Origin of the sequence: Nesterenkonia salmonea (assembly GCF_005771525.1) — a bacterium.
Lineage (GTDB): Bacteria > Actinomycetota > Actinomycetes > Actinomycetales > Micrococcaceae > Nesterenkonia > Nesterenkonia salmonea.
Genome location: NZ_VAVZ01000034.1, coordinates 1 through 41483, shown reverse-complemented (window position 1 = coordinate 41483; position 41483 = coordinate 1). Strand labels below are relative to the sequence as shown.

The following is a 41483-nucleotide window of genomic DNA, read 5'->3' as shown; positions in this document are numbered from 1 at the left end:
CCAGGTCAGAGGGGCATTTCCTCTATCAACCCACCCTCATCAGCCCCTCCTCATCGGTGGATCAAGGTTTAGCCTCGATACCGTTTAGCTAAAGTCTCCATCGTATCGGCTGGCGGGTCTAGGTCAGGTTGGGTGAAGCGCCCCAGGTTCGATGCCGCATCTTTCTAAGCTGAAAGGATGCAGTCATGCCTCGAATCACCGATCCCGCTCTGAAGCAGCGGGCCGTCCGTCTGGTGCTGGACCACCAGTCGGAGTAGTCATCCCGCACCGCGACCATCAAGGCCGTCTTCGCCCAGCTGGGCGTTGGCCGGGATTCCCTTGCGCCGATGGATCACCCAGCACGAGATCGACCACGGCACCCACGAGGGAACCTTGACCGATGAGCTCGAAGAGATCCGCCGGTTGAAGGCCGAGAACAAGAGGTTGAAGGAGACCAACGAGATTCTGCGTAAGGCTTCGATTTTTTCGCGGGGGAACTCGACCCCCGATCCCGCTGATCAGCGCTTTCACCGATCAGCTGCGCCTGATGGTCATGCCGTCGAGTCGATCTGCGCCATCCTCACCGCTGAGGGGACGCCGGTCGCGGCAAGGACCTACCGAGCCTGGAAACAGGCCCACCACCAGCCGGCAATCAGGACCATCACCGACGCGATGGTCGAAGAAGCCATCCGCTCTCTGGCCTATATGCGCAAGGAGGACGGCACCATCAAACGCACCGCTGAGGGCCTCTACGGGCGCAGGAAGATGACCGCGGCCATTCGCCGTCGCCTGCCCGGGGCCACCCCGGGCGCGGTGGATCGGGCCATGAGGTCCCTGGGCCTGTCCGGAGCCCCGCCGGGGTAAGGCCGTTCGCACCACCGTCCCGGCTAAGGACGACACACGGGCTGGGGATCTGCTCAATCGTGACTTCATCGCCACGGCGCCGAACCGGGTCTGGATCGCGGACTTCACCCATGTGCGCACCTCGGCCGGGTTCGTCTTACGTCGCCTTCACCGTCGACGTCTACGCCCAGCGGATCATCGGCTGGCACGCCGATACCATCAAGGCCACCGAGCTGGTGGACATGTCCCTGCGGATGGGCCTGGGGCAGCGAGGACGCGAGGGCCACCCCGTCGGACGCGGGCAGCTAGTGGCACATTCGGATGCGGGGTTTCAGGCCGTATTCAACCGATCGTCGCAACAGTCGACTGTTGAACAGAGCGTGACTGATCCTCGAAAGTCTCAGCCGGGGTACGCCACCCCAAGATCCCACGTGGCCGATTGTTCAAGACCGGGGCCATCCGCACCGACGTCTTCCACGAAGGCCCCTTTCGGGCGCTTTCCGATGTGGAATTCGCTGCTGCCGGGTGGGTCGATTGGTGGAACCACCAACGCCTCCACAGCAGCATCGGCCATCTGACCCCGATAGCGTACGAACAGCTCCACTGCGCCGCCATAGTCGCTGTTGGGGCATCTGCGGCTAAGGCTTTTTGATGCAGAGCGCAAGTTCCACATGCGTCCAGCTTCCCGGCTGATCAACGATCAGGGAGTCATAACCATCCGTCCCGCCCTGAGCGCCATAGCTCCACCGGGTGAGTTCATCCACCAGCTGGTCCCGGTCGATGAATCCCGCATCGTACCGGGCGCAGATCTCATAAGGACTTGCTCCGGAGAAACCCTCTCTTGGCTCCGGAACCGTCTCAGTAGCCTTCAACGCCTTCGACAAAGCCGGCTGTGAGATCCCCACACCACTAGCAACAGATCGCTGGGTGTACCCTTCTCGACCGGCAACTAGCCGGAACTGACGCAAAGCGCGCTGGTCATCCAGGTCATCTAAGATGTCGATGCACCACTCTTCGGTTCTTCACTTTATTGAGACCCCAACAAAACTCGGGAGACAGATCGGCAACCGGAAACGAGCCTGAGCGAGTATCTGCTGGCGCAGGTTCGTTATCACTGAGGCGTTCGGCCCACCAGGCGGCTTCCCCGCTCAGGCGCGCTTTCGATTTGGGCGGCATGAAGCACTTACTCCAGCGCGAGGAGATCAGTCGAAGGCGCGGGAGACGCGGTGTTGGAGCTGCTTCCACTGGCGGGCGGGGTCTAGCTCGGGGGCCAAAGTGTGCAGCTCAACCTGCTGGGGTGAGGCACATCTGGCCGCCGAATATTGATCCGTTGTGACTAGCGCGGTGGCGCCGCCATCATCGGTGGTGCGCTGGATCATGGAGCCGGGCATCAAGTTCATCAGCACCATAGCTAGCTGGCGGGCGTGACCCTCAGGAAGATCGATCGGGGCGCGCACCACAGTCGGATCAATCCGCACCGGGCGGCGCAGCGAGCGCACCGCCACGTCAACACCGCCGAGTACCGACTGCCACAGGAACCACAGGCACAGCGCACCGGAGAACCAGACCCGACGCGGCCACCGTGCAATCTGCGTCGGAGACTTCGGCGGTATGAGCCACAGACTCATAAGCGTGCACGCCAGCACGGACACCAGCCCATAGACGGCGTAGTCCATGGAAGCGGACGTGAACCCCGCCCACAGCACACCTAGGATGCCAGCGCGCAGCACTGCCGCTAGGAGCCAGCGCATGACAATACTCTGCATCACCACGCACCTCCTGCCCACATCACCAGCACGACAGTGACCGCGGTCAGCGCCACAATGACCACTCCCGAACCTTCCCAGCTGCCCACGGCAGCTTCAGCACGGGAGGCACCACGACGGGTCCATTCAGCCACCCGGTGCGCACCGCCCGCGCCACGTGAGCGCACACTCGCAGTCACGCCATGGGCGGCGTCCAGCCCAGCGGAGGTGCGACGTCCACCACGGACCAGCAGGGACTCTTCCGCGACCACAATGTCGCCCGGTGGCACAGTCTGACCATCTGCGCTCAGCCGCTGCGGCAGCAGGCCTCGCCGCGCCGCGAACGCCACGGCAGCACCCAAGCCGACACCGAGCAGAATGGGCCAGGTGGCGTCCCACAGTGCGCTCGCCGTCCAGCTGAAGTCCCCGGCCTGAGGGATCCACCGGAGGCCGATTATCCACGGCACTGCCACTCCGGCCGCGCACACGCCCAGCCAGGAGAACAGTTCACCATCGGGCCTCCGGCGCGGGGCTCGTTCGGCCCGGGTGATCACCCAGGCGAAGCGCATCAGCAGCAGGGTGGAGCCGGTGGCCACCAAGGGCAGGATCTGATCAAGTCCCAGGCCCAGCACGGTGATGCCTTCGACCGCCTCCTTGGAAACATACTTGCCGTAGGCGCCCGAGGTCAGCGGGGCACCCGCCACAGCCAGGGCCGCACCGGCCATTCCGAGCGCGACCAGGATCCCGGTCCGACCGCCGGCGTAGTGCTTGACCACCGGCACTCCCAGGAACAGCGCACCCTTGGCCAGGCCATGGTGCACCGCGTAGAGCACCGCGGCGGCAGTGGCCGCTCCGGACACCTCAGGAACGAGCATCGCCACCGCCACCAGGGCAGTAATGAACCCCATCTGGGAGATCGTCGAATAGGCCAGCACCACCTTGGGGTCACTCTGCAGCACACCGGCCACCACCGCGGCGAACGCCCCGATCAAGGCCAACGCCAACAGGGTCTGCCCCGTAGCAGCAGGGATGGCCGGGTCACCCAGGGGAAGGAACCGGATCCAGCCCATCAACCCAGCCTTGACCATCGCCCCAGAAAGTACGGCCGAGGCCGCCGGAGGAGCCGCCGGGTGCGCCAGCGGAAGCCACACATGCAGCGGCACCGTGCCGGCCTTGACCCCAAACCCGATCAGCAGCAGCACCACAATCAGGCCCGTGTGCTCGGAGGCAGCCACCGCAGCAGGGGCATCGGCCACCAGGTACCCGCCCGCGCTCGCTGTGAGGATCAGTCCGGCCAGGATCGCCGTCTCACTGATCACCGACATCACTAGGTAAATCCTTGTGGCCCGCCGCGCAGCCTGGTGTCGGTAGTGGATCACCAACCCGGCAGCAGAGAAGCTCATCACCGCAAACGCCAAGTAGAAGCTCACCGCATCAGCGGCCAGATACGTGCCGATATTGCCCGCGAAGCACACCATTAGGAACGCGCTCAGCGCCCCGGATCCACGTTCGGCATCCCGGAGCTTCACCCAGGTCACCGCCATCAGAGCCGCCCCATAGAGCAGCACCGCAATCAGTGTCAGCGCCCGGGCCGCAGCATCCATGCTGAACGCTGTGCCGAACAGCAGCCACGGCACCTCAAGCTCCGCATCCGGAGCCACCAGGGTCAGCACACCGGCGGGCAGCACCGTCAGTGGAGACAGCATGGCGGCGGTACGGCGGACCCGGTGGGCACGGGCCGGACCCAGTGTCCCGGCGAGAGCAATCACCCCAGTCACCGCAAAGGGCATCAGCAGGCTCAGAGCTATGAGCATCTCAACAGGACTCATCTCAGGTGCATGCATCTCAGCTGAACACCCCCTCGGCAATGAATTGTGCAATTTCCAGCGGAGAGAACGGTAACGACGCAGCCAGGCCGACTATAAGCGTGAACCCGGCAGTGCACAGGGCAGGTACTAGAAGCGGCCCAGGTTCGTGAACCCGCTCAGGCACCTGCTCCCGCTCATGGGCTATTGCCGGGGCGTCGGCATCGTCGTTCTCCTGCTCATTCTTCTTCTCACCGAACCACAGGTTGTAGACCACCGGCAGGAAGTAGGCGGCGTTGAGCAGTGAGGAGACCACCAGCACCACCAAAACCCACGGGTGCGGAGAGTCCAGTGCGCCGAGCCCCAACTGCCACTTGGAAATAAACCCGGCAGTCGGCGGCAGGCCGATCATCCCGAACGCCCCGACAGTGAACGCCGCAGAGGTCCAGGGCATGCGACGGCCGGCCCCGCGCAGATCCGAGATCTTATGCGCACCCATGGATTCGGCGAACAGCCCGGCGCAGAAGAACAGGGTGATCTTCATGATGCCCTGATGCACCAGGTGCACCACCCCGCCGGCGGTGCCTGCCATGGAGAACATGGTCACCCCCAGTACCACGTAACTGACCTGGGAGACGGTGGAGTACGCCAGGCGGCGCTTGATCTCCGTCTGCCGCAGCGCCTGGTAGGACCCGTAAATAATGGTGATGCTGGCGACCACCAGCAGCGGAGTCAAAACCCCCAGCTCCCAGGCGACCTCAATACCGTAGACGTCATCGACCACCCGAACAATGCCGAACACGCCAGCCTTGACCACCGCCACTGCATGCAGCAGGGCGGAAACCGGAGCTGGGGCCACCATGGCCGCCGGCAGCCAGGAGTGCAACGGCACCAGGGCAGACTTCACCCCCAGCCCGCCGACCAGCAGGGCGAAGATGATCACCGCCACGGTGGGGGAGCCGGCGGCGAACTCAGCCACATCAGCCGCGCCACCCTCAGCGAAGTCGGCTGGCCCGGCCTCCATGGTCAGCCACACCACACCGACCAGCAAGGCGACGCCACCGCCGAGCGCATAGCGCATATACAGCCTGGCCGCCTTCAGCGACTTCTCATCCCCCCAATGCGCCACCAGCGGGTAGGTCACCAGGGTCAACAGCTCATAGAACACCAAAAACGTAATCAGGTTCCCCGAGAAGCTGATGCCCACCGTGGCCGCCACACACAGGCTGAAGAACCCGAAGAATCGGCTCTGATACGCGGTGCCCTTCAGGTACCCGATGGCGTAGATCGTGGTCAGCAGCCACAGCACCGCAGAGAGCCCGGCGAAGAACAGCGCCAGCGGATCCACCCGCAGCACCAGCGAAATCGCCTCACCACCGCCGGCGGGTAAGAAGGGGACAGCGAACTCCGGGCGCGCACCATCGGCCACCACAGGTGGGACCAGCAGCATCACCAGCACCAGTTTGGTTACCGCGCCGACCAGGTTGACCGTGCTGCGCAGCCGCGCCAGGCGTTGCGGAAGCGGGAAGATCACCACCGCCACCGCCACCGAGAGCAGCACCAGCCCCAGCGGGATCAGGTCATTCACCACCATGAGCCCACCTCCAACAGGTCACTGAGCCAGACGCCCAGCAGGCCGGTAGCTAGGGTGGCCACACCTAGGGCCAGCACCGCGAACTCGCCTACGCGCTCGCGGATGGTCACCGGGTTCGCCGCCGGGGCGTCGTCATCCACCTCGGCCTGCATCAGCAGCGGGGCGATCCCGCGCAGCAGATACGCGGCCGAAAGCAGGGTGCCCGCGCCGAGCACCAGGATCAGCCACCAGTGCTCGGCGGCCACCGCAGCCGTGGCCAGCTGCCATTTGCCGGTGAACCCCAAGCTGATCGGCAAACCCAGTAGCCCCACAGCGCACAGGCCCATCGCCAAAATCAGGGTGGGGTGGTGGGCTCCGGCGCCGCGCAGAGCCTCAATCTCATCAGTGCCGCACCGGTCTTTGAGGAACCCGGCGGCAGTGAACAGGCCAGCCTTGGCCAGAGCATGCCCAAGGGCTAGGGCAATGACTGCGCTATAGGCGCCTGAGGCGAGTGCGGCGTCGTCGTTCTCCCCCGGAAGCAGCAGCGGGAACGCTAAGAACCAGTAGCCGATCTGGGCGACCGTTGAGTACGCCACCAGGGGCTTCAACCTGTCCTGCCGCAGCGCCAGCACCGAACCGATCACCACCGCGGCAGCCCCCAAGCCACCCAACAGCCACGTCAACCACTCAGCGCCGGGCAGCACCGGCACCGCCCACAGCCAGCAGCGCAGCAGCACCACCAGGGCGGCCTTGATCACCAGACCGGAAAGGATCGGAGAGACCACACCGGGGGCCGAGGAATGGGCCGGCACCAGCCAGCGGTGCATCGGCAGCAAGGCGATCTTCATGCCGAGCCCCATGGTCATCAGGGTCAGCGCAAGCAGTGACAGCGTGGGGTCATCCAGCTCCTCGAGCGCCTGCCGGGTCTGCTGCAGATCCAAAGTCCCGGTCACGGAGGCGAGCAGCCCCACCCCGGCTAAGAACATCAGTGACCCCAGCACCGCAATAAACAAGTACCGCAGCGCCGGCTCCCAGGAGGACCGTCCACCCAAGGCCACCAGCGCCACCGCGGTCAGGCCCACCAACTCCAGGGCCACATAGAGGTTGAACAGGTCCCCGGAAAGATACACCGCGTTCAGCCCCGACCAGCAGCCCAGCCACAGCGGCCAGAACCCCGGGTGGCCCGGCACCCAGGCGGTGGAGCTCAAGTACGTCCCGGTGGACTTCGGCAACACGGCCGCATAACTGGTTAGGATCAGCCCCACCAGAGAGGTCGCGCCCAAGAAAACTGCAGCCAGACCATCGCCGCGCAGGTGGATCCCCAGCGGGGCGTCAAAACCACCGAGCACCAGTTCGGTCAGCTCACCGGCGGTCACCGTGACCAGCACCGGGACGGTCAGCGCAGCAATCACCACCGCTGTGCCCACACCGAGCACCCGGCGCCCACGGTGCGGCAGCAGCATCGCAACAGCAGCACCCAGCATGGGCAGCAGTACCAGGGCACCAAGGCTGAACTGGGTCCACGTCATGACTGCTCACCCCCCGGCGGGTCCTCGTGCTGACCCTCAATGCGGCGGATGAGCACCGCACCCAGACCAGTGAACGCCACCGCGATCACCAGACCCGTAATCACCAGGGCCTGCAGCACCGGATCCGTGGACTCCGAACGCGCCGCCAACGCCACCAGGGTCACCAGCACCCCGATGCCGGTGACATCCAGAGCGATCAGCCGGGCCAACATGTCCCGCACCAACAGCAACCGCACCATGCCGAACACTGTCATAGACGTAGCAATCAGCAGGTACCACGTGATCGTGTCCATCCCGGCGTCCATCAGCGCACCCCTTCCGGATTCTCCAGAGTGAGGAACAGGGCGTAGAGCCCGGCAGTGATCCCGGCGGTGAGCAGAATCTCCACGGACAGCACGGCGGCGAAGGCCCACTCCGGCTCCCAGGACAGCCACGGCAGACCCAGCAGCGGACCCACCAGGCCAGCAGAAATAAACACGACGACGCCGCCCACCAGCAGCGGACGCAGCCAGTGGGCAGTCAAGGAGCTGATATCCACCTGCGCGGAGCGCAGAAGAATCAGAGCGGCGGCAAGCACCGCACCGGACTGGAACGCTCCACCGGAGTCGGTGGACCCAGCGAACAGCAGCCACAGGCCCAACAGGACCAGGGGCGGGGCCAGCAGGCGGGCCGCCCAACTCAGGGCCGAGGGCACCGGCGGCATCGGCACATAGGTCTGGTGCACGCCCAACCGGTGGGCGCCCTCTGCGGAGAGCCCCCCGTTGCGGGAGAGCGCCAGCACGGCCGCCGCAGTCAGCATCAGGATCCCAGACTCCAATAACGTGTCATAGGCGCGGAAAGCCAACAGGACACCGGTAATCGGGTGCTCCACACCGGTGTCGGGTAACTGCGATTCCGCAGCTTCACGCCATTGCGGTAAGTGGTGTTCGGCCCTTAGCCATACTGAGGCGACCACCACGGTCATGGACGCGCCAGCGAGCACCCCAATGGCTGGGCGGAGCCAGGGAAGCCGGGGGCTGGTCTCCATAGCTCCGGCCCCCGGGGGTACAGGGCTGCGCACCGCGAGCCACACGATGAGCCCGGAGAGCAGGCCGGTACCGATCGCCGCTTCAGCCAGCGCCACATCCAAGGCATCTAAGCGCAACCACACCAGCGCTGCCAGCACCCCTAGGACAAGGAACCCCATGGAGATCACCAGACGGGAACGCGGAATCAGGCTCAGCCCCGTCACAGCCAGCACCGCCAAGCCTAGGGTGATGTCGAGAGGTGAAATCACAGGCGATCATCCGCTCCCGGCGCGGTGGCGGCGTCGTCGTCATCATCAGTGGGTGAGCCGACGGCAGGTAATTCTCCGGTGTGATGCACCGGTTGGCGCTGTTCAGCATGGTCGGTCTCCAGACCCGCAATGACATGTGCTGACACCGAGGCGCCCGCCAGAGCGAACAGCCAACACAGCAGCATCAGCACAGCCACACCCCAATCCGCCAACCAGAGGGCCGCGCCGCTGAGGACGAGCCCGAGGCCCAGATTGTCTGCTTTGGTCAGCGCGTGAAGCCGGGAGCGGACGTCGGGAAACCTGATCAAACCGAGGGTTCCGACGGTGAAGAAGAACGCTCCGGTGATCATCAGCGCTGCAGAAATAATGTCCAACACCAGGCTCATGAGTGCTCACCCCTGGAGGCGGTGGAGCCGCTGGTGTCATGGCCGGCCCGGGCGTCCTCACGCGTGCGGGCCCCGGCTGCGGCACGCACAGCGGCCGTCAGGGCGGCGGTCCCGGTGAGGATCAGCGCTACATCCATCAACCGGAACGGCGGGCCAAGGGGGTTACCTAGCAGGGACTCCAACACGATCAGCAGCGCCACCAACCCTGCACCGGTGGTCCCACTGAGCAGCACCACCAGCAGCCAGTCCTCGCTGAAGCCCCGGCGAACGAATGCGAACAGTGCTGCACCAATGTTGAGCAGAAGCACAATCAGGCAGGAGGCAGCGACGGCGATCATCACCTGATCCACGGGTCTACCTCCTCAGCGCCTGGTCACTGGGCAACGACAGTCCATATGGTCAACTTCTCAGCCGCGCCTACACATTCCCCTTGGGGGAAGTCCCTTACAGGTACGATATGTGGAGCGCTCCAGTTGTGTTGTCAGTCACAGGTGAGATTCACCTGAGGTTTACCTGGAATCCACCTGTGAGTCGGTAAGGCCCCACACGATGGCGTGGGGGCATTGCACGCACAAGACACCTGGAGGGGGAAGCTTGACGACCACCGATTCACGTCCTGCGCACGTGGGGCAGGACAAACCTGAGGCGTCCGCCCCTCCTGATGACGCCCAACTTGCCGCGGCCCGGAAGAAGGCCCATCGGCGGAAGAACTCCAAGAACTGGTCCCTGTTCCTCCTCTTCGCCGGTCCCAACATTCTGCTGATTCTGGCCTTCATCTACTACCCGCTGGCCATGAACATGTACTTCTCCAGCCTGGACTGGCGGCTGGGAGCGCCCCGGGCTGACCCAGTGGGGTTGGCCAACTACCAGCGGTTCTTCACCTCACCATCTGGTCTTGAAGTCTGGCGGGTCACCGGGATCTTCACCGCAGGCGCGGTGCTTGGCTCCATGATCCTGGGTCTGCTGATCGCCCTGGTGCTGAACAAGAAGATCCCGGGACGCACCTTCGCCCGCACCGCGGTCTTCAGCCCCTATGTGCTCTCCGGGGTCGGTGTGGCGCTGGTGTGGATGTTCATCTTCGACCCGCAGCGCGGGGCCCTGATGTTCATCCTGGACCGCATCGGCATTGAATCACCCCAATGGTTCCTTGACCCGGACGCGAACCTACTGATGGTCATCATTGTCTACGTGTGGAAGAACCTCGGCTACTGTGCGGTGGTCTTCCTAGCGGGGCTGCAGTCCATCCCCAAAGACCTGTTGGAGTCAGCCACCATTGACCGGGCGGGACCAGTGCGCCGGTTCTTCTCCATTGTGCTGCCGCTGCTGACCCCCACAGTGTTCTTCCTGCTGGTCACCAACATCATCTTCTCCATGACCAACGCGTTCGACATCCTGCGGGTCATGACGCCCACCGGCAACGGCACCAACACGATCATCTTTGAGATCTACCTGCAGTCCTTCGGCCAGTTCAACCGGGCCGGATACTCCGCAGCGATCGCGGTGGTGCTGTTCTTCACCCTGTTCATCATCACCGCCGTCCAACTCCGATTCGTGGAGAGGAAGGTGCACTACCAATGAGCACCACCGTGCCACCGCACCCCCGGGCTGACCCCGCACCCGCGAAGTCACGCTCCAAGCGCCGGAGTTCACCGGAGTGGACCAAAGCCTTCAGCCCGCGGAACCTCGCCGACACCATGCTCACCGGCTACCTGCCGATCCTGATCGCGCTGATCATCATTGTGCTGCCCCTGGTGTGGATGGTCTCCTCCAGCTTCAAGCCGGTCAATGAGATTGTCACGCTGACCCCGCAGCTGCTGCCGCAGGACCCCACCGCGGAGAACTACGCCACGGTGGACCGGCGGATCCCGCTGATGACGGTGCTGCAGAACAGCGTGATCGTCACCTCGGTCGGCTCAATCATCAAAGTGCTGCTGGCCATCACCACCGCTTATGCGCTGGTGTTCATCCGGGTACCCGGGGCAAACCTGATCTTCCTGGGCATCCTGGTGGCGCTCATGGTCCCGCCGGAGGTGTCCATGTTGCCGAACTTCATGACCATTGAAGCCCTCGGCGGACGCAATACACTCTGGGGGATCATCCTGCCCGGGCTCGGCACCGCGTTCGGCACGTTCCTGCTGCGCCAGCACTTCAAATCGCTGCCCAAAGAGCTCTTCGAAGCCGCCGAACTCGACGGCGCCGGACACTTCCGGAAGCTCTTCCAAATCGCCGTTCCTGTCTCCCTGCCGGCGATCTCCACGGTCTCGCTGGTCACGATCGTCAACGAATGGAACAGCTTCCTCTGGCCGCTGATCATCACCGACAGCCGTGACCGGATGACCCTGCCGGTGGCGCTGAACCAGCTCCGCAGTGTGGAAGATCAGGTCTCCAGCTACGGAATCCTCATGGCAGGTGCAGTGCTGGTGATCGTGCCGATGCTCATCATCTTCGCCATGCTGCAGCGCTACATCGTCTCAGGACTCACCCAGGGCGCTGTGAAGTGAGACAGCGCTGTGAAGTCAGAACCGCTGACAAGTAAAGCCCGCACACCTCATATGTCCAGACCTATTTGCCCAGATCGACTGAATCACTCAATAAGGAGCACCATGATGAAACAATCCACCATCAGTCACAGCTGGAAGGGCATCGCCGCGTTCAGCGTGGCCGCCCTGGCGATCACCGCCTGCGGCCCGGACACCAATGGCGGTGACGCTGCCGAAGAAGCTGCCGACACCGATTGGGCAGATGTTGAGCCCGCAGAATCAATCGTCTTCGCCACCAACCACCCCGGCGGCTCAGAGGATATCGAGGCTGAATTCATTGACGAGTTCACCGAAGAGACCGGTATCGAGGTGGAGGTCATCACCTCCGGTGCCAACTATGAAGAAACCTCGCAGTGGTTCCAGACCGGTGGCGGCTCCAATGCGGACGTCGTTGTGCTTTCTGATGCCACCTGGTTCCCCAACTACCTCAACGATGCGCTGATCCCCGTGGATGATGTGCTCGAAGCCGCGGACATCGACGTCAGCGGATACGTGGACGCACTCTACGAGGACTACCTTTACGAAGGCAGCCACTACGGTGTGCCCTACGCCCGCTCCACCCCGCTGTTCTACTACAACGTAGAGCACTATGAAGAGGCCGGTATTGACGCGCCGCCGGAGACCTGGGAGGAAGTCGCTGAGATCTCCCAGACCATCGTCGATGAGGACCTCGCCCAGTTCGGCTACGCCTTCCCACCCTCGGATGAATACCCAGCCTGGGGCATGGCCAACCTGGTGTGGGGCTACGGCGGAGCATGGTCTGAGGAATGGGACTTCTCCACCGTCTCCTCCGACGAGACCGTGGAAGCCCTCGAGTTCGCCCAGTCCGGTGTTGAAGACGGATGGGCCAATGTGGCCGCCACCTCCCAGACTGATGACTTCTCATCAGGTGTGGCATCCCAGACCATCCAGTCCACCGGTTCACTCGGCGGCATCATGGACACTGCCGACTTTGAGGTCGGCACCGCGTTCCTGCCCGACGGTCCCGCAGCCGAAGGTGAAACTCCCACAGGTGGTGCCGGCCTGATGCTCGCCGCCGCCTCCTCACCGGAGGAGCAGCTGGCCTCCGCCATGTTCGTCGGATACATGACATCCGCCGACGTGCAGGCGAGGTTCTCCGAGGAAACAGGCTACGTCCCCTCCCACCAGGAGTCGGATATGTCTGATGTGTACGCCGACACTCCACAGTTTGAAACTGCCGTGGAGCAGCTGGAGCGCGCACGGGTCCAGGACTTCGCCCGAGTGTTCCTGCCCGGTGCTGACCTTGAACTGGCCACCACACTGCAGAGCCTGCTGACTTCCGGCGATGACGTCCGCGAAGAGATGGAGCGGGTTGAGGCAGAGTTCGAATCCCTCTACGAAACTGATCTGGCAGACGAGATCGACGGCTGATCTGTCAGCCTCCACGGCGTCGGCCCTCCTCAGCACGCTGATTTTCAGTACGCTGGGGAGGGTCGACGACGTTAAAGGAGGACCGCATGGCTGACAAAACTCCACATCAGAACATCACCTTCCCACTCCCACAAGGTCAGGTGACCGACACCGGGCACGGGTACCTCGCCACACCGCCCAGCGGATCGGGCCCAGCGGTGATTGTCATCCAAGAGTGGTGGGGGCTGACCGACCACATCAAAGAGGTCACCGACCGTCTCGCAGCCCAGGGCTTTGTGGCCCTGGCACCAGATCTCTACGGCGGGTGGATCACTCACGACGGTGAGGAAGCCGGGCAGATGATGTCCAAGCTGCCCGCTGAGGAGGGCGCCCGCCAACTGGCAGGAGCCACCGACTTCCTGCTGGCCCATGATGATGTCACCTCCCGCACCGTTGGTGCCATCGGATTCTGCATGGGTGGCGGTTTCGTGCTCGCACTGGCCGCCCAGCAGGGGGAGAAGATCTCCGCCGCCGTCCCCTTCTACGGGGTCGGCCAAGCAGTGCCTGAGACCTACACCGGGGTGAAGGCCAGCGTCCAAGGGCATTACGCCACCGAGGATGAGATGTACCCGGAAGCTGATGCCCGCCGCCAAGAGGCCCAGATCCGCGAGGAATCCGGCGCGGAGGTCGAGTTCTTCTACTACCAGGCCGGGCACGCCTTCCACAATGACGAGAACCTTCTCGGCACCTATGACGCCGAGAAGGCTGAGCTCGCCTGGGATCGCAGCGTGGACTTCCTGCGGAAAAAGGTCGTCTGACTCCACCATGATCCTGGGCGCGATACCCGGTGCCACACCGGACAAATGGGCAGCGCGATGGCGCGAACGGTTCCCCGAACACGCCCTCGACGTGCAGTATTACGACGACGCCGGACAGCTCGCCCGGATCACCGAAGGCACCGTAGATATTGGTTACGTCCGTTTCCGTGAGTACCAGGTAGAGGTAGACACCGAGGTCCATCACCGAGTGCTGCTGTACCGGGAAGAGCCGGTGGTGTGCGCCGCCGCAGATCACTGGATCGCCGCGGCTGATGAGTCGGTCGGCTCTGAAGAACTTGTCGATGAGACGTTCCTGGACCCGGCGCGGATGCTCCAGGACTGGGGCCCTACTGGGGGAGAGTCTGCAGCCGGGAAACTGGCCACCAGAGCGCCAGAGGATCACGCGCCAGAGTTCCACAAGCCGTTGGCCGGCGGGGATCTGGCTGCAGCAGAACGCATGGCCCTTGAGGTGGCAGCCACTGGTGCTGGCGTCGTCGTACTGCCGAACTCTGTGGCGCGAATGCTCAGCCGCAAAGATGTGGTGATCCGCAGCATCACCGGCGCACCCGGCTATGAGACAGGGCTTGCCTGGCTACGGCAGCAGGATTCGGAGCTGATTCAGGAGTTCATTGGGATCGCCAGGGGGCGCAAGGCCGGATCGCCCCGGAGTGCGCTCGCCCAGCAGAAGACCTCACCACAACCCAAGCGCAAGCCTGCGGAGAAAAAGCCGAGGTCACGCCCTGCGGCACGTGCAGCGAAACCCGGGCGGACCCGGAAGCCGCGGCGCCGCTAGGCGGGAAGTTTCGCTCGCAGATCGTGTGCCGCGGCGGTGGTGTCTTCTGCCTCTGTGACCGCCCGGACCACGACCACTCGGTCAGCGCCCGCGGAGGTCACCTCCTCAACATTGGTGACGTTGATCCCACCGATGGCGAAGAAAGGCTTCCCGGTTTCCAGGGAGGCCGCCTGCGCGACGAGTTCGGTGCCCACTGCTGCGCGCCCTGGTTTGGTGGGGGTTTCCCAGACCGGACCGGTGCAGTAGTAGTCGACACCGATGTCTGAGTCCGCCTCACGGACCTGTTCAAAGGTGCGGCAGGAACGTCCGATGATGACATCGTCACCGAGGATGAAACGGGCCTGTTCCGTGGAGAGGTCCTCCTGACCAACGTGGAAGACATCTACCCCGGTGATGGCGGCAAGATCAGCCCGGTCATTGGCCGCAGCCAGCCCGCCGTACTCATCGGCGACCTCTTTCAACAGGGTGAGAGCTGCGATCTCAGTCTGGACAGAGACGTTCTTATCGCGCACCTGGATAATGTCCACCCCACCGGCGAAAGCGTCCGCATAGAACATTCGGAGGGCTTCAAGGCCGAGTTCTTCGACCGGCCCGGCCTCAGGGTAGGCGATGAATCGCTGCAGGTCAGTGCAGACATAGAGCCGTGAGGTCAGCAGGCGCTCCCGGCGCAGCTGGCCCAAGTGAGTGGGTTCCGGTGTGCTGTAACTCATACCTTCAGACTATCGGCTGGCCGGGTGAAACCGAGGGTTCACCCCCTTCGGGGCTCGGAATCGGCGTCGAAGTCTGTAGAAGGTTGAGTTGGGGTCCAAAGAGGAGAGCTCATTCGGTGGACCATTTCTTCTGTCTTCACGACCCTGTGGATGGCCGTTGGACATATTGTCAGAGCGTTGCTTGGACCGGGGATGGTGAGAGCAGGCTTTTGCTTACTCGCCGAGGGGACAAGCACGACCTATGACGTGGTTTTCAACGCCATATGACAATGCGAAAAACAAGCGCAAAAGCACAGGGCGCTTAGAAATGTGAACGGCTCCGGTCCGAGACCCCTGATCGTCACGGTGAGTGAGGGCGACCGATCGTGCTCGAGAGCGCGAGCAGGCAACATCACTCATCCGACGGAAGAACTGGTGTCCTTAGCGCGCAACAGAGTCAGGCGCCTTCTGCGCTAAAGATCTATTCTTCTTCAAGTAATGCTCGTTTGCGCACGTCGATTATTGCTGACGTGATAGCTCCACGCAGTACTATGTCGGCTCCATGCTGGGAGGCGAAGAGCTCTGCGCACCGTTGAGTCGGCTCTCGTTGCAAGATCTCGCGGGTCCGCTGAAGCAGCGGCCCAACGGATGGCGCAATGGCACCAGCAATAATGATGCGGTCCAGGTCTAGGAGCTCGGAGAGTAGCCGGACCACTCGCGCCAGGCGTTCAGCGAGTGCGTCAACAACCTCCAGCGCCGTGGTGTCATGCCGTTCCGCCGCGCGGAAGACAGCCAAGGCATCGCGCTTCTCTGGAGGAATGCTGGCCAGCTCGCCGACGAGCTGATTTTTTTCATCCAGTTGCCTCATCTCCCATCGTGCACGGCGCTCTAGGCCATGTGGCGCCTCTACGCCCATGACCATGTCCAAGATGCGCATCTCGCCGACACCGCCGCGGGCGCCACGCAGCAATCTCCCATCCACCACGATGCCAGCGCCGAAGCGCTCGGCAGAGAGGAGCGTCGCGAACGAGCGGACCCCAACACCAGCACCGTCGGTGGATTCGCAGAGCGCTCCGAGGTTAGCGTCGTTGTCTAGCCGGACGGCCCACCCCTTGTCCTGAAACAAACTGGCAAAATCGGGGTTCACCGTGGGCCAGTAGTGCTCGCGGCCATCCGGAGGCGGTGAGCTGCCGCGTGTGTCCACAGGGGCGGGCACGCCGAGAGTGACGGCTGCGACGCGTTCAGCGGGGACGTTGGCTGCTTCCAAAGCCTCCTCCACCAGCTGCTTTAGTGTCCGGCGTCGCTGTGCGGCCTGTCGCAATGAGCTAACTTTCAAAGCTACGCGACTGCGCTCCACGCCGTGGAGGTCCGCCACCGCTACGGTGAACATATCCTCGTCGGCATCGCCGGCCACTACGAACGCGGCATCGGGGCGGAACGTGTGCCTCAGGGCGGGACGGCCCTTGGTGTACTCTCCGGCGGCTCGGGCATCGGCCTCTTTCTTGAACCAGCCGGCCTCGACCAGCTCGCGGCAAGCGGAGAGTACCGTGGCGCGAGTAAACCCTGTCTTCTCCATAAACTCGGTGGCAGTCAGTGCCTCGCCCGACCATGCAACTTTGAGCAAGCGCCGAGCGCTGACCGGGCGGCGGAAAGGATGGTCTGTGATGCTTCGGTGCTCTCTGACTTCATCCACCTCACTAATTGTAGGTGCGCCTACATAGTGGTGCCTCACGTCAAGTGGCCCGCAAAATTTGAGCGGGTGCCTCGGGTAAGTATGCCCGGCGCTGGTCTTCATGGGGGCAGACCGGATCAGCTCCTGTCCGGTGATCAGGATCCAGCACGGGCTGGAACGGGGTCCTGGGCCAGTCGTTGGTGCGGTGCAAGCTTCTAGCCTAGTAGATTTACATAATAAATTTACTTGCTGTATGATGTGGTCTACGTCACTTCACTACTCGCCCTTGGGAGGTCACAGTGGGCACGAGTCCGCAAGTAGTTCCGCACCGCAGTCAGATGGCTGGGTGCGATGCTGGGGTGGCAACAATCTGCAGCGAGGTTGTCGATGCCAATGCGACGATGTTGGATGCCTCTGCGACCCCGTTGTGCGGCACTAACGCCGATGAGTGGACCGATGGGTCGACAATTGGGTCGGCCCTGTGAGCATCTCCCAGGACCCGAACTGGTGGCGTCAGGCGGCTGTCTACCAGATCTATCCGCGCAGCTTCGCTGACGCCGACGGCAACGGGATCGGCGATCTGCAGGGGATCACTTCCCGAGTCCCCTACCTGAATGAGCTGGGTATCGACGCCGTCTGGCTGAGCCCGTTCTATCCCTCCGCGCTGGCCGACGGCGGTTACGATGTCGACGATTACCGCGAGGTGGACCCGAAGATCGGCACACTCGAGGACTTTGATGAGATGGTCGCTGCCCTGCATGCCGAGGGCATCAAAGTGGTGGTGGACATCGTCCCGAACCATTCCTCAGATCGTCACGAATGGTTCCGTCAGGCACTTGCGGCCGGACCTGGTTCACCGGAGCGGGAGCGCTACATCTTCCGTGACGGGCTCGGCGAGCACGGTGAGCTGCCACCCTCGGACTGGGAATCGGTCTTCGGAGGTCCAGCATGGGAGCGCGTCACCGAACCCGACGGCTCCCCAGGGCAGTGGTATCTGCACCTCTTTGCCAAGGAACAGCCCGACTTCAACTGGGATAACCCAGAGGTGCGCGAGGATTTCCTGACCACCCTTCGCTTCTGGTCCGACCGCGGGGTGGACGGATTCCGCATCGACGTCGCCCACGCCCTGACCAAGAACCTTGAGGAAACATTACCGAAGCAAGCTGAGCTGGGGCAGCTCGGCACCGGCGCCGACGGCTTCATTGACGGCTCTCACCCGTACTGGGACCGCGACGAGGTGCACGAGATCTACGCGCAATGGCGCAAGCTCTTTGATGAGTACGACCCTCCACGCACCGCCGTCGCCGAAGCCTGGGTCCACCCCGAACGCCGCGCACGGTACGCCAGCCCAGAGGGTCTGGGCCAGGCGTTCAACTTCGACCTCCTGATGGCTGAGTTCGACGCCGGAAAGTTTCAGCAGATCATCACCAAAAACCTCACCGAGGCGGAGACCTCCGGGGCGTCCTCCACCTGGGTGTTCTCCAACCACGATGTGGTCCGTCACGCCACACGCTTCGGCCTCTCGGACAGCACGGTAACCCCCGAGCACGGCAACAACGGCAAGCCCGGCAACGCTTGGCTGCTCAACGGCGGGCACCGGGAGGATGTCGACGTCGACCTAGGCCTGCGCCGTGCCCGGGCCGCGACCCTGCTCATGCTGGCGCTGCCCGGGTCCTCATACCTGTACCAGGGCGAGGAGCTAGGCCTGCAGGAGGTCGGTGACATCCCCGCCGAGGCGAGACAGGACCCAACGTTCTTCCGCAGCCGGGGTGCGGAGATCGGCCGGGATGGCTGCCGGGTCCCACTTCCGTGGACCTCCGCAGGCAGTTCCTTCGGATTTGGTGAAGACGGGGCCCACTTGCCCCAACCGGGATGGTTCGCCGACTACGCGGTCGAGGTGCAGGAAGGACAGCAAGGCTCAACGCTGGAACTGTACCGTGCCGCTCTGCGGCTGCGGCGGGAGCTGCAGACTGAGGAGTCTCTGGAGTGGCTCAAGACTGGCCATAAGGATGTTCTCGCTTTCATGCGTCCCAACGGCTGGGTCACCGTCACCAACTTCAGCGACGTCAAAGCACCCCTGCCCGCAGGTGAGGTACTGCTCACCAGCGCCGAGCTCAACGACGGCATGCTGCCCGGCGCTGCCACCGCCTGGATCCGCCGGACTTCCCTTGACGCGACAGTCACCGGAATGCCTGAGCCTCGGCAGCGCTCTCCGAAGAGGTCAGGAGCCCAATGAGGACGCTTTGTCACTCAACAGTGACTCATATTTGCCATGTCATTCGAATTCGCATCACAACAAGAGAGTAGAGGGATTCAAAATGCGTTCAACACCTGTACATAAGACAGGGGCGTTACTGGCCGGGTTAGTTGTTGCGGGGGGTGGCTTGGCGGCTTGCGGCTCTCCGGATAGCCAGAATGGCAACGGCGAGGCCGGCGAAGCGGCGTTCACGTGGGCCGTCACCGGAGCGGACCAGGCAATCCATGAAGCGGTCGCCGATCTCTGGAACGAGCAGAACCCTGACCAGATGGTGAACGTCGAGTTCCTCTCGCCCGAAGCCGACCAGCAGCGTCAGGCAATGTTCCAGGACTTGCAGAGTGGAACGGGAGCTTTTGACGTTCTTGGGCTCGACGTGGTGTGGACCGGTGAATTCGCTGAAGCGGGCTACATCATGAACCTTGAAGATCATCGGGCCGAAGTTGAGGGGGTCAGTTTAGACGGCGCCGTGGAGAGTTCTTCGTGGGAGAACGAGCTATTCGCTATGCCGTACTCGTCGAATGCTGGCTACCTCTACTATCGCACCGATCTGGTGGACGAACCGCCCGCGACGTGGGACGAAGTCTTGGAGAGCGGAGTCGAAGTCGGTGATGAGGCTGGCATCGGCGGGTATGCAGGGCTCGGTAACCAGTATGAGGGATTCGTCGTGACGTTCCTGCAGCTGTTTTGGTCTGCCGGCGGTGAGGTGTACAACGATGATCAAACAGAGAGTACCTTCCTCGAAGGTGATGCGGCCGAGCGGGCGCTAGATTTCCTGATTGACGGACGCGAGCAGGGCCTGTTTGCCAGTGGCTTCGACTCGATGGTCGAAGACGACGCACGGTCTCTCTTCCAAGCTGGGGACTCTGTCTATATGCATAACTGGCCATACGCTCTGCCATTGCTCGAGGGGGAAGACGGTGAAGAAAGCGATGTCGCGGGAGACTTCGACGTAGCTGCTCTCCCAGGCTTTGACGAAAACCCGGGCGTTGGCGCGCTGGGTGGCCTCAATAACGCCGTCAGCGAGTTGAGTGATAATCAAGATGTCGCGGAAGAGTTCGTGGTTTGGGCTGCAACTGATGCCGATGCTCAGCAGACGCTACTCGACATGAGCCTTCCGTCGACGATGCTGTCAACCTACGATGGCGCCGATGATCCCAATGTGCAATTGCTGGGCGAGATTCTCGCCGAGGCTCAGGCTCGACCGGCGGTCGCGGGATACAACTCGTTGTCCCTAGCCATCCAGGAGAACCTGCACTCCGCGTTCCTCGGACAGACAGATCCCGAGCAGGCACTGCAGGCCGTCGATGAGGCCGCAACCGACGCGCTCTCAGCAGAGTAGTGCGTCATCGTGGCGATCGCACAGAGCTCTAAGGCGCGCACCCCTCAGCGAGGTCCCCGCTCTAAGGGATCCGGCATAGGGGAACGCGCCCTGGCAAAAATCTTCCTCACACCCTCGTTCACGTTTATGGCGGTGATCGCCCTTTTTCCGGTGATCTACGCCGTATGGATGAGCATGTACCAGATCACGGGGTTCCGGCAGGAGTTCACAGGCTTTGGCAACTACAGCCAGTTACTCAGCGACGGCGGTTTTTACAACGCCATCCGAAACACCTTCGTATTCACAACTGTTTCTGTAGCGTTTGAGTTCGTGATCGGGCTGATGTTCGCACTCATCATGAATCAAGCATTCCGGGGTCAGGGAATCACTCGAGCCATCATCCTTGTGCCCTGGGTGATCCCTACTGCTGTTGCCGCCCAGGTTTGGCGGTACATGTTCAGTGACAACCCCGGGTTCGTCAACGGGCTCTTGGGTACCAGCATTAATTGGCTCAACGACCCGACGTGGTCGATGGTGGGTATCATCACTGCCGATGTGTGGAAGACCGCGCCATTCGTGGCTCTACTACTCCTAGCAGGGTTGCAGACGATTCCTCGTGAGTACTACGAAGCGGCAGAGGTTGACGGGGCCGGTGCATGGAGGCGGTTCTGGTCGATCACGTTGCCGCTGCTGCGCCCAGCAATCATTGTTGCGCTGCTGTTCCGCACTGTTGATGCGCTGCGGATGTTCGACTTCGCATACGTGTTCGCTGGATACAGCAATTCGCTTGCCACATTGTCCGTGTACACGCAGCGTTACCTCTACGCAGAGCCTGAACTGGGATACGCAAACGCGCTCTCTACAGCAACATTCATCATAGTGATGATCGTCGGAATCTTCTTCATCCGACTGATGGGGCAGCAGACCGTTGGATCAGAGAAGGGGAAGAAGAAATGAACACGGCTACGGATCCCTCGACTCGCAAGACCAGCGGGGCAGGACAGGAGCCCCCTCGGTCTTCGAACACCCCGTACTGGCTGAGCAACACCCTACGTCTGCTTGGCATGGTCGTGGTGATCGTGTGGTGTCTCTTCCCATTCGTCTGGATGTTCATGACGAGTCTGCGTTCGGGCGCGATAGCCCTGACGAATCCGAATATCTTCGTCGGGCCGTTCAGTCTGGACAACTTCATCCAAATTTTTGAACTCGATTTTCAGTTCGCTCTGCGTAACTCGCTTGTAGTCGCAGGCCTCGCAACACTGATCTGCATTCCGGTCGCTTCGCTTGCTGCGTACGCGATCGCACGTCTACCACTGAAGGGTAGAGCGGTTATCCTGACGCTGGCACTCGTGGCGACAATGTTTCCTCCCGTTGCCCTCGTCCCGCCGCTCTACCAGATGTACCAACAGATTCAGACATGGACCGGTATATCGCTGCTCAACTCATACTCTGGCATGGTGATCCCATACGTGGCGCTTACGTTGCCACTGTCGATCTTCATCCTCGTGACGTTCTTCTCGGGTATTCCGCGGGAGCTGGAGGAACAAGGAAAAATTGATGGGGCGACACCGTGGCAGATCTTCCTGCGCATTATTCTTCCCCTGGCCGCACCAGGTGTGGGCACTTCAGCGATCATCGTGTTCGTCTATGCGACGAATGAGTTCTTGCTGGCGTTCTCTTTCGCCCCGCGTGATCTGAACGTGCAAACCGTGCCCGTCTTCATCGGCACCTTCCAACGCGTGGGCTATGAGAACCCCATCGGGCAGGTAATGGCGGCCTCAGTGCTGGTCTCAGTACCGCTGATCATCTTTGCCTTGGTGCTGCAGCGGCGTATCACTGCCGGCCTGACAGCAGGAGCGGTGAAGGGATGATCATCCCTGACCCTCAGAGCCAAATCCACGGCCTGCTACGGGAGCTATACCCGGAACAGCATGAGGAGGTCTCGCAATGCGTGAAGGAAGTGATAGATAGGTACCGGCTTCCGGCAGAAGACTCTCGATCATCGGGGCGGCGAACACTGCGGAGTTCCGACGCTCTAGTCATCACCTACGCTGACCAAATCCGCGCACCGGGGGAGTACCCGTTGGTCACTCTGCGGAGATTCATGTCGGATTACGCACCGTTCATTTCGAACCTGCACCTGTTGCCGTTCTACCCGTTCACATCAGATGACGGTTTCGGCGTTGTGGACTACCTGGCGGTTCGTGATGATGTGGGCTCATGGCAAGATATTGAAGGGTTGGCTGACGACGTCAGCCTCATGTTTGACGCGGTCATCAACCATGTGTCGGCATCCTCACCTTGGATCCAAGGTTTCCTTGACGGTGATGCAAGATTCGCCGACTTCGCGATCGACGTCGATCCTGAGGCGGACCTTTCGCAAGTCGTGCGTCCACGCACCAGCCCTCTACTGACACGTTTTATGGGCAGCAAGGGGCCACGCTGGCTATGGACGACGTTCAGTGACGACCAAGTCGACTTGAACTACGCCAACCCGCAAGTGCTGCTGGCTGTACTCGATGTGCTGTGCCGGTACGTGCATCACGGGGCGTCATGGCTGAGGCTGGACGCGGTGTCGTACCTGTGGAAGAGAATCGGCACAACAAGCTGCAACCTGCCAGAGACTCACAACGTGATCAAGCTGATCCGTGCAGCGCTTGATGAAGTGGCACCGGGCACGGTCATCGTCACCGAGACAAATGTGCCGCACGATCAGAACGTGTCATTCTTCGGCGACGGCGTTGACGAGGCACAGCTGGTGTACAACTTCGCTCTGCCGCCGCTCGTGCTCCACACGCTGCGCACTGGTGAGCCCGAGGTGTTTCTGGACTGGCTCAGGGAGCTCAGAGCGGTTGGCCCGAACAGCACTTTCTTGAACTTCCTCGCCTCGCACGACGGCATCGGAATGCGAGGTGCCGAAAATATCTTGAGCGACGAACACCGCACAGCGCTCGCGGCGCAGGTTCAACGGCACGGGGGCTACGTGTCCTACCGGTCAATGTCCGATGGAGGGACGGCGCCCTATGAACTCAACATCGCATTCATAGATGCGCTCTCGGACCCGGCGAGTAATGAACCGGTGTCGCGACACATAGATCGTTTCATATGCGCCACGTCTCTCATGATGGCGATCCCCGGGGTTCCAGCGATCTACCTCCACTCGCTACTCGGCTCACGTTCTGATCGCGCCGGCGCTGAAGAGCTGGGCTACCCACGAGCGATCAATCGCGCCACTCTCGATCTAGAGGCATTGGAGGCTGAGCTCGGCGACGCTAGGAGCATTCGCCGGCGGGTGCTCGAAGCCACGCGCGCGCTCGTGACGACTCGGGGTGAGCACGACGCTTTCGACCCGGCAGCATCGTGTGTAGGAAGCGAACCAGTACCCGGCGTGATTCAGATCATGCGAAAGGGGGTTTCTGGCACCGTCGCTTGTCTTCATAATGTGCGGGATCAGCACACAACAGTTCCCCTGGAAGGACTGTTCGATGGTGGGGTTGATCTCATCACCGCAGGCACAGTCATCGAAGAAGTGGAACTACCACCTTACGGAGTGAGGTGGGTCGCGACGCGATGAGCCCATCTCACCAGATGTGAAACCTCAAGACCTCGGTGAATGAGGGTTATAGGCCATCTGCTTCATGAGTCAGATAGCGATCTACGAGTTGGCCCGCCTTCTCAGGACCCCACAGCTTCGGCGACAAGAGTGAGAAATGCGCGGTTGAAGTCGTCAAGGTCCTTGGGGTTACGAGAGGTGACCAGACCGTCGGAGACCACAGCGGCGTCGTCGATCCACGTGGCCCCTGCGTTGGTGAGATCTGTCTTTAGCGACGGGTAGCTGGTCACAGTCCGGCCGGAGACCGCCCCAATCTCAGTCAGGATCCACGGCCCGTGGCAGATCGCGGCGACTGGTTTCCCGGCGTCGAAGAACGCCTTCACGAACTTCTGGGCGTCCTCATCGATGCGCAGAGTATCGGCGTTGAGAGTGCCGCCGGGCAGAATAAGGCCCGCATAGTCTTCAGGGTTTGCGGAGGGCAGGTGCACGTCCACATCGAAGTAGTCAGCATGCTCCCAGTCGCCCTTCATCGCCTGAATCTGTGTCTCCTCCGGAGAGACGATCACAGGGGTCCCGCTGGCGTCCTTGATGGCGGCGATCGGCTCAGTCAGCTCCGGCTGTTCCACACCCTTGGTGGTCAGCAGGGCGATCTTGGTGCCGGGAATGGAAACGTCAGACATGATGGATGCTCCTTCGAATGAACGACTACAGCGTGCGTGTACGACTAACGTAGGACTCGACCCTCCACTGCCCGGGCACAGAACCTTGGTGTTGGCTTGATGGTTCTGACGCCGAATACTGACGTGATCGGGAACATACTGCGTGACTGTGAGGTTCCACCATTGTGGAAAAGAAGCTGGCCGTAGGGGCGATTATCGCCACTGTTGCGATGTGGGCCTCGTCGTTCGTTGTCATCCGTGCGTTTGCGGAGGATCTCTCTCCCGGCCCCTTGGCTGTTCTGCGGCTGCTGTCCGGGGTCATCACCCTCTCCGCTCTGCTGCTCTGGCTGCGCCGGGGCAAGCTCCGACTGCCTGGTCGCCGCGGCCTGTTGTTGGGTGCGGCTTTCGGGGTGGTGTGGTTCGCCGTCTATACCTTGGTCTTCAACTGGGCTGGTCACTTCTTGGACGCTGGAACCATCGCGATGCTGGTCAATTTGGCTCCGCTGCTGATAGCTCTGGGTGGCGGACTGTTCTTTGGGGAGGGTTTCCCGCGCCAGCTGTTCGCAGGTATGGCTGTCTCATTGGTGGGTATCGGGCTGATCACCTTCGCCGGAACCACTGGCAGACTCTCACTGGCTGGGCTGCTCATTGCCCTCACCGCGGCGGTGCTCTACGCCGCTGGGATGATGATCCAAAAGCTGACTCTTCGGCACACCGACCCGCTGACGGCCACTTGGATTGCCTGCGGCGCGGGCGTGGTCGCTCTGCTGCCGTTCATCCCGCAGACCATCGGGGAGGTGGGTGAGGCCTCGCTCGGCAGCATCATTGGTGCCGTATACATGGGGGTAGGGCCCACTGCTATTGCCTTCATCTTCTGGGGTTACGCCATGATGCATTTCCCCGCCGGGCGAGTAGCGGCCAGTACACTGAGCGTTCCCGCCATTGTGGTGGTGATGGCTTGGATCTTCCTCTCCGAGGTGCCCCCAGGACTGGCGATCATTGGTGGCGTCATTTGCCTGATCGGCGTGGGGATTGTCCAGTGGCGCACTCCGCGCTGGCGTGGCCGGAAGAGTTCAGCGGATCCGATCGTTGACAAGGCCCCCGCGCCTGCTTGATATGGGTGAGTGCGCCGCTGACCCTCCCTTTCATCCTCAGGGGTGATGTGTGGCGGCGTCGTCGTCCCTAGTCTGAATTCATGATGAAAAAATCCGAATCTCCGGATCGTGCCGACTACCGCTTCTCAGAGGATCCGTGGGGTCAGGCCGCCCTTGTCAGCACGCTGACACTTGTCCCAGCGCGGAAGTACCCGACCTGGCTCAAGAACGTCATGGTGTGGGGTCCCACGGTGGGCGTCGTCGCGGTCCTCGCAACCCCAGGTGCCCCGACCGCAGTGCTGCGCAAACTCAGCGCCTTGCAGGGTCAGAACCCCGAGGAGGTCCAGTTCCCGGAGATCAACCCGGTGGCTCGGGCGGCTGTGGCGGTTGGTGCAGGGACCGCGATGTACGCGAGCTGGCGGCTTTCTTTCTGGTCCGATGGTGCTGCGGAGAACCTGGTCCGCAAGCTGCACGTGCCCGCACCGCGGGTTGCCATGGCGCTCGCGGCAGGGGCAGCCGCCTGGTGGCAGGTCACGAGCGAGAATAAGCGCCGGCACACCCGACCATCAGCCTGACTCGTTTGATTCATGTTCCAATACTCGGCCCGGAAGGTCACCCTCAGGAGGGTCGTGCCCCGGGAACGGCAGTAGTCCGTGCGACTTCATGATGTGGTGGGCCCGGCAGAGTGCCCAGATGTTCTCCGGCGCGGTTTTTCCGCCTTGTTCATGAGGAGTCTTGTGGTCAACATCGGCTGCCCAAGCTGGTCGGGTACACCCATCTGCCCGGCAGGTTCTGTCCCGAATGAGGATTGCTTCGCGTAGCTGTCCGGTGACGAACCGGGCCTGTGAGGTCTTGGAGAGAGCATTTACTGAGCGCTCCCATGCGGAAACCTCATCCCATCCATTCGACGGGTACCCCGTACCCAGCGGCACCACAGAGGTGATCTGTTCCTCACCATCAGGACCACTGGTTGTCCCTGAGGCGAACCATTCGTGTGTGGCTCTGGGATCGCGCGCGATTCTCCGGACATCTGAGGCGGGCAGAACATAGGACTTGTCTTCGCTGAGCGCTGGGGCGTTGCTTCGCCCTGCGAGAGTGTCGGCCGTGACCAGGATGCTGATCTTGGCGTTGACCGGCGCAGGCTGCTGCAGGTCCCGTTCTGCCTCACGCTGCTCAGTGGTGCCGCGTTGCAGCCGAGAAGTAAATTCATCCGCCATACGCTGAGTAAACGTCCGGTCACCTTCAGCAGACTCGTCCGTCTGTTTCCTGGCACTGGACCAAAGCTCCCGCTCCAGCGATGCCACTGAGACGGTGGGGACCAGAGCATCAATCTTGGTCATCCCATCATCATGGTGGGTGAACGCCACGTACCTCTTGGCGCGGGCCCTCTCGCAACGCGAGTTGTACGCCTCAGCGTCTAACTCCGGGATGCGCTGTTTGACCCATTGGTCGACCTCAGCAAGGTTCATGGCTGGTGCTTTCTGGATCACTTCCTCATCGAGGATCGGCAACAGGTCATCACGGTGGGCGATATCCTCAGCGGCCTGGGCGACTCTCCTGGCCCGGCCAAAATCCATACTGCCGGCACCGCAGGCAACCCAGGTCCGCGGCAGCTTCTTCTGCAGGAACTCCGCCGAAGTCAGAAGCCGACGCGCGGATGACTCAGTGGCACTGAGGATGATCGCGGCGTCGCGCACCACAGCTTTTTCCACCGCAGCCCTGGCGAAAGCATGCTGATCTCTGTGCGTCTGAAGTTTCCGTGACCGGTACGCCAGCAGCATGCCCAGCTTGGCTGCCTCTGCCTGACGGAGCCTGACCTCTTGGTCCCAGGCTTCGACTAGCTCCGGCTCCCCGGCAAGATGCGCATAGTGTTCCGGCAGGATCGGTGCCGGAATCATGGTCTCTGCCTCCATGACTCAACGCTATCGGCAGGCACCGACATGCCCCCGACCCGGTAAGACCAAACATCATTGCGACCATCCGTAGTGGTCCACATGCTAAGACCGCCGCCAGCCAGCTTTTCTTGCCGCATAAACGGATCAGAACATGAGCTCTATGGCTCACCGACCCGCATCTCAGACCCAGCCGTCCACCCCGGCCGATCAGTCCCCGCGCAGCGCAAAACTTGCTGTCACAGTCTTCCCCCTGCTGATTATCGCCGGCGCCGGACTGGCGTTACTGGCGCCCGGCACCTTTGCGCCTCTGGGCGCCGGCATCACCTACGCCCTGATGATCATCATGTTTGGCATGGGCCTGACCCTGACCATTCCGGACTTCTTACTCGTCATCAAACGTCCGCTGCCGGTGCTAGCCGGTGTGGCCTTCCAGTTTGGCTTCATGCCGCTTCTGGCCTTCGGCATCGCCTGGGCCCTCCAACTGCCTCCAGCTCTTGCAGCTGGCCTCATTCTGGTCGGCTCAGTGCCCGGCGGCACCAGCTCCAACGTGGTGACATATCTGGCCCGGGGCGACGTCGCCCTCTCTGTCACCATGACCTCAATCTCCACCCTGCTCTCCCCGCTGCTGACTCCGCTGCTGGCACTGTGGCTGGCGGGTCAGTACCTGCCCGTGCCCGCCGGTGCCATGGCGTGGGACATAGTCCAGATTGTGCTGATCCCCGTGATCGGTGGTCTGGTGCTCCGCCTGCTGTTGCCGCGGATTGTTCAGGGCATCCAACCGGCCCTGCCGTGGATCTCTGTGCTGGGCATCACCTACGTGGTGCTGGCGGTCGTGGCCGGATCACAGGACGTCCTAGCCTCAGCCGGAGCGCTGCTGCTCTTCGGCGTGATCCTGCACAACCTGCTGGGCTACGCCATAGGGTACAGCGCCGCCATGCTCACCAAAGCGCCCGTCCCCACCCGCCGCGCGGTCTCGGTGGAAGTCGGTATGCAGAACTCCGGGCTCGCCGCGGGCCTGGCCGGCACCCACTTCTCCGCTGAAGCTGCCCTGCCGGGCGCGATATTCTCGGTATGGCACAACATTTCCGGTGGCCTGCTGGCCTCATTCTGGGGATCACGCCGCCCCACAACACCACAAACAGATGACGACGACGCCAGCACCACCCCGGTTGCCACCTGACCGACCAGGGAGAGGAACGGATCATGGCCAAGCACCCGATCTACACGATGAGTGTGGCGCAGGTCTATCCGCACTACGTGAACAAGGCAGCGCGCAAAGGCCGAACGAAAGAAGAGGTCGACCACATCATCCGCTGGCTGACGGGCTACACGCAGGATCAGCTGGAGGCACTGCTCGAGGCAGGGCAAGATTTTGAGACGTTCTTCGCCGAGGCTCCTGAGCTGAATCCGATGCGCCGAAAAATCACCGGTGTCATTTGCGGAATCCGGGTGGAGAACATCGAAGAGCCAACCATGCAGGAAATCCGCTACCTCGACAAGATGATCGATGAACTGGCCAGGGGCAAAGCCCTGGAGAAGATTCTGCGCAGCTGACCCGGTGCGTATCCTGGGTGCGGCCTATCCTGTAGCTGTGCCGAAGAAGAGTTGGTTAGACGATGAGCGACCCATTCGCGGCATCCGCGTGTCCAGTGACGCGGATATTGACCACGCGGCCTGGCCAGCAACGGTGCCCGCCGTCGCCAGTTTCCTTGAGCAGAGCCACCCATGGCCTGATGGATTCGAATTCCAAGCGGGAGTGACTTTCCTGGTGGGGGAAAACGGTTCGGGGAAATCCACCTTGGTTGAAGGCATCGCTGAGGCGTTCGGACTGCCTGCCGAAGGCGGAACGCGCAATGGAGGAGCCAGCACCAGCAGCACAGAGTCACCGCTGGGGGAGTGGCTGAACATCATTCGTGGACCGGGGGCTCCGCGGTTCGGGTTCTTCCTACGGTCGGAAACGATGCACAACTACTACACCTGGCGGCAGGGCATCCGCGGACCAGGCCCGGACCTGCACCTCATGAGCCACGGGGAGTCGTTCAACAGTCTGCTGGAGTCACACCTGGATCATGAGCAGTTCGTCCAGGGTCTGGTGTGCTTGGACGAACCAGAAGCAGCCCTGTCCTTCACGTCGACCCTGGGTTGGCTGGCGGCCCTGGACAGAATGCGGTCCCGGGGCACACAGGTCATATGCGCCACACATTCACCACTGCTCACGGCCCTTCCGGGCGCCACCATCTTGGAGCTCGGTGACTGGGGCATCAGAGAGACCACCTGGGATCAGTTGGACATTGTGCAGTCTCACCGTCGGTTCCTCGAAGCGCCTGAACGCTATTTTCGGCACTTGTTGGACTGAGCGTCTGCCTGCCCGTTCAACAAGCGTTCACCTGGCATTCGGGAACCCCCAATAGTGTGAAGGTCCCGGGGCGGAGATGCCCGTCTCGTGAGCGATTCACCCTGTGTGAGAGGAAACAATGAGCACTGAAGCAGTGAAACTCCACATTGACGACACCGGCGGTACGGGCAGGCCGGTGGTCCTCATCCACGGTTGGCCCCTCGCCTCCGAATCCTGGTCCGAGCAGGTCAGGCCTCTGCAGGACGCTGGGCACCGTGTGATCACCTACGACCGTCGCGGGTTCGGCCGGTCCGAGAAACCCCAGGACGGTTACGACTATGACACTCTGGCCGACGACCTCGACCATGTGATTCGTTCTTTGGATCTGCACGATGTGACCCTGGTGGGGTTCTCCATGGGTGGTGGGGAGGTGGCCCGTTACGCATCCCGGCACGGGCTGGATCGCGTCCACTCGGTCGTCTTCGCCGCAGCAGTGCCGCCCTTCCTTCAGCAAAGCAGCAACAACCCCGACGGACCACTGGATGATGAGACGTTCCAAGGCCTCCGCGGCTCACTGGAGAAGGACCGTGACAGCTTCTTCGAGGACTTCACCACCGGATTCTTCTCCGTGGGGGAGGACCTCGTGGTCAGCGAAGAGCAGCGCCAAGAGGCCGTGCAGATGGCCCACCAGTCTGACCAGACCGCAGCACTGGCCTGCATGGACGCATGGGCTCACACCGATTTCAGATCAGACCTTGGTGCGGTGACTGTTCCAGCATTGGTCATCCATGGTGACAGTGACGCCACCGTCCCCTTCGAAGGGTCCGGCCAACGGACGCACGAGGCGCTCGCAGACGCCGAACTCGCCCTCATCAACGGTGCACCCCACGGTCTCAATGTCAGCCATGTCACCGAGTTCAACGCAGCCCTGATCCCTTTCCTGGCGCGGTAATCCGCCCACCAGGCAGTGGGTTTCCTGCTAGTCAGCGCCCACTGCCTGGTGCTCACCGAGGGGATTCAGGCCTTGAGGTCTTCCCACTCGAAGGTCGTCGTCGTTCCAGACTCCCAATCCTGACGCAGAATCGCGTATGCCACTGAGGCCACGGGCTCATCTCCCTCTACCGGCCATCCGCGCCGGTAGTGCGCCTCTTTGATGAACCCTGACCGCAGAAACACCTTGCGCATCGCAATGTTGTCCTCGCGAGTTTGGCCTTCGAAACGCTCCACCTCAGGGTAGGTATCGAACACCAGGCGCGTCAGAGCGCGTAGGACCGTCGTCCCCCATCCCTGCCCCCGGTGCTCATCCGCCAGTCGAAGGTCAAACAGTGGCGCCTGGTCCGTCAGATCCTCAAGAACGACGACGCCCAACAGGGCCCTCGTGCCCCCAGCCTGGTCTGCCAGAATCCACCAGGCCCTGTGATCGGTGTCCGCCGCTTCCTCGGAGGTGTAGTGCTCGGGGTTGCGCCCATAATTCCCTTCAGCGATGGCTCTGCGGACCTGCTCAGCGTTCACCTGATTCCTGACGTGGAAGGGATAACTCTGAGCTGTGAGGAAATCGGTCAGTGCGGCGGCGTCGTCGTCATCTTGAGGGCGAAGCGGGACAAACGTGATCTCGGAAGCAGGTGTTGTACTGGTCATGTGCACAGAGTCTATTCGTGGCGATGTAGACTGATCAGCACGCCGCCACGGTGGGATCACTCGCACGCATGGCGGCGGTCTAGCGGCTGTAGCTTAATGGCAAAGCTTCTGCTTCCCAAGCAGACGACGCGGGTTCGATTCCCGTCAGCCGCTCCATTTCTTAACGTGCCGGACTTGCACCGGCATGGCCACAAATGGTCGATGAAACCCCAGATCAGAGCCTCTCTGACGTTCAGGGTGAGTTCTCAGCGCGAGGGGCTTCGGTGACCAGCAGGAGTTCCGTGCCGGTATCCACCACTGTGGCACCTCTGTCTGTGAAGCCGACTGGTATAGCTGTGGCGCCCTCTCCTAGGGGATCGTAGACTAGCGCGATGCTGCCAGTGACCGTGTTCAATATGCTCAGGTCCCCTTCATCGGTGAGGACATAGGCCATCACACCGCCCGCCCCCAGCAGGCGGGCGTCCGGGCCGAGAACCTCTGACCACATCTCCTCACCACCGGAGTCCAAGCCCATGAGTTCGTCCTCCCGAACACCGACCCAGATCTCCGCCATGAGGTCGAACAGTGCGTCGTCCAACTCTTCGGCCAGCAGCTCGCCCTGTGCGAGGTCCCAGAGCCCGTACCCTTCGTCCGGTGAGCCGATCAGCGCATTCCCAGGGGGCAGTCGGTTGGTGGGTGGGCTCACCAGCTCTGAGGTCTCGGTCTCTGCGAAGGTTTGAGGTACGGGCGTTCGCCACAGCTCATTCGCTCCATCCCCGGTGGACGCGAGGAGCTCACCCCCATCAGTGACCACAATGGTTCCGAAGAACTCTCCGACGAGGTGGGCGTCGTGCTCGCTGCGCTCGCCGGTGGAAGAGTCCAGAGCGACCCGCTGGCCTGACTCACCCATAGGCTCATCAGGTTTTTCAGTGAACACCAGGCCCGGACCCTGATGAGGTCCAGGGACGTCGACAGGTCCCCACACTTCTTCGCCGGTGCGCAGGTCGTAGGCGCTGGCCGTTGTTGTGCCGAGCGAGTCTTGCGTCGCGTCGTCGTCTGTGAGGTTTGTCAGCACCGCCAGTGGCCGATCATCGGCTGTGGTCACAGCAAACCCGGAGCAGCTGAGTGGACGTTCTGCGGTCCACAGTGTGGTTCCGTCAGCGTGCACCGCTGTGAATACGAGTTTGCCGTCCTCCTCGCCGGGAGCGAGGAAAACGTCGTCGTGAATCTGCGGCGGAGTGTCCCACTGCGGATCGACTGTGACGCGATCTGTCAGATGCGTCGGAAGGTGGACGTCGTCCAGGCTGGCTTCGGAGGCGAGAGACTGGACGCTGACCGGTTCGGGGTCAATGTCAGCCTCCTGCTGGGTTCTGTCCTCACCGGTGGTGGGCTCCTCGCCCGGATCTGAGGAGCAGGCGACCAGGATGAGTCCAAGGACGCCAAGGAGCCCCATCCCACTGGTGGGCAGGCGCGACAGAGCTGGTGAAGTCATTGCTGCGTGTCCTTTGGGATGTCTGAGGTCTCGTGCTGCGCGCGGCGTCGGCCGGAACGGCGACTGGCAGACCAGACGAGGAGGATGATCGCGGTGACCACGAGGATCATCAGGATATCGGCCACGGGCCCAGAGACTGAGGAGCTAATCGTCTGCAGCCATCCTTGGGTTTCACTGGGCACTAGCGAAGGCGCTGTCACAAGGCCGTTGGTGGTCCAGAAAAGCACCCCGACACCGGTGATCAGTGCTCCGGCGACGACTGAGGTGGTGTGCAGTCGGCGACCGAAGAGTGAGAAGCCGCGCCCTCTGAGCAGTCTCATCGACCGGGATCCAATGCGCTCCCAGAGCGCAGCCAAAATCACCAGCGGCACCACCATGCCTGCACCGTAGACGGCGAGCATGAGCCCTGCCTGCGTGACGCTGCCCTGCGCGATCGCGAGGGTCAGGATCGCCCCCAAGATTGGCCCGGCACAGAAGCCCGCTACGCCGCTGGCTGCACCTAAGAGAAAAGTGCGGAGAAGCCCTTTTCGTTCATGGGCAGTCTGTTGCAGGCGCTGATTCCCGGGAAGGGCTTTCGAAAAGTCGAAGCCCAACCCCACCATCTGAATGACCCCCAGGACTATGAGGACCAGCGAGGTAATGATGATGAGAGCTTCCCGGTGCTCGACGAAGAGTGTGCCTACCGCACCCAAGCCCAGCCCGAGTGGCACTAGCGTGATGATGAGCCCGAGGTAGAAGGTCGCACCATGAGTCAGGAGCTGCAGCCGAGTCCCGATGGTGGAGGCGAAGAACGCGGGCAGCAGTAGAGCACTACACGGGCTGAGCAGTGCGAGCATACCGCCCAGGAAGGCGGTGACCAGACTTATCTCCATCAGTCGTTCTCTGCTAGGGCGTCATCGACAGCCGTGACGAAAACATCAGTGGGTTGGGCTCCGACAATCGGTTCTCCGGCAACGATGAACGCAGGTGTTGAGTAGGCTCCTATAGCGAGTCCCTCTTCTGCGTTCGCATTGATCTGGTCTGCGACCTCTGCTGAATTCATGTCCTCTTCAAACTGAGCGATATCCAGGTCCACCTGCTGCGCGAGTGCTGTGAGGCCCTCTTGGCTGAGTTCAGATTCGGAGAGCGTCTCGCCGTCCGGGAAGAGCAGCTCGTGATAGCTCAGGAATTCGTCCTGCAGCGCTGCGGCGTAGGAGGCGCGAGCGGCGCGCTCTGAGGCCTCACCGAAGACGTTGACGTCGCGCCACTCAATTCTGAGCTCACCCGCTTCGACGTAGTCCATCATGGTGGGCAGAGTCTCTTCATGCCAGGTGGCACAGAAGGGACATTGAAAGTCTGTGAACATTACGATCGCGACCGGCGCATCCGCGGGGCCGACAGCCAGCAAGTCCTCAGGGTCACGACGCTCTATGTCACTCATGTCTGGCTGTTCCGGTTCTGCGCCACCTTCAGGGACGGTTACCGGCCCGTCCGTTTCCGAGTCGCCACCATCGGCGGCACCCGCACCTTGTGGCTGCTCAGCTGTATCCGTCGTTTGCTGGGCCGAGTCCTCGCCAATGGCCTGCCACACGACGAACGCTGTCAGCGCGGCGGCGACGATGATGACGACGGTCGGAAGAACGGCGGATACCCGCAGGGGTGGTTTCTGCCGAGTGGGGGTGGTGTCAGGCATGACGGGCGTACCTTTCGAGGAGAGAGTATTTGACTACCGTTCATAGTAACTATGCGACATAGTAACTATGCAAGTTAGTAAAAGTCAGGCATAGTGGACGCATGGTTTCTCTCTCAACTCGATTTGCCTCCTGGCGGGCATCTGCTGCGTTGGCTGCTCAGGCCCTGCGCTCGTGGACCACTCGTCAAGTGTTAGTGGCTGTAGTAGCTGCTGTGGTTATCGGATTGGCTATTGGTGTGGCGACGGTGCTGATTCCCAACCCATGGTTCGCCCGTGACATCGCTCCGGTGTGGTGGAACTATCCAGTATGGCTTCTGACATCGGTGCTCAGCGGCATGCTCCTGGGCACCTATGTTCGGGCGTCCAAGCTGGCAGCGCCGGATGAAGTTGCTGCTGAGGCTCAATCATCCGGAGCGTCTGCGGCGGAGGATCGGCGCAGCAGTCGATTCGGGATGGTCGGCGGCGTGATGGCGTGGTTTGCCGTGGGCTGCCCGGTGTGCAACAAAATCGCACTGGTAGCCTTCGGATACTCTGGAGCCATCACTTATTTTGCTCCCATTCAGCCGTTCCTCGCCTTGGGTGCCATGGTGCTGACCGCGGTGGCTCTGATCTGGCGGCTCAAAGGTCAGGTGGCGTGTGCGGTGCCCGTTCAGAAGGTGACCGTCACAGCATGAATGCCGATCCCCAGCCCCCAGTCACCGGTGAACGGCTTGGCCCTTTGGAACAGCGGGTGATGGACCTCCTGTGGGATCACTCCTCGCACACCGTGCGCGAAGTGATGGATCAGCTCTCCAGCAGGCCCGCCTACACGACCATCGCCACGGTAATGGGAAACCTCGAACGCAAAGGCCTCGTTGAAGCACAGCGCGACGGGAGGTCAGTCCGCTACAAACCACGCTGCACCCGCGAGCAGCATACGGCGGCGCTGATGCGACAGGCCTTAGGTGTCAGTCGTGATCGAAGAGCGTCAATTTTGCACTTCGTGGACACCATGCCGGATGAGGAACGGGACCTTCTGCGGGCCTACCTCGATGACGACACATCACGAGGCACCCCGTGAATTCTCTTCTGCTGGCTTTTCTGATGGTGGGCATTGTTCTGGCGGTGGCCACTGTAGGTCGCCCCCTGATCCGAGCAGCAACACCGATGTTGATGCGATTTCCGCGCGTCGCTGTGGTCTCTCTGAGCGGTGGCCTGTTGCTGTGGATGGCCTCTTTGGTGGCTGCAGGACTGTTCCTTGCCTGGTCCATCACCGGCCCCAGTCCTCTTCCTTCGCCGATAGCCGACGTGTGTCAGCGCTGCTTGGAGGCTTCCAACCCATTCTCCTCCGGCCTTGCTGTCGAGACCACAGTGCCATCCGTCGTCTTTCTGCTGGCGCCGGTGCTGGCAGTGCTGGTGGTGGCGGCGATGGGTCTGCGCTCTGTACGGACTCGCCATGCGCGTCTTCGGGAGACCTGTCAGTCCCTGCTGCCGGTGGGGCGCACCGAGAGCGTGGCCGGATATCAGGTCACAGTGGTTGCTGATCCGCAGCCTGCTGCCTTCGCGCTGGGGCGAGGCCGCTGCGGGATTATCGTATCCACGGGGCTACTTGAGAAACTGAGCGCCTACGAGCTGCGCGCGGTTCTCGAGCATGAGGCGGCGCACCTGCGCGAGCGGCACCACCTCATTCTGGATTTCATCGGCAGCATCACCGGCCCTCTGCGCTGGGTTCCCTTTGCCGCAGCGATTGCCGACTCGATTCCGCACTATTTGGAGATCTCGGCGGACAATGCCGCGCAGCGCCGAGTCGGCACGCGACCCTTGGCCTCGGCACTGCTGATCATGGGTCAGGCCAGCAACGAGCAGAGAATTGCAGCCCAACGCGGGGGCCCACGGCGGATTCTGCTGGCTGCAGGCCCGGAACGGGTGCGGCAGCTGGTTTCCCCCCTCGATCCGCGACAGGGCGCCCTCGGCGCGGCGGCGATCGTCGCGCTCATGGCGGTCCTCGTTGTGACGAGTATTACGGCCCACGGCGCAGCATTAGCTGCAGTCCTCTCCGGCTGCGTGATCTAGGCGCGCTCCAGCGCTACGCCCAGCGCCGGGTCAGGCTTTCCTCAGCTGGACATCCCTTGAGAGACCGATTAATTTGCATACCCCATGGGGTATCTGGCAGACTCACATCAATACCCCACGGGGTATCCAGTTTGTCTACGGAGAGGGAACGATCTCATGCTTCTCGAGCGCATTTACGACGAGGATCTAGCCCAGGCCAGCTACTTCATCGGCTGCCAGTCCAAGGGTGAAGCGGTGGTGATTGACGCCCGTCGCGATCTGAGCGACTACTTTGACCTGGCGGAGCGCCACGGTATGCGCATCACCGCTGTGGCGGAGACCCATATCCACGCTGACTACCTCTCCGGTACGCGAGAGCTTGCCGCTGCCACGGGCGCCGATGCTTATGTTTCAGGTGAGGGCGGCGAGGATTGGCAGTACGGTTTTGACGCCAAACGGCTCAATCATGGAGATGTGATCTCGATTGGAAACATCCGTATTGAGGCTCGCCACACTCCTGGCCACACCCCTGAGCACCTTGTATTCCTTGTCACTGACGGCGCCTTCAGCCAGGACCCCGGATACATGATCTCCGGAGACTTTGTCTTCGCAGGTGACCTAGGGCGCCCAGACCTCCTGGATGAGGCTGCAGGCGGACAGGACACCCGCTTCGAGGGGGCCAAGCAGCTGTTCAGCAGCCTCCGGAACGAGTTTGTCACTCTTCCGGACCACGTCATGGTGTACCCCGGCCACGGTGCAGGCAGCGCCTGCGGAAAAGCACTCGGTGCACTGCCCTCCACCACGGTCGGCTACGAACGTGCCAACGCTTGGTGGTCGCAGTACGTGAGCAACGACGACGAGCAGGGCTTCATCGACGAACTTCTCGACGGCCAACCCGACGCGCACGCATATTTCGGACGCATGAAGCGGGAGAACAAGGACGGTCCCGTCGTCCTGGGTCCACAGGGGCCCCTGGTGGAGATGACTGTGGACCAGGTCCGCAGTGCCTTGGAGGAGGAGCGGGCGGTATTCGTCGATACCCGGTCCCAGGACAAGGTTAAGCACGGCACCCCGGTCGGCGCCCTGAACATTCCCGCCGGAGGCAAAACTGCAAGCTTCGGCGCATGGGCCTACGATCCCGAGCGGGAGACGCGGCCGCTGATCCTGCTTGCTGAAAACCAGGAACAGGCAGAGTCCCTGCGTGAGCATCTCATGAGGGTCGGCATTGATCGGGTCAAGGGCTACATCACCAGCATTGAAGGGCTGTTGAAGACACAGCCGGCCACCATCACGCCCGCTGAGCTGGAAAACTTTGAACCGGCCCTGCTGCTGGATGTCCGGAACAAGTCCGAACACTCAAAGGGTCACATTCCAGGCTCTGAGCAGATCAGCGCTGGCCGTGTTCTCTGGCACCAGGATCAGCTGCCAACCGCCGGCCCAATCGTGACCTATTGCCAGTCCGGAGTGCGGAACTCAGTGGCCGCAAGCGCCCTGAGGCGAGAAGGCCACGATGTCCGGGAGCTCGTTGGAAGCTACGCAGGCTGGGCCGAGTGGAAGCAATCACACTGACCAGCTGTCGGCACCGCCACCACTGAAGATCTGCTAATAACTCACTGTGTCGACGCGCGCGTCGCCTACTTCTTGTTGTTGAAAGGGAAATTCGCCCATGAGCACCACCACAACTGCTGTACACACTGCCCCTATGAGCCCCACGGAATTGGCCGAGAAGCTGCGTTCACAGCAGGCACCGCTGCTGGTTGATGTCCGCACCCCGGCCGAGTACGAGTCGCTGCGCGTCCCTGAGTCTCACAACGTGCCCCTGGATCTGCTTCAGCGCCATCGGGACACGCTTGCAGAGCAGTTTGCCGACGAGGTTGTTCTCATCTGTCAGACCGGCAACCGCGCCAACCAGGCACTTCAGCACCTGAACGCTGCGGGCGTAAACACTGCTCGTGTGCTGGAGGGCGGCGTGGTCGCTATGGAAGCGCAGCACCGCCAGCACACCAGCAGGGGAAAGCAACGATGGGCGATGGACCGTCAGGTGCGTATGGTAGCCGGATCACTTGTGTTGACAGGCTTCCTCGGAGGGAAGCTGATCTCCTCAAAGGTGGGCTACCTCGCCGGGGCGATCGGCGCGGGACTGACGTTCTCGGCACTGACCGACTCCTGCGCCATGGCGGCGGCACTCAACAAAATGCCGTGGAATAAGGTCGAGGCTGATCCGACGGTCGAGAAGTTCCTGGCGGAGATCCCGCAGTCACTGCAGGTGGGAGTACCTAACGTGAAGGCGTCGCGGTGATGTCCACTGCCCTGATTCTCGCGATGGTGCTCGCCGTCGGGATCGGACTCTCCTTAGGTCTGCTCGGTGGCGGGGGCACCATCCTCGCGGTTCCCCTTCTGACCTACGTGGCGGGCATGCCGCCGAAGGAAGCAATCGCTGCCTCCATGTTCATCATCGGGGTCACCGCTGCGGTCAGTATTGTCGCCCACGCATGGCGCGGCAACGTGCAGTGGCGCACGGGATTCATCTTCGGCGCAGCCGCTATGGTCGGGGCCTTCGGCGGTGGACTGTTGGGCAGCCAACTTCCCGGTGTGGTGCTCATGGTGGCCTTCGGAGTCATGATGGTCGCCACCGCGTTGGCCATGATTCTCGACCGCAAAGCTAAACAGTCCGGTAAGAGCCGGAAGAAACTTCCACTGATCAAGATCATCCTGGAAGGCCTGGTCGTCGGCGTGGTGACCGGAATGGTCGGTGCCGGCGGTGGATTTCTGATTGTGCCCGCACTGGTTCTCCTCGGCGGGCTCTCAATGCCAGCAGCAGTCGCAACGTCCCTGCTCATCATCTCCTTGAAATCCTTCACCGGTCTGGCCGGATATCTAACAACTGTGAGCATCGATTGGGGTCCAGTGCTCATGATCACCAGCGTCACCGTAGTCGGTGCCCTGATCGGTTCGGCGCTGGTGAAGTACGTGCCTGAGAAGGCCCTGAAAAAAGCATTCGGCTACCTCGTTCTCGCCATGGGCGTCGTCGTGTTCCTCCAGGAGCTGCCGATCGCGTTCGGCTTGGCCGCCGCCGCAATGGTGGTCATCCTGCTAGTGATCCTTTTAGTCCTGCGGCGCCGGAGCAGGTCTGCGGAGGCGCGCAAGAGATCAGTGGAGGACGCCCGGCGGACGCCGGTGGAGCATCATTGAAGACATGTGAAGTCCCCCGCACGCAGAAGACCTGAGGAGCTCAAGATGAGACAAGCAGACCTGGAGACTCAACGCCGCATAGTCAACCGCCTCAAGCGGGCCCGCGGACAATTGGACTCCGTCATCACCGCCGTGGAAACTGGTGGAAGCTGTCGGGATGTAGTGACCCAATTGGCGGCAGTCTCAACCGCCCTGGACCGAGCAGGATTCATTGTGGTGTCCTCAGCCATGCAGTTCTGTGTCGCCGATCCAGAGCGCGCTGCAGAGACCGAAGATGGGTTGACCGTGGAAGAGCTGGAGAAGCTCTTTCTCTCCCTCGCCTGATCAGTGCCTTTGGGCGCTTCGGAGCAACACGAGGTTGGCCAATCTGTTCCATGCTGCCACTTGCGGTCGTTCACCGCGGTTATCGGCGGCGTCCCAAGCCGATGGTTCGATGGCAGTCGAGCGAATACTAAGGACATCGAAGAATTGTCCGGCATACGATCCCGTGGGCTTCACCGTGGAGCGTGCCGCAGTGAGCCTACTTGTAGCCCCGTGCTAAAGCGCAGGAAGTCAAGGCCTGCTACTGAACTGGGTGGCGGCCACACAACGTGCAGGACAATCTGCAGGACGATGAGCGGGATCACTGCCAATGCAGACCATACGTCCAAGAGCACCATTCCTCGCCTCTGAACGAGATCAGCAGCGCTAGTGTCGTTCTCGCATTCTCCGCTGACCCGGCACTCACCCCTGGGGCCAGAGGTCCCGCATGTCAAACCAATGAGACGAATAGGCCAATCTTTGGATTCCCAGCGAGAGCGGTTACGCCACAGGAATCGCTGACATGTGTCACAACGACAACGGAAATGTTCGGCTAAAGACTCAGTGGGATGAGGGAGTTCGGAAGCGCTAGAGGACTTTTGGCCCTTCCTGAGAACGCCTGAAGCGCGTTGAATAATGACTCAGGCCAGATGTGCTGGTTTCGCAAAGTCCCTTTATTCTGAGTGATACGAGGTCTCGATGACAACCACCTGGCTGATAAGACTTGCTCGGCGGATTACCGTCGGCGTCACAGTCTTTAACGCAGTCACGGCTGTTTCGGGGGGTGTTGCGATTATCCTGACTGGAGGTCTGGGGATGTCAGCGTCGATGCTCTACAACAGTCCCTTTGACTCGTTTCTCTGGCCTGGCATCATTCTCATCGCGATAGTCGGCGGCACCCAGCTGGTGGCTGCAGTGCTCATACTCGCGCGACGGAGCTCAGCTCTGCTATGGGTGGCTGTCGCAGGATTCTCTATGGTCAGGTCAAGTCCCGTGTAGTGGTGTAGCTGGCCCTGTTGTTCTTCGAGGCTTTCGTTGGTCAGCCAGGG

General features: G+C 62.0%; 43 protein-coding genes, 1 tRNA gene and 1 other annotated feature. Of the genes, 26 read left to right on the top strand and 18 right to left on the bottom strand.

Annotated features, from left to right (window positions below; translation table 11 throughout):
- Positions 1–318 precede the first annotated feature (318 nt).
- Together FEF26_RS16115 and FEF26_RS16110 are read left to right on the top strand one after the other, a co-directional pair.
- A complete protein-coding gene (locus tag FEF26_RS16115; RefSeq protein WP_243730562.1) occupies positions 319–843 on the top strand; it encodes a hypothetical protein in 525 nt (174 codons plus the stop codon).
- Positions 458–588: a sequence feature (AL1L pseudoknot), on the top strand. Its footprint overlaps the gene before it by 131 nt.
- 484 nt (positions 844–1327) lie before the next feature.
- A complete protein-coding gene (locus tag FEF26_RS16110; RefSeq protein ID WP_243730561.1) occupies positions 1328–1474 on the top strand; it encodes an IS3 family transposase in 147 nt (48 codons plus the stop codon).
- Here the strand turns inward: FEF26_RS16110 and FEF26_RS11925 are convergent.
- The 9 genes from FEF26_RS11925 to FEF26_RS11885 all read right to left on the bottom strand — a co-directional run bounded on the left by FEF26_RS11925 (position 1461) and on the right by FEF26_RS11885 (position 9486).
- Positions 1461–1727, bottom strand: a complete 267-nt coding sequence (locus tag FEF26_RS11925; protein WP_138253764.1) for a hypothetical protein — start codon at positions 1725–1727, stop codon at positions 1461–1463. The genes FEF26_RS16110 and FEF26_RS11925 overlap by 14 nt on opposite strands.
- A gap of 297 nt (positions 1728–2024) precedes the next feature.
- On the bottom strand, positions 2025–2588 hold the full coding sequence (locus FEF26_RS11920) for a Na+/H+ antiporter subunit E (protein WP_138253763.1): 564 nt from the start codon (positions 2586–2588) through the stop codon (positions 2025–2027).
- A complete protein-coding gene (locus FEF26_RS11915; RefSeq protein ID WP_208012918.1) occupies positions 2588–4396 on the bottom strand; it encodes a complex I subunit 5 family protein in 1809 nt (602 codons plus the stop codon). The genes FEF26_RS11920 and FEF26_RS11915 overlap by 1 nt, the downstream gene beginning before the upstream one ends.
- 16 nt (positions 4397–4412) lie before the next feature.
- Entirely contained in the window at positions 4413–5966 is a 1554-nt protein-coding gene (locus tag FEF26_RS11910) for a complex I subunit 5 family protein (protein WP_138253762.1), read from the bottom strand.
- Entirely contained in the window at positions 5957–7474 is a 1518-nt protein-coding gene (locus tag FEF26_RS11905) for a complex I subunit 5 family protein (RefSeq protein WP_138253761.1), read from the bottom strand. The genes FEF26_RS11910 and FEF26_RS11905 overlap by 10 nt, the downstream gene beginning before the upstream one ends.
- Positions 7471–7767: an NADH-quinone oxidoreductase subunit K gene (locus FEF26_RS11900; protein WP_166433021.1), complete on the bottom strand. Its 297-nt coding sequence runs from the start codon at positions 7765–7767 to the stop codon at positions 7471–7473. The genes FEF26_RS11905 and FEF26_RS11900 overlap by 4 nt, the downstream gene beginning before the upstream one ends.
- An 11-nt stretch (positions 7768–7778) precedes the next feature.
- Positions 7779–8750 (bottom strand): MnhB domain-containing protein, encoded by a 972-nt coding sequence (locus FEF26_RS11895; RefSeq protein ID WP_138253759.1) that lies wholly within the window; start codon positions 8748–8750, stop codon positions 7779–7781.
- A complete protein-coding gene (locus tag FEF26_RS11890) occupies positions 8747–9136 on the bottom strand; it encodes a cation:proton antiporter (RefSeq protein ID WP_138253758.1) in 390 nt (129 codons plus the stop codon). Before FEF26_RS11890 ends, FEF26_RS11895 begins: the two co-directional genes overlap by 4 nt.
- A complete protein-coding gene (locus tag FEF26_RS11885; RefSeq protein WP_138253757.1) occupies positions 9133–9486 on the bottom strand; it encodes a hypothetical protein in 354 nt (117 codons plus the stop codon). The genes FEF26_RS11890 and FEF26_RS11885 overlap by 4 nt, the downstream gene beginning before the upstream one ends.
- Before the next feature lie 244 nt (positions 9487–9730).
- Between FEF26_RS11885 and FEF26_RS11880 the strand changes: the two genes are divergently transcribed.
- From FEF26_RS11880 to FEF26_RS11860, 5 genes are all read left to right on the top strand, one after another.
- Positions 9731–10714 carry a carbohydrate ABC transporter permease gene (locus FEF26_RS11880; RefSeq protein ID WP_243730560.1) on the top strand — a complete coding sequence of 328 codons (984 nt, stop codon included), beginning with the start codon at positions 9731–9733 and terminating at the stop codon, positions 10712–10714.
- The gene (locus FEF26_RS11875) at positions 10711–11637 is read left to right on the top strand and encodes a carbohydrate ABC transporter permease (protein WP_138253755.1); all 927 of its coding nucleotides are present in this window, start codon (positions 10711–10713) and stop codon (positions 11635–11637) included. Before FEF26_RS11880 ends, FEF26_RS11875 begins: the two co-directional genes overlap by 4 nt.
- Positions 11638–11739: 102 nt before the next feature.
- Entirely contained in the window at positions 11740–13068 is a 1329-nt protein-coding gene (locus FEF26_RS11870) for an ABC transporter substrate-binding protein (protein ID WP_166433020.1), read from the top strand.
- 86 nt (positions 13069–13154) lie between these two features.
- Positions 13155–13865: a dienelactone hydrolase family protein gene (locus tag FEF26_RS11865; protein ID WP_138253753.1), complete on the top strand. Its 711-nt coding sequence runs from the start codon at positions 13155–13157 to the stop codon at positions 13863–13865.
- Positions 13866–13872: 7 nt separating this feature from the next.
- Complete coding sequence (locus FEF26_RS11860; RefSeq protein ID WP_166433019.1) at positions 13873–14658, top strand: LysR substrate-binding domain-containing protein; 786 nt, start codon at positions 13873–13875, stop codon at positions 14656–14658.
- Here FEF26_RS11860 and thiE read toward each other — a convergent pair.
- Both thiE and FEF26_RS11850 read right to left on the bottom strand, forming a co-directional pair.
- Positions 14655–15368, bottom strand: a complete 714-nt coding sequence (gene thiE / locus FEF26_RS11855; RefSeq protein ID WP_138253751.1) for a thiamine phosphate synthase — start codon at positions 15366–15368, stop codon at positions 14655–14657. The two genes, FEF26_RS11860 and thiE, sit on opposite strands and share 4 nt — an antisense overlap.
- 460 nt (positions 15369–15828) lie before the next feature.
- The gene (locus FEF26_RS11850; RefSeq protein WP_166433018.1) at positions 15829–17040 is read right to left on the bottom strand and encodes an ROK family protein; all 1212 of its coding nucleotides are present in this window, start codon (positions 17038–17040) and stop codon (positions 15829–15831) included.
- 460 nt (positions 17041–17500) lie between these two features.
- On the opposite strand from FEF26_RS11850, the gene FEF26_RS11845 reads away from it, so the two are divergent.
- The 5 genes from FEF26_RS11845 to FEF26_RS11825 all read left to right on the top strand — a co-directional run bounded on the left by FEF26_RS11845 (position 17501) and on the right by FEF26_RS11825 (position 24168).
- A complete protein-coding gene (locus FEF26_RS11845) occupies positions 17501–19255 on the top strand; it encodes a glycoside hydrolase family 13 protein (RefSeq protein WP_243730559.1) in 1755 nt (584 codons plus the stop codon).
- Between the two features lie 82 nt (positions 19256–19337).
- Positions 19338–20615: an ABC transporter substrate-binding protein gene (locus FEF26_RS11840; RefSeq protein ID WP_138253748.1), complete on the top strand. Its 1278-nt coding sequence runs from the start codon at positions 19338–19340 to the stop codon at positions 20613–20615.
- 9 nt (positions 20616–20624) lie between these two features.
- The gene (locus tag FEF26_RS11835; protein ID WP_208012917.1) at positions 20625–21551 is read left to right on the top strand and encodes a carbohydrate ABC transporter permease; all 927 of its coding nucleotides are present in this window, start codon (positions 20625–20627) and stop codon (positions 21549–21551) included.
- 107 nt (positions 21552–21658) lie between these two features.
- A complete protein-coding gene (locus FEF26_RS11830) occupies positions 21659–22465 on the top strand; it encodes a carbohydrate ABC transporter permease (RefSeq protein ID WP_208012916.1) in 807 nt (268 codons plus the stop codon).
- Positions 22466–22545: 80 nt separating this feature from the next.
- Positions 22546–24168, top strand: coding sequence for an alpha-amylase family glycosyl hydrolase (locus FEF26_RS11825; protein ID WP_166433017.1), 1623 nt, complete (start codon positions 22546–22548; stop codon positions 24166–24168).
- A 101-nt stretch (positions 24169–24269) separates the two neighbouring features.
- On the opposite strand, the gene FEF26_RS11820 is transcribed toward FEF26_RS11825, so the two are convergent.
- Positions 24270–24827 (bottom strand): type 1 glutamine amidotransferase domain-containing protein, encoded by a 558-nt coding sequence (locus tag FEF26_RS11820; RefSeq protein WP_138253745.1) that lies wholly within the window; start codon positions 24825–24827, stop codon positions 24270–24272.
- A gap of 164 nt (positions 24828–24991) precedes the next feature.
- Here FEF26_RS11820 and FEF26_RS11815 point away from each other — a divergent pair, with 164 nt between their 5' ends.
- Both FEF26_RS11815 and FEF26_RS11810 read left to right on the top strand, forming a co-directional pair.
- The gene (locus tag FEF26_RS11815) at positions 24992–25921 is read left to right on the top strand and encodes a DMT family transporter (RefSeq protein ID WP_208012915.1); all 930 of its coding nucleotides are present in this window, start codon (positions 24992–24994) and stop codon (positions 25919–25921) included.
- 80 nt (positions 25922–26001) lie between these two features.
- The gene (locus FEF26_RS11810) at positions 26002–26475 is read left to right on the top strand and encodes a hypothetical protein (RefSeq protein ID WP_138253744.1); all 474 of its coding nucleotides are present in this window, start codon (positions 26002–26004) and stop codon (positions 26473–26475) included.
- Here FEF26_RS11810 and FEF26_RS11805 read toward each other — a convergent pair.
- On the bottom strand, positions 26467–27813 hold the full coding sequence (locus tag FEF26_RS11805) for an HNH endonuclease signature motif containing protein (protein WP_138253743.1): 1347 nt from the start codon (positions 27811–27813) through the stop codon (positions 26467–26469). The two genes, FEF26_RS11810 and FEF26_RS11805, sit on opposite strands and share 9 nt — an antisense overlap.
- Positions 27814–27955: 142 nt before the next feature.
- Between FEF26_RS11805 and FEF26_RS11800 the strand changes: the two genes are divergently transcribed.
- The 4 genes from FEF26_RS11800 to FEF26_RS11785 all read left to right on the top strand — a co-directional run bounded on the left by FEF26_RS11800 (position 27956) and on the right by FEF26_RS11785 (position 31082).
- Positions 27956–28975 (top strand): bile acid:sodium symporter family protein, encoded by a 1020-nt coding sequence (locus tag FEF26_RS11800; RefSeq protein ID WP_138253765.1) that lies wholly within the window; start codon positions 27956–27958, stop codon positions 28973–28975.
- Between the two features lie 23 nt (positions 28976–28998).
- On the top strand, positions 28999–29349 hold the full coding sequence (locus FEF26_RS11795; RefSeq protein ID WP_138253742.1) for a DUF2200 domain-containing protein: 351 nt from the start codon (positions 28999–29001) through the stop codon (positions 29347–29349).
- 37 nt (positions 29350–29386) lie between these two features.
- Positions 29387–30151 carry an AAA family ATPase gene (locus tag FEF26_RS11790; protein ID WP_243730558.1) on the top strand — a complete coding sequence of 255 codons (765 nt, stop codon included), beginning with the start codon at positions 29387–29389 and terminating at the stop codon, positions 30149–30151.
- Between the two features lie 118 nt (positions 30152–30269).
- On the top strand, positions 30270–31082 hold the full coding sequence (locus FEF26_RS11785) for an alpha/beta fold hydrolase (protein WP_138253740.1): 813 nt from the start codon (positions 30270–30272) through the stop codon (positions 31080–31082).
- Between the two features lie 65 nt (positions 31083–31147).
- On the opposite strand, the gene FEF26_RS11780 is transcribed toward FEF26_RS11785, so the two are convergent.
- Entirely contained in the window at positions 31148–31768 is a 621-nt protein-coding gene (locus FEF26_RS11780; protein WP_138253739.1) for a GNAT family N-acetyltransferase, read from the bottom strand.
- An 82-nt stretch (positions 31769–31850) separates the two neighbouring features.
- Between FEF26_RS11780 and FEF26_RS11775 the strand changes: the two genes are divergently transcribed.
- Positions 31851–31924: transfer RNA gene (locus FEF26_RS11775), tRNA-Gly, on the top strand.
- Between the two features lie 76 nt (positions 31925–32000).
- Here the strand turns inward: FEF26_RS11775 and FEF26_RS11770 are convergent.
- Genes FEF26_RS11770 through FEF26_RS11760 form a run of 3 tightly spaced genes read right to left on the bottom strand, consistent with a single transcriptional unit; the run spans position 32001 to position 34911 of the window.
- Complete coding sequence (locus tag FEF26_RS11770; RefSeq protein WP_138253738.1) at positions 32001–33239, bottom strand: PQQ-binding-like beta-propeller repeat protein; 1239 nt, start codon at positions 33237–33239, stop codon at positions 32001–32003.
- Positions 33236–34111: a cytochrome c biogenesis CcdA family protein gene (locus FEF26_RS11765; RefSeq protein ID WP_138253737.1), complete on the bottom strand. Its 876-nt coding sequence runs from the start codon at positions 34109–34111 to the stop codon at positions 33236–33238. The genes FEF26_RS11770 and FEF26_RS11765 overlap by 4 nt, the downstream gene beginning before the upstream one ends.
- On the bottom strand, positions 34111–34911 hold the full coding sequence (locus tag FEF26_RS11760) for a DsbA family protein (protein WP_138253736.1): 801 nt from the start codon (positions 34909–34911) through the stop codon (positions 34111–34113). The genes FEF26_RS11765 and FEF26_RS11760 overlap by 1 nt, the downstream gene beginning before the upstream one ends.
- 101 nt (positions 34912–35012) lie before the next feature.
- On the opposite strand from FEF26_RS11760, the gene FEF26_RS11755 reads away from it, so the two are divergent.
- From FEF26_RS11755 to FEF26_RS11725, 7 genes are all read left to right on the top strand, one after another.
- Positions 35013–35585 (top strand): hypothetical protein, encoded by a 573-nt coding sequence (locus tag FEF26_RS11755; RefSeq protein ID WP_138253735.1) that lies wholly within the window; start codon positions 35013–35015, stop codon positions 35583–35585.
- Positions 35582–35971, top strand: coding sequence for a BlaI/MecI/CopY family transcriptional regulator (locus FEF26_RS11750; RefSeq protein WP_138253734.1), 390 nt, complete (start codon positions 35582–35584; stop codon positions 35969–35971). Before FEF26_RS11755 ends, FEF26_RS11750 begins: the two co-directional genes overlap by 4 nt.
- A complete protein-coding gene (locus FEF26_RS11745; RefSeq protein ID WP_138253733.1) occupies positions 35968–36963 on the top strand; it encodes a M56 family metallopeptidase in 996 nt (331 codons plus the stop codon). The genes FEF26_RS11750 and FEF26_RS11745 overlap by 4 nt, the downstream gene beginning before the upstream one ends.
- 156 nt (positions 36964–37119) lie before the next feature.
- Positions 37120–38511, top strand: a complete 1392-nt coding sequence (locus tag FEF26_RS11740; protein ID WP_138253732.1) for an MBL fold metallo-hydrolase — start codon at positions 37120–37122, stop codon at positions 38509–38511.
- A gap of 133 nt (positions 38512–38644) precedes the next feature.
- Entirely contained in the window at positions 38645–39241 is a 597-nt protein-coding gene (locus FEF26_RS11735; protein WP_243730557.1) for a rhodanese-like domain-containing protein, read from the top strand.
- A complete protein-coding gene (locus FEF26_RS11730) occupies positions 39241–40134 on the top strand; it encodes a sulfite exporter TauE/SafE family protein (protein WP_138253730.1) in 894 nt (297 codons plus the stop codon). Before FEF26_RS11735 ends, FEF26_RS11730 begins: the two co-directional genes overlap by 1 nt.
- 45 nt (positions 40135–40179) lie before the next feature.
- Positions 40180–40458: a metal-sensitive transcriptional regulator gene (locus FEF26_RS11725; protein WP_138253729.1), complete on the top strand. Its 279-nt coding sequence runs from the start codon at positions 40180–40182 to the stop codon at positions 40456–40458.
- Positions 40459–41267: 809 nt separating this feature from the next.
- Here the strand turns inward: FEF26_RS11725 and FEF26_RS15950 are convergent.
- A partial coding sequence (locus FEF26_RS15950; RefSeq protein WP_208012914.1) for a hypothetical protein occupies positions 41268–41483 on the bottom strand: 216 nt, incomplete at its 5' end.

Excerpts from the sequence above, each read along its gene's own strand:
- FEF26_RS11810 (WP_138253744.1), top strand. The coding sequence starts at position 26,002 with ATGATGAAAAAATCCGAATCTCCGGATCGTGCCGACTACCGCTTCTCA.
- FEF26_RS11795 (WP_138253742.1), top strand. The coding sequence starts at position 28,999 with ATGGCCAAGCACCCGATCTACACGATGAGTGTGGCGCAGGTCTATCCG.
- FEF26_RS11725 (WP_138253729.1), top strand. The coding sequence starts at position 40,180 with ATGAGACAAGCAGACCTGGAGACTCAACGCCGCATAGTCAACCGCCTC.
- FEF26_RS11755 (WP_138253735.1), top strand. The coding sequence starts at position 35,013 with ATGGTTTCTCTCTCAACTCGATTTGCCTCCTGGCGGGCATCTGCTGCG.
- FEF26_RS11785 (WP_138253740.1), top strand. The coding sequence starts at position 30,270 with ATGAGCACTGAAGCAGTGAAACTCCACATTGACGACACCGGCGGTACG.
- FEF26_RS11870 (WP_166433020.1), top strand. The coding sequence starts at position 11,740 with ATGATGAAACAATCCACCATCAGTCACAGCTGGAAGGGCATCGCCGCG.
- FEF26_RS11730 (WP_138253730.1), top strand. The coding sequence starts at position 39,241 with ATGTCCACTGCCCTGATTCTCGCGATGGTGCTCGCCGTCGGGATCGGA.
- FEF26_RS11910 (WP_138253762.1), bottom strand. The coding sequence starts at position 5,966 with ATGGTGGTGAATGACCTGATCCCGCTGGGGCTGGTGCTGCTCTCGGTG.
- FEF26_RS11900 (WP_166433021.1), bottom strand. The coding sequence starts at position 7,767 with ATGGACACGATCACGTGGTACCTGCTGATTGCTACGTCTATGACAGTG.
- FEF26_RS11770 (WP_138253738.1), bottom strand. The coding sequence starts at position 33,239 with ATGACTTCACCAGCTCTGTCGCGCCTGCCCACCAGTGGGATGGGGCTC.
- FEF26_RS11800 (WP_138253765.1), top strand. The coding sequence starts at position 27,956 with ATGGCTCACCGACCCGCATCTCAGACCCAGCCGTCCACCCCGGCCGAT.
- FEF26_RS11920 (WP_138253763.1), bottom strand. The coding sequence starts at position 2,588 with ATGCAGAGTATTGTCATGCGCTGGCTCCTAGCGGCAGTGCTGCGCGCT.
- FEF26_RS11830 (WP_208012916.1), top strand. The coding sequence starts at position 21,659 with ATGGTCGTGGTGATCGTGTGGTGTCTCTTCCCATTCGTCTGGATGTTC.
- FEF26_RS11805 (WP_138253743.1), bottom strand. The coding sequence starts at position 27,813 with ATGGAGGCAGAGACCATGATTCCGGCACCGATCCTGCCGGAACACTAT.
- FEF26_RS11905 (WP_138253761.1), bottom strand. The coding sequence starts at position 7,474 with ATGACGTGGACCCAGTTCAGCCTTGGTGCCCTGGTACTGCTGCCCATG.
- thiE (WP_138253751.1), bottom strand. The coding sequence starts at position 15,368 with ATGAGTTACAGCACACCGGAACCCACTCACTTGGGCCAGCTGCGCCGG.
- FEF26_RS11915 (WP_208012918.1), bottom strand. The coding sequence starts at position 4,396 with ATGAGTCCTGTTGAGATGCTCATAGCTCTGAGCCTGCTGATGCCCTTT.
- FEF26_RS11865 (WP_138253753.1), top strand. The coding sequence starts at position 13,155 with ATGGCTGACAAAACTCCACATCAGAACATCACCTTCCCACTCCCACAA.
- FEF26_RS11840 (WP_138253748.1), top strand. The coding sequence starts at position 19,338 with ATGCGTTCAACACCTGTACATAAGACAGGGGCGTTACTGGCCGGGTTA.
- FEF26_RS11860 (WP_166433019.1), top strand. The coding sequence starts at position 13,873 with ATGATCCTGGGCGCGATACCCGGTGCCACACCGGACAAATGGGCAGCG.
- FEF26_RS11750 (WP_138253734.1), top strand. The coding sequence starts at position 35,582 with ATGAATGCCGATCCCCAGCCCCCAGTCACCGGTGAACGGCTTGGCCCT.
- FEF26_RS11820 (WP_138253745.1), bottom strand. The coding sequence starts at position 24,827 with ATGTCTGACGTTTCCATTCCCGGCACCAAGATCGCCCTGCTGACCACC.
- FEF26_RS11875 (WP_138253755.1), top strand. The coding sequence starts at position 10,711 with ATGAGCACCACCGTGCCACCGCACCCCCGGGCTGACCCCGCACCCGCG.
- FEF26_RS11890 (WP_138253758.1), bottom strand. The coding sequence starts at position 9,136 with ATGAGCCTGGTGTTGGACATTATTTCTGCAGCGCTGATGATCACCGGA.
- FEF26_RS11760 (WP_138253736.1), bottom strand. The coding sequence starts at position 34,911 with ATGCCTGACACCACCCCCACTCGGCAGAAACCACCCCTGCGGGTATCC.
- FEF26_RS11780 (WP_138253739.1), bottom strand. The coding sequence starts at position 31,768 with ATGACCAGTACAACACCTGCTTCCGAGATCACGTTTGTCCCGCTTCGC.
- FEF26_RS11735 (WP_243730557.1), top strand. The coding sequence starts at position 38,645 with ATGAGCCCCACGGAATTGGCCGAGAAGCTGCGTTCACAGCAGGCACCG.
- FEF26_RS11765 (WP_138253737.1), bottom strand. The coding sequence starts at position 34,111 with ATGGAGATAAGTCTGGTCACCGCCTTCCTGGGCGGTATGCTCGCACTG.
- FEF26_RS11740 (WP_138253732.1), top strand. The coding sequence starts at position 37,120 with ATGCTTCTCGAGCGCATTTACGACGAGGATCTAGCCCAGGCCAGCTAC.